This window comes from Desulfovibrio sp. Huiquan2017 (genome assembly GCF_017351175.1).
Classification (GTDB): Bacteria; Desulfobacterota; Desulfovibrionia; order Desulfovibrionales; family Desulfovibrionaceae; genus Pseudodesulfovibrio.
Genome location: NZ_JAFMPN010000002.1, coordinates 114,539 through 172,209 on the forward strand (window position 1 = coordinate 114,539; position 57,671 = coordinate 172,209).

At 64.0% G+C, this 57,671-nt stretch carries 45 protein-coding genes (2 of these 45 running past the window's edge); 22 read left to right on the forward strand and 23 right to left on the reverse strand.

All coding sequences use genetic code 11. The features are described 5' to 3' along the window. The 17 genes from J0909_RS02210 to J0909_RS02290 form a co-directional block, all read right to left on the reverse strand. A protein-coding gene (locus tag J0909_RS02210; RefSeq protein WP_207260110.1) for an acyltransferase family protein crosses the window boundary here: on the reverse strand, positions 1-466 show its beginning. The gene continues 611 nt to the left of window position 1, outside the view; only the first 466 of its 1,077 coding nucleotides appear in the window; it begins with the start codon at positions 464-466; the stop codon falls past the left edge of the window. Positions 467-555: 89 nt separating this feature from the next. Then, positions 556-1,200, reverse strand: coding sequence for an SET domain-containing protein (locus tag J0909_RS02215; protein WP_207260112.1), 645 nt, complete (start codon positions 1,198-1,200; stop codon positions 556-558). Between the two features lie 56 nt (positions 1,201-1,256). Then, positions 1,257-1,529 carry a hypothetical protein gene (locus tag J0909_RS02220; protein ID WP_207260115.1) on the reverse strand — a complete coding sequence of 91 codons (273 nt, stop codon included), beginning with the start codon at positions 1,527-1,529 and terminating at the stop codon, positions 1,257-1,259. Positions 1,530-1,541: 12 nt separating this feature from the next. Beyond that, positions 1,542-2,105, reverse strand: a complete 564-nt coding sequence (locus tag J0909_RS02225; protein ID WP_207260116.1) for a GNAT family N-acetyltransferase — start codon at positions 2,103-2,105, stop codon at positions 1,542-1,544. 25 nt (positions 2,106-2,130) lie between these two features. Then, positions 2,131-2,481 carry a DUF5818 domain-containing protein gene (locus J0909_RS02230; protein ID WP_207260118.1) on the reverse strand — a complete coding sequence of 117 codons (351 nt, stop codon included), beginning with the start codon at positions 2,479-2,481 and terminating at the stop codon, positions 2,131-2,133. Beyond that, positions 2,466-2,756: a hypothetical protein gene (locus J0909_RS02235; protein ID WP_207260119.1), complete on the reverse strand. Its 291-nt coding sequence runs from the start codon at positions 2,754-2,756 to the stop codon at positions 2,466-2,468. The genes J0909_RS02230 and J0909_RS02235 overlap by 16 nt, the downstream gene beginning before the upstream one ends. Before the next feature lie 270 nt (positions 2,757-3,026). Further along, a complete protein-coding gene (locus tag J0909_RS02240; protein ID WP_207260123.1) occupies positions 3,027-4,427 on the reverse strand; it encodes a sigma-54 dependent transcriptional regulator in 1,401 nt (466 codons plus the stop codon). A 286-nt stretch (positions 4,428-4,713) separates the two neighbouring features. Continuing rightward, positions 4,714-8,952, reverse strand: a complete 4,239-nt coding sequence (gene glgP / locus J0909_RS02245; protein WP_207260130.1) for an alpha-glucan family phosphorylase — start codon at positions 8,950-8,952, stop codon at positions 4,714-4,716. A gap of 11 nt (positions 8,953-8,963) precedes the next feature. Beyond that, the gene (locus J0909_RS02250) at positions 8,964-10,166 is read right to left on the reverse strand and encodes a glycoside hydrolase family 57 protein (RefSeq protein ID WP_207260132.1); all 1,203 of its coding nucleotides are present in this window, start codon (positions 10,164-10,166) and stop codon (positions 8,964-8,966) included. Then, on the reverse strand, positions 10,166-11,449 hold the full coding sequence (locus J0909_RS02255) for a glycosyltransferase family 4 protein (RefSeq protein ID WP_207260134.1): 1,284 nt from the start codon (positions 11,447-11,449) through the stop codon (positions 10,166-10,168). The genes J0909_RS02250 and J0909_RS02255 overlap by 1 nt, the downstream gene beginning before the upstream one ends. A gap of 1 nt (position 11,450) precedes the next feature. After that, entirely contained in the window at positions 11,451-13,409 is a 1,959-nt protein-coding gene (locus J0909_RS02260; protein WP_207260136.1) for an amylo-alpha-1,6-glucosidase, read from the reverse strand. A gap of 201 nt (positions 13,410-13,610) precedes the next feature. Then, positions 13,611-16,706, reverse strand: coding sequence for a transporter substrate-binding domain-containing protein (locus J0909_RS02265; RefSeq protein WP_207260138.1), 3,096 nt, complete (start codon positions 16,704-16,706; stop codon positions 13,611-13,613). 229 nt (positions 16,707-16,935) lie between these two features. Then, the gene (locus tag J0909_RS02270; protein ID WP_207260140.1) at positions 16,936-18,594 is read right to left on the reverse strand and encodes a nickel-dependent hydrogenase large subunit; all 1,659 of its coding nucleotides are present in this window, start codon (positions 18,592-18,594) and stop codon (positions 16,936-16,938) included. 30 nt (positions 18,595-18,624) lie between these two features. Next, positions 18,625-19,590, reverse strand: coding sequence for a hydrogenase small subunit (locus J0909_RS02275; protein WP_207260142.1), 966 nt, complete (start codon positions 19,588-19,590; stop codon positions 18,625-18,627). 16 nt (positions 19,591-19,606) lie between these two features. Continuing rightward, positions 19,607-20,008, reverse strand: a complete 402-nt coding sequence (locus tag J0909_RS02280; RefSeq protein ID WP_207260144.1) for a cytochrome c3 family protein — start codon at positions 20,006-20,008, stop codon at positions 19,607-19,609. A gap of 359 nt (positions 20,009-20,367) precedes the next feature. Beyond that, on the reverse strand, positions 20,368-23,466 hold the full coding sequence (locus tag J0909_RS02285; RefSeq protein ID WP_207260146.1) for an efflux RND transporter permease subunit: 3,099 nt from the start codon (positions 23,464-23,466) through the stop codon (positions 20,368-20,370). Further along, a complete protein-coding gene (locus J0909_RS02290) occupies positions 23,463-24,683 on the reverse strand; it encodes an efflux RND transporter periplasmic adaptor subunit (protein ID WP_207260148.1) in 1,221 nt (406 codons plus the stop codon). The genes J0909_RS02285 and J0909_RS02290 overlap by 4 nt, the downstream gene beginning before the upstream one ends. Positions 24,684-25,085: 402 nt before the next feature. Here J0909_RS02290 and J0909_RS02295 point away from each other — a divergent pair, with 402 nt between their 5' ends. The 5 genes from J0909_RS02295 (at position 25,086) to J0909_RS02315 (ending at position 31,822) form a co-directional block, all read left to right on the forward strand. Further along, positions 25,086-25,997: a 4Fe-4S dicluster domain-containing protein gene (locus tag J0909_RS02295; RefSeq protein ID WP_207260149.1), complete on the forward strand. Its 912-nt coding sequence runs from the start codon at positions 25,086-25,088 to the stop codon at positions 25,995-25,997. Continuing rightward, positions 25,987-27,150: an NrfD/PsrC family molybdoenzyme membrane anchor subunit gene (gene nrfD, locus J0909_RS02300; RefSeq protein WP_207260151.1), complete on the forward strand. Its 1,164-nt coding sequence runs from the start codon at positions 25,987-25,989 to the stop codon at positions 27,148-27,150. Before J0909_RS02295 ends, nrfD (J0909_RS02300) begins: the two co-directional genes overlap by 11 nt. Before the next feature lie 41 nt (positions 27,151-27,191). Next, a complete protein-coding gene (locus J0909_RS02305) occupies positions 27,192-29,306 on the forward strand; it encodes a tetrathionate reductase family octaheme c-type cytochrome (protein WP_286181717.1) in 2,115 nt (704 codons plus the stop codon). A gap of 320 nt (positions 29,307-29,626) precedes the next feature. Then, the gene (locus J0909_RS18520) at positions 29,627-31,291 is read left to right on the forward strand and encodes a methyl-accepting chemotaxis protein (RefSeq protein ID WP_353616724.1); all 1,665 of its coding nucleotides are present in this window, start codon (positions 29,627-29,629) and stop codon (positions 31,289-31,291) included. Positions 31,292-31,303: 12 nt separating this feature from the next. Continuing rightward, a complete protein-coding gene (locus tag J0909_RS02315; RefSeq protein ID WP_207260154.1) occupies positions 31,304-31,822 on the forward strand; it encodes a chemotaxis protein CheW in 519 nt (172 codons plus the stop codon). Positions 31,823-31,921: 99 nt separating this feature from the next. Here J0909_RS02315 and J0909_RS02320 read toward each other — a convergent pair whose 3' ends face one another. Continuing rightward, complete coding sequence (locus J0909_RS02320) at positions 31,922-32,338, reverse strand: hypothetical protein (protein ID WP_207260156.1); 417 nt, start codon at positions 32,336-32,338, stop codon at positions 31,922-31,924. 72 nt (positions 32,339-32,410) lie between these two features. Here J0909_RS02320 and J0909_RS02325 point away from each other — a divergent pair, with 72 nt between their 5' ends. The 5 genes from J0909_RS02325 to J0909_RS02345 all read left to right on the forward strand — a co-directional run bounded on the left by J0909_RS02325 (position 32,411) and on the right by J0909_RS02345 (position 38,086). Continuing rightward, positions 32,411-33,745: a LuxR C-terminal-related transcriptional regulator gene (locus tag J0909_RS02325; RefSeq protein ID WP_207260157.1), complete on the forward strand. Its 1,335-nt coding sequence runs from the start codon at positions 32,411-32,413 to the stop codon at positions 33,743-33,745. A 123-nt stretch (positions 33,746-33,868) separates the two neighbouring features. Then, entirely contained in the window at positions 33,869-34,435 is a 567-nt protein-coding gene (locus J0909_RS02330) for a molecular chaperone TorD family protein (protein WP_207260158.1), read from the forward strand. Positions 34,436-34,468: 33 nt separating this feature from the next. Further along, the gene (locus J0909_RS02335) at positions 34,469-36,715 is read left to right on the forward strand and encodes a molybdopterin-dependent oxidoreductase (RefSeq protein WP_207260159.1); all 2,247 of its coding nucleotides are present in this window, start codon (positions 34,469-34,471) and stop codon (positions 36,713-36,715) included. A 10-nt stretch (positions 36,716-36,725) separates the two neighbouring features. Beyond that, the gene (locus tag J0909_RS02340) at positions 36,726-37,283 is read left to right on the forward strand and encodes a 4Fe-4S dicluster domain-containing protein (protein WP_207260160.1); all 558 of its coding nucleotides are present in this window, start codon (positions 36,726-36,728) and stop codon (positions 37,281-37,283) included. 2 nt (positions 37,284-37,285) lie between these two features. Beyond that, positions 37,286-38,086, forward strand: coding sequence for a dimethyl sulfoxide reductase anchor subunit family protein (locus J0909_RS02345; RefSeq protein ID WP_207260162.1), 801 nt, complete (start codon positions 37,286-37,288; stop codon positions 38,084-38,086). A gap of 573 nt (positions 38,087-38,659) precedes the next feature. Here J0909_RS02345 and J0909_RS02350 read toward each other — a convergent pair. Then, on the reverse strand, positions 38,660-40,726 hold the full coding sequence (locus J0909_RS02350) for a sigma-54-dependent Fis family transcriptional regulator (RefSeq protein WP_207260164.1): 2,067 nt from the start codon (positions 40,724-40,726) through the stop codon (positions 38,660-38,662). A 318-nt stretch (positions 40,727-41,044) separates the two neighbouring features. Between J0909_RS02350 and J0909_RS02355 the strand changes: the two genes are divergently transcribed. The 6 genes from J0909_RS02355 (at position 41,045) to J0909_RS02380 (ending at position 46,190) form a co-directional block, all read left to right on the forward strand. Beyond that, positions 41,045-42,379: a dihydrolipoamide acetyltransferase family protein gene (locus tag J0909_RS02355; RefSeq protein WP_207260165.1), complete on the forward strand. Its 1,335-nt coding sequence runs from the start codon at positions 41,045-41,047 to the stop codon at positions 42,377-42,379. 9 nt (positions 42,380-42,388) lie between these two features. Next, the gene (locus tag J0909_RS02360; protein WP_207260166.1) at positions 42,389-42,814 is read left to right on the forward strand and encodes a Lin0512 family protein; all 426 of its coding nucleotides are present in this window, start codon (positions 42,389-42,391) and stop codon (positions 42,812-42,814) included. Between the two features lie 18 nt (positions 42,815-42,832). Further along, entirely contained in the window at positions 42,833-43,792 is a 960-nt protein-coding gene (locus J0909_RS02365; protein WP_207260167.1) for a thiamine pyrophosphate-dependent dehydrogenase E1 component subunit alpha, read from the forward strand. 48 nt (positions 43,793-43,840) lie between these two features. Next, positions 43,841-44,812, forward strand: coding sequence for an alpha-ketoacid dehydrogenase subunit beta (locus J0909_RS02370; protein WP_207260168.1), 972 nt, complete (start codon positions 43,841-43,843; stop codon positions 44,810-44,812). A 64-nt stretch (positions 44,813-44,876) separates the two neighbouring features. After that, on the forward strand, positions 44,877-45,866 hold the full coding sequence (locus tag J0909_RS02375) for an NAD(+)/NADH kinase (RefSeq protein ID WP_207260169.1): 990 nt from the start codon (positions 44,877-44,879) through the stop codon (positions 45,864-45,866). 15 nt (positions 45,867-45,881) lie between these two features. Next, positions 45,882-46,190 (forward strand): DUF6506 family protein, encoded by a 309-nt coding sequence (locus J0909_RS02380; protein WP_207260170.1) that lies wholly within the window; start codon positions 45,882-45,884, stop codon positions 46,188-46,190. Positions 46,191-46,309: 119 nt separating this feature from the next. Here the strand turns inward: J0909_RS02380 and J0909_RS02385 are convergent, their stop codons facing one another. From J0909_RS02385 to lplA, 3 genes are all read right to left on the reverse strand, one after another. Next, positions 46,310-46,699 (reverse strand): PaaI family thioesterase, encoded by a 390-nt coding sequence (locus J0909_RS02385; protein WP_207260171.1) that lies wholly within the window; start codon positions 46,697-46,699, stop codon positions 46,310-46,312. Between the two features lie 103 nt (positions 46,700-46,802). After that, positions 46,803-47,129 (reverse strand): carboxymuconolactone decarboxylase family protein, encoded by a 327-nt coding sequence (locus J0909_RS02390; RefSeq protein ID WP_207260172.1) that lies wholly within the window; start codon positions 47,127-47,129, stop codon positions 46,803-46,805. Positions 47,130-47,331: 202 nt separating this feature from the next. After that, on the reverse strand, positions 47,332-48,309 hold the full coding sequence (gene lplA / locus J0909_RS02395; protein WP_207260177.1) for a lipoate--protein ligase: 978 nt from the start codon (positions 48,307-48,309) through the stop codon (positions 47,332-47,334). 190 nt (positions 48,310-48,499) lie between these two features. Here lplA and J0909_RS02400 point away from each other — a divergent pair, with 190 nt between their 5' ends. The 6 genes from J0909_RS02400 to J0909_RS02425 all read left to right on the forward strand — a co-directional run bounded on the left by J0909_RS02400 (position 48,500) and on the right by J0909_RS02425 (position 56,845). Continuing rightward, positions 48,500-49,294, forward strand: a complete 795-nt coding sequence (locus tag J0909_RS02400; RefSeq protein ID WP_207260178.1) for an MBL fold metallo-hydrolase — start codon at positions 48,500-48,502, stop codon at positions 49,292-49,294. An 85-nt stretch (positions 49,295-49,379) separates the two neighbouring features. After that, positions 49,380-51,221 (forward strand): sensor histidine kinase, encoded by a 1,842-nt coding sequence (locus J0909_RS02405; protein ID WP_207260180.1) that lies wholly within the window; start codon positions 49,380-49,382, stop codon positions 51,219-51,221. Then, positions 51,214-51,861 carry a response regulator gene (locus tag J0909_RS02410; RefSeq protein ID WP_207260181.1) on the forward strand — a complete coding sequence of 216 codons (648 nt, stop codon included), beginning with the start codon at positions 51,214-51,216 and terminating at the stop codon, positions 51,859-51,861. The genes J0909_RS02405 and J0909_RS02410 overlap by 8 nt, the downstream gene beginning before the upstream one ends. Before the next feature lie 230 nt (positions 51,862-52,091). Beyond that, positions 52,092-52,808 (forward strand): 4Fe-4S dicluster domain-containing protein, encoded by a 717-nt coding sequence (locus J0909_RS02415; RefSeq protein ID WP_207260182.1) that lies wholly within the window; start codon positions 52,092-52,094, stop codon positions 52,806-52,808. Further along, positions 52,801-53,772: an NrfD/PsrC family molybdoenzyme membrane anchor subunit gene (gene nrfD / locus J0909_RS02420; RefSeq protein WP_207260184.1), complete on the forward strand. Its 972-nt coding sequence runs from the start codon at positions 52,801-52,803 to the stop codon at positions 53,770-53,772. Before J0909_RS02415 ends, nrfD (J0909_RS02420) begins: the two co-directional genes overlap by 8 nt. Continuing rightward, positions 53,765-56,845, forward strand: a complete 3,081-nt coding sequence (locus tag J0909_RS02425) for a molybdopterin dinucleotide binding domain-containing protein (protein WP_207260186.1) — start codon at positions 53,765-53,767, stop codon at positions 56,843-56,845. Before nrfD (J0909_RS02420) ends, J0909_RS02425 begins: the two co-directional genes overlap by 8 nt. Before the next feature lie 356 nt (positions 56,846-57,201). Here the strand turns inward: J0909_RS02425 and hpsH are convergent, their stop codons facing one another. Next, positions 57,202-57,671, reverse strand: the 3' portion of a protein-coding gene (hpsH, locus tag J0909_RS02430; protein ID WP_207260187.1) for a (2S)-3-sulfopropanediol dehydratase activating enzyme. The gene runs 466 nt beyond the window's last position; 470 of the gene's 936 nt are visible here — the last part of the coding sequence; the start codon falls outside the window, past its right edge — the gene reads right to left on this strand; the stop codon is at positions 57,202-57,204.

The window sequence follows — 57,671 nt, forward strand, 5'->3', positions numbered from 1 at the left end:
CTAGGGACAGGGACCATCCCTGGATGAGCGGGGCGTCCGACCACAGGGCGTCGCGGCTGTTGGTCACGAAATACAGGCCGCCCTCGGGGTGACGGGCCAGGGAGAAGAGCAGCTCCTGGCCGAAGGTTGTGGCCGAGGTCCAGGCCATGAGCGCGAAGGCGGCGGGATCGGCCACGATGGCCCGCAGGGTTTCCCTGTTGGTCAGGGAGTGGACGTCCAGGTTGGTCAGCAACCCCAGGCTGATCACCAGGGCCAGGACGTACATGGGATACAGGGTCAGAAAGCGGCTCAAGTAGAAGGCGCGGACGTTGCCGTAGGTCCGGTCCAGGACCAGGGCCATGTAGAAGCCGGAGATGGCGAAAAAGGTCAGCACGGCCTCATGGCCGTCCACCAGCGGGACGTCCCCGAAGGCCGGAAAATGCGAATTGAAGACCGCGAAGGCGAGCAGCAGGCGGATGAAGCCCATGGCGCTACCTCCCTCTCCGGGAAACCGGACCGCGAGGGTCCGGAGGGATGTTCCGCGCGGTCGAGGCCGCGGCCATGTGTTTCAATCGTTCAGCCATTGAACCCGAACGGGGCGGGCTTGAGGTTGTCGGGGGGGACGGCGTTGGGCACGGCCACTCCCCGGCGGCGCAGGGCGGTTACGGAACGGTACGGCTCTTCGCCGCAGAGATAGGCGCGCAGCCGATGTTTGGCTTCGGCGTCAAGGAAAGTCATGAGCGGCTGGTGCACATCGGGCACCCGGTCGAGGGCGTCCCGGACGAGGCCGTCCCAGGCCGAGTGGTGGCGCTCCATGTCGTCGGGGTGCAGGGCTTTGCGGCAGCGGGTGCAGCCGCAATTGAGGGGGATGTCCCGGCCCAGGTCGAACAGGCCGTATTCCTCGCAGACCTCCTGGCCTTTCCAGATGTCGCGCACGGCGATTTCGAAGCCGTAGGCCGTGGCCATGACGTTGGCGTCGCAGCGGTGATTGACGTAGCGCGCGTTGTCACGGCTGACGATATGTACGCCGGACTCGTCGGCGTAGACGGTCTTGCCGGAGGCGTTGGCCGCGACGAGGCGGTTGGCGGCATGGGCCGCGAAAGCCGCTTCGAGACAGTCGCGGACATAGACAATGGTACCCCGCGGGATGTCCTGGGTGGCGAACACGCCGTACCCGATGGTCGGATCGACGAAACGTACTTCGGTTTTGGGATGCATCATGGGAATTTACCGCTTCCGTCGGGGTGGAAGTCTGCTTGAGGTCGGGCGGGGACGGGTTACCAGTCCTCGTCGGTGTCGTAGTCGATCCCGTCTTCCAGGGTGTAGTTGCGCACCTTGATGCGCAACTCGTCCTCGTTCTCCACGACGACGCCCTCGGCGGTGACCCACCTGTCTACATATTCGATCAGGCTTTCTCCGTTCTCGTCGGGTTCGACGATGAACTCCTCTTCGCCGTCCACCAGCAGAACGACGCCGGATACATTTTCATCGTCCCAGTCCAGAGGGAGTATTTGCCCGAACAGGGAATCCTCATACACATCGGTAGCCATTGTCTCCCGCTCCTATTGGTAGTTGTTGTCCGCGTCGTCTTCGTCGATGTTCAGCCGGTAGACCAGGCCGCCTTCCATGGGGATGAACTGCTTGCAGAACCGTCGCTGGACCGAGAAGCCGTTGGCTTCGTAAAATAGGCGGGCGTTTTCGAAGGCACGCCCCTCGCCGGTTTCCAGGAACACGGATTTGCCCATCTCCCCGGCCACCCGGCGGAGCATTTCGGCCACAAGGCCCGAGCCGATGCCGAGCCTGCGGAATTCGGGATCCACGGTGATGCCGTAGAGCTCGTATTCGCTGGGCCAGTACATGATCGGCCCGTAGCAGACGAAGCCGATGATCCGTTCGCCATCGCCATCGTCGGCCTTGGCCAGAAGGAAGGTCTGGGCCTCCTCGCCGTTGCCGTAGGCGCAGTCCCAGGCCATGTCTTCGGCGGACAGCATGGCGTCGGCCGAAAACAGCCCGCTGGAAGCGGCCATGTTCAGGATGGTCTCCACGTCGTCGGGCGTGATGCCCGAAGAGATGCGGACCTCGCGCATGTCCTCGCGGACGTCGTCTTCTCTGGTTGTCGTGTCCATGGTGGTCTCAGGGCCGTGCGGCCCGTCAGGCGAGGCGGTGTGTCCGCTCGTCTCGTTGCAGGTTCATGGAGGTATAGTTCATCGACGAGGTGTCGCCGATGACCTCGATGGTCTCCACGTGAATGGTGTCGAAGCCCAAAGTACTCATTGCCGTGCCGGTGACCTCGCAGGTCCTGCCGGCCAGGGTGGAGGGATCCTGCTCCACGCCGAGGAGCAAATATTCCGTGTCGCCGTCCTTGAGGACCAGGCCGAAATCGGTGTTGACCACCAGTCCCCAAATGGTCACGGCTTGCTCCGCGCCCGCAGTCGAAGCGGACAGGATGGGAACGAGGCAGAGAACGGCGGTCATCAGAAAGGGAATCAGTTGTTTACGCATGGGTTATCCTGGGATGTTGTGTTCACGGGGGTGAAGCTCTCCACGATCATGGACTCCACGCCGCGCTCCGTACGGACCACGCCGGTGAAGACCGCCTCTTCCCTGGACAGGGACAGAAGGTTCGGGAGGCTCTTGAAATTCTCCACGAGGATTTCCCGCTCGTCCTTGCAGGCGATCAACACCTCGGTCACGCGGAACTGCTCGTCCCACTGGCGCGGGACAACCATGCCCCTGACGGTGACCGTGTCGTTGCGGTGTTGTTTCTCTTGCAGCATAGATTTTCTCAACCTGGCGGTTTTGAAGGTGCGGGAAAAGCATGGAGCATGCCAAAGCCGTAATTATTTGAAATACTTTGTGAATGTTGTCTGACGCCGATGCGACAGCAGGAACTTTAAGTTCCTGTTTTCTTGGCGGCCGGTCAAAATCGGCGGAAATTCCGGCGTTTTGGGGGCGTGATGGTGGCGTGACATTGTAAATAAACATTGTATATTCAGGATGTTAAAATAGTATGAGAACTTTTTATTCCGCTATTTTAGAAACCGGAATTACTGGTTCTTCTTGCGAAAGTCCATCTTGTCCAGGCCGTGGCGGCCCAGCAGTTTGGAAAGTTGCCGCGTGGTCACGCCCGCGCGTTGGGCCGCGTCCTTGATCACGCCGTCGCATTGTTCGAGCAGGCTCGACAGGTATTGGCGTTCGAATTTGTCCACGGTGATGCGCCGCGCCTCCTTGAGCGGAAGACTGGTTTTGACCGGCGAGGTGACCACCTCGCCCTGGTTGTCGAGCAGGTCCGGCGGGAAGCTCTCGGGCAGAAGCACTTCGCCGGTCTCCAGGATGCAGGCCCGCTCGATGACGTTTTCGAGTTCGCGCACGTTGCCCGGCCACTCGTACTCCAGGAGCCGGTCCAGGACCTGGGGGTGGATGCCCTTGACCTCGGTGTTGAGCAGCCCGTTGAACTGCTGGATGAACACCTCGGATAGCCTCGGGATGTCCTCGGACCGTTCTCTGAGCGACGGTATGCGGATGGGAAAGACGTTCAGCCGGTAGAAGAGGTCGCGTCGGAACTTGCCGCGCTCGCACAGTTCGAGCATGTCCTCGTTGGTGGCCGCGATGATGCGCACGTCCACCGGGATGTCGGACTCGCCGCCCACGCGCTGGATGAAGCGTTCCTGGATGACGTTCAGGAGCTTGACCTGGACCGACTGCGAGACCGTGCCGATCTCGTCGAGAAAAATCGTGCCCCCGTGGGCCAGTTCGAACTTGCCGAGCTTGCGCCGGACCGCGCCGGTGAAGGCTCCCTTTTCGTGGCCGAACAACTCGCTTTCCACCAAGGTGTCCGGGATGGCTCCGCAATGCACGCTGATGAACGGTTGGCTCTTGCGGTTGGAGTGGGCGTGGATGAGCTTGGCGATGAGCGACTTGCCCGTGCCGGTCTCGCCCGTGAGCAGGACCGTGGTCCGGGTCCCGGCCACCTGGCGGATCTTGACGAACACGTCCCGCATGGCCTTGCTCCGGGTATCCACGTATTCGAGCGAATCCTCGTTCCAGAACTGGCCGCGCAGGTAGTCGAGCTCGGACTTGAGCACGTCGGTTTCGCGGACCTTGTCCACGATCAGGTCCAGCTCTTCCTTTTCGATGGGGTGGGTCAGATAGTCGAAGGCGCCGGCCTTGACCGCGTCCACGGCATGGTGGGTGTTGGCCTCGTCCGCCAGAACCACGATGGCCGCCGAAGGGTACTGGGCCCAGAGGCCTTCCAGCCCTTTGGCCACGGAAGTATGCTTGCCGAGCAGGGATTCCACGTCCACGAACAGGGTGTCCACTTCGCGGTCCGGCGCCCCATTGGCGGCAACCGATCCCGTCCCCGTTCCCAGTCGTTTGTCCTTCCCGAGCAAACCGCCGATCTCCTCCGACCGGCTCCCGTCGCGGGTAATCACAAGCATCTTGCGCATGCCAATAATGTCTCCAGCCACCTTGTACTTCGATGCCGCCGCCGAGACAATTCAAATCTGTTCCTCCGCAGCCGGAAAAGGAGGAGGGGGCGATCCACTGTTAACGGGACGTTCCCTCGCCGTTTTCCCGGGTTCCCATCCCTTTCCGCTTCCTGGCTGTCCCGCAGGCGTCCACGTCGGGGCGCGGGAAACGGCCTTCGTCGCGATGTTGCGACGAAGGCCGTTTCTCAATGGAGGGATCCGGGCGTGCGGCTCCGGGCCCGGGAGAGGTCTTGGGAGGCCGCCCCTAGCTCCAGCGAATCAACCTGGGGTCGCATTTGTTGGCGAGCCCGGGGTGGGTGGGGAGCACGCGGACGCCGTAGCGGATGGGGCCGGACTCGCGCGGGCTGTAGGCGGCCTGGTAGAGCAGGGTGGTCCCCTCGGTATGCTTGAGTTGCATGGGGATGCAGTCCAGGACGGTCTCCTCGTCCGGGGTGGCGGCCACGAATTCGACCACGATTTCCTCGGTCAGCAACTGGCCGCGATCCACCTTGGCGGAAACCGTCAGCTTGTTGCCCAGCCGGAAGACGTCGCCGCTGATGCCTTCCACCTGGACCTCCTTGATGTTCACCGTGGCGAACCTTCCGGGGATGCGCGTGCGCCATTCCCCCAGGCCCAGGGCCAGTTCGTTGTTGTTCCGGGCGCGCAGCTTGGCCAGTTCGATGGCGGGCAGGTACATGTCGTTGATATAGTCCCGGACCATGCGGTGGGTGCCGTACTGCCTGAATGCGGTCCGCATGGCCGCCTTCATGCGGGTCAGCCAGGCGTGGGGCACGCCGTCGCCGCCCCGGTCGTAGAATTCGGGGACCACCTCGGATTCCAGCGTGGCGTAGAGGTTGTCCGCGTCCACGATGTCCTGGTTGACCTGGCTTTGGTAGACCAGGCCGCTGCCCACGGCCCAGCCGTTGGCCCCGTCGAAGGCCTCATCCCACCAGCCGTCCAGGATGGAGCAGTTGGGCACCCCGTTGACCGCGGCCTTCATGCCGCTGGTGCCGCTGGCTTCCATGAGCCGGGTCGGATTGTTCAGCCAGACGTCCGCGCCGGACACGAGCAGGCGCGCCAGTCGGATGTCGTAGCTTTCCAGGAAGATGACCCGCCCCAGGAAGTCGTCCTGCTTGGCCAGGCGGCAGATGAGGTTGATGTAACTCGCGCCCATGGTGTCGGCCGGATGCGCCTTGCCCGCGAAGAGGATGTTCACCGGGCGTTCGGCGCTGCACAGGATCTCCTTGACCCGTTGCAGGTTGTGGAAGAGCAGGGTGGGCCGTTTGTAGGCCGTGCACCGTCTGGCGAAGCACAGGGTCAGGTGGTCGGGGTTGAGTTCGTTCAGGAAGGCGTGCAGCCGGTTGGGCGGTTCGCCCTCGCGGGTCCACTGGGCGGAGATGGACCGGCGCACCTCGTCGTACAGCCGGTGTTTGAGGGCCACGTGGGTATCCCACAGCCGCCGGTCGTCCATGGTGTTCAGGCAGTCCCAGTCATTCTTTTCCAGGAGCGCGCGGTGGACGGACAGGCTGCACGTCTCCTCGATGTCGTGGCGGACGCGCTCGTCCAGCCAGGAGGAGATGTGCACGCCGTTGGTCACGTGGCCCACCGGGATTTCACTCAGGATGAAGCCGCGCCACAGGTCCTGCCACATTCGTCGGGAGACGTCTCCGTGCAGGCGGCTGACGCCGTTGCGCCTGCAGGAGAGTTGCAGGGCCAGCACGGTCATGTTCAGGTGGTCGGCCTCCTCGGCGTAGATGTGCCCGAGGTTCCACAGCCCTTCCCACGGCACATCCATCTCGTCGGCGTAGCCGCGGAAATAGTTCTCCACCAGGGATTTTTCGAAGCGTTCGTTGCCCGCGGGCACCGGGGTGTGCATGGTGAACACGGTGTTGCCCCGGACGATTTCCTTGGCCGTGGCGAAGTCCACTCCGTCCTGGAGCATGATCTGGCGGATGCGCTCGAAGAGCAGGAAGGCGGAGTGCCCCTCGTTGAGGTGATAGACCGACGGGGTGATGCCCAGGGCCGTGAACAGACGGACGCCGCCCACGCCGAGGATGATCTCCTGCTCGATGCGTCCCTTGGAGGTCGGATCGTAGAGCTTGGAGGTAATGTCCCGGTCCGAACGGGAGTTTTCGACCACATCGGTGTCGAGCAGGTAGAGCCTGGCCCGGCCTACGTGAACCGTCCATATCTGGGCGTACACGGTGCGGCCCGGCAGATTCACGGCGATCATGACCTTTTCGTCGTTCTTTTGCAGCGGGGTGATGGGCATGGTGGCGAAATCGTTCTCGTGGTACTCGACCACCTGGTCGCCGTTGCCGTTGATCCGCTGGTGGAAGAAGCCGTTCTTGTACAGCAGGGAGATGCCGATGAACGGCAGGTTCAGGTCGCTGGCCGATTTGATGTGGTCGCCCGAGAGCAGGCCCAGGCCGCCGGAGTAGACCGGGATGGACTCGTGCAGGCCGAATTCCATGGAGAAATAGGCCACCGGGTGTTCCCAGGTGATGCCCTTGACGTCGGCCTTGGCGCTCTGGGCCATATAGTCGTCGAACCGTTCCAGGACCGAGCCCAGGCGGCCGATGAATTCCGGGTCGTCGGCCAGTTCGGCCAGGCGGTCGCGGCGCATGGTGTCCAGGAACAGGACCGGATTGTGCCCGCTCTCATGCCATTTGTCCGCGTCCATCCACTCGAACAGCTCCTGGGAATCGCGGTGCCAGACCCACCACAGGTTTTCGGCCACCTCGCGCAGCCTGGCCAGCGGCGCAGGCAGCTCGGTGACCACGGTGAAGGACCTGAGCCGGGGCTGGGTGGTGTTTACGCCCGTGAAACTGATCTCGGCGCCGGGCGCGGCGGCCATGCGCTGCACGCCCGCGATGCGTTCGGTGCGGATGTCGGCCGCGTACTCGTAAGCCTCCAGGTAGCGGGGGTAGAATTGGGCCCAGGTGGCCTCCTCGGCGATCTTGCGGGCCTCGGCGCTCCGCGAGGCGCGTTCCTCGGGCGTCCAGCGGGTGAAGTCGGCCAGGTACCGGGTCAGGTTCTCGCGCGCGGTTTCGTAGTCGTCGTCCAGCCGGTTGAGAACGTGCACGCCGGGGTGCCCCTGGGGATGCCTTTCCATGATCCACTGGCCGAATCCGGCCCGGTCCGAGGTGACCGTGGGCACGGCGAAGGCCGCGCTTTCCATGGGGGTATAGCCCCACGGTTCGTAGAAGGAAGGGAATACGGTCAGGTCCATGCCCGCCAGGGCGTCGTAATATTCCAGGTTGAGGACGCCGTCGTTGCCGTCCAGATAGACCGGAATGAAGATGACGCAGCAGCGGTTTTCGGCCTCGTTGTCCAGCTTGCGTTCGCGGCACTTCATGACCACGGGATCGTGGTCCGCGTTGCCCAGGTGGTGGGTGGAGATGCCCGCGTACTTTTCGATGTCGTAGCGCTCCGACTTCAGGCGGCGCCGGGCCTCGTCGCTGAATCCCGCGTAACCGCAGGAGACGAGCAGGAAGGCGACCACGGTGACATCATTGCCGGATTTGGCCAGTTCGTCGTTCAGGTCGCCCAGTCCGTCCAGGAGCAAGTCGATGCCCTTGTTGTGGAATTCGTAACGCCCCGAGGTCGCCACCAGCAGGGTCTTGTCCGGGGCCAGGTCGCGTTCCAGGAAGTTGCCGGCCAGATCCAGGAGCCGTTTGCGCGCGGTCTTGCGGGTCCCGGCCACGGCCTTGGGTTCTGCGAATCCTTCGAGGTTGAAGCCGTTGACCGTGATCACGGCCGGGTTGGTGCCGAGCAGGTTGGAGGCCTCGCGCCGGGTGATGTTGGAGACCGTGGTGAAACAGTCCGCTTCACGAGCCGAGACCGACTCCATGGAATGCTTGGCCGTGACTCCGAAGGCCTTGGCCTCCTGTGACGGCTCGATTTCCTCCAACCGCTTGTAGATGTCCACCCCGGCCCCGGACATGGCCCGGCCGAGCATGGTGGCGTGGGTGGTCAGGACCGTGGACACGGAGGGCGCATGCTTCTTCAGGTAGAGCACGCCCGCGCCGGACATCCATTCGTGGAAATGGGCGTAGACGTCGGCCCCGTCGCCCACGTCCTCGCTGATTTCCTTGATGGCCATGGCCGCGGCCGTGGAGAACAGGACCGGCTCGATATAGTCCCAGCCTCCGGCCATGGAATCCACGCCGTAGTCGTTCCACAGCTGGAACAGGAGCTTGTCGTGGTTCGGAAAGGCGTTGCGGAAGCCTATGAGCAGGACCAGCGGTTTGCCCGGGATGTCCCAGTGGCCGGTGGCGGTCTCGATGCCCCAGGCCTTGAGCCGTTCCAGGGCCGGGCGGACCGTTTCGGGCGGATCGACCCGGACAAAGCCGGGGTTGCGGTCGAGCAACGGGCCCACGGTCACATAACGGTTGTCGAAGGCCGCTTTGGCCTGCGGGGCCTTGCTGCTGATGACGGTGTGGATGCCGCCCACCTTGTTGCAGACTTCCCAGGAAGCTTCGAACAGCCAACTTGTTTCCATGACTTTTTCTCCTACCCCTGCCGCCGGTCCGCGCCGTCCAGCCGGAGGGCGAGGTCGTTGAGCACGTTCATGTAGGTGATGAACGCCTGGTGCGGGGTGTCATACGGGTTGAAATATTTGTGCACGTCGCCGTCGGAAAACCACTTGGTGCACATATAGTAGAAATGGTCGCTGGTCAGCAATTCGCGCCAGGTGGCGATGATGTCCTCGTCCCCGGAAGCCAGGACCTTGTCCTCCAGGGCGTAGGCCAGTTCGGCGGCCTGATCCTGCATGGGGTTGCCCAGCCATGCGGTGACGTCGCGCTCCAGGTCGGCCCAGGAGGTGAAATAGGGCACGTCGAGCTGGGCCATGGGGTCCAGGCGGGCGGCGGCTTCGCCGGGCGTCTCGAAGACGAAGTCGTCCCGGGACAGGATCGCTTCGGGCAGCTTCCTGAAGAATTCGAAGATGCCGGTGTCGGCCCACTGATGTTCGCCGATGGTCTCGTAGTCCATGAACAGGTTGATGATCTCGCCGCTTCCGGCCACCTTGTGCACCCAGTCCGCGTATTTTTCCACGGTCACGGGCCACTCGCTCCAGCCTCGGTCCGAGAAGCGGAAGGCCACATCGTCGGACAGCCGGTAGTTCTTGAGCAGGGCCTTGAGCTTGGAGCAGCTTGCGGGCTGGTACACGAAGTTGGGCGAGCGCCAGCCCAGGACCTGGTCCGCGCCTTCGGCCAGGATGGCCCTGTAGCCCATCTTTTCGATCTCCAGGGCCAGGTCGTTGTTGTAGATCAGCTCGGTGTTGCGGAAGGTCACGGGTTTGCTGCCGAAGAATTCTTCGAGGATGCGGCTGTGCATCTTCACCTGGCGGCGGAATTCCTCCCGGGAGAAGAGGAAGGCCAGGGAGTGATAATGCGTCTCGCCGATGAACTCCACGCATCCGGTGTCGGCCAGGGCCCGGAAGGAGTCCAGGACCTCGGGGCAGAACTCCTGGAACTGCTCCATGGCCACGCCGGTGATGGCGTAGGAGATGCGGAACTTTCCCTGATGTTGTTCGATGAGATCGAGCATCATTCTGTTGGCGGGCAGGTAGCACTTGTCGGCCACCTTGCGCATGATGTCGCGGTTGGCGGCCTCGTCGCGGTAGTGGTGGCTGCGGCCCATCTGGAAGAAGGAATAGTCCTTGTCCAGGCGCATGGGCTGGTGGACCTGGAAGTAGAAGCAGACGGATATCATCAGCGGCCTCCGGTAAGTTGCCGGTATACATCGAGAACTTTTTCTGCGGCCCGGTCCCATTGGATTTTCTTGAGGGTTTCCCGGCCCTGTTCGATCAGGGTCTCGGCCCGCTTTTCGTTGGTCAGGATGTCCTCGATCTCGTCGGCCAGGCGGTCCACGTCCCAGAAGTCCACCTTGACCGCGTGTTCCAGAATCTCGGCCACGCCGGATTGCTTGGAGACGATGCACGGGACGTCGAAGACCATGGCCTCCAGCGGGGTGATGCCGAAGGGCTCGGATACGCTGGGCATGACGTACAGGTCGCTCATGGCGTAGATGCGCTCCACATCGGTCCCCTGCACGAAGCCGGTGAAGTGGAAGCGGTCGGCCAGCCGAAGCTCGGCCATGCGCTCGACCATGCGCGGGAACATGTCGCCGGCTCCGGCCATGGCGAAGCGCACGTCGTTGTGATTGGCCAGGACCTTGGCCGCGGCCTCCACGAAGTAGTCCGGTCCCTTCTGGAAGGTGATCCGCCCGAGGAACAGGACCAGCTTTTCCTTGAACGGCTTTTTTACGCGCAGTTGGCCCAGTCGCCGCTCCTTGGCCACGGCGTTGTGGACCACGGTGATCTTGGCCGGGTCGATGGAGTAGCGGTGGACGATGGTTTCCTTGGTGAAATGGCTGACCGCGATGATTCGGTCGGCGGCCTCGAACCCGGCGCGCTCGATGTCATAGACCTTTTGGTTGATGTGCTCGCCCGAGCGGTCGAATTCCAGGGCGTGGGCGTGGACCACGAGAGGCTTGCCCGAGACCCGCTTGGCCTCGATGCCCGCCGGGGCGGTCAGCCAGTCGTGGGCGTGGATGACGTCGAATTTCTCGGTCAGTCCCAGGTGCGCGCCGATCAGGCTGTAGCGCACGATCTCGGCCATGAGGTTCTCGCCGTACCCGCCCTTGAAATCGTTTTTGAGCTCCCCGAAGATGTCCTCGGCGGTGACCGATTCGCTCTGTTCGAGCAGGGAGCGGTATTCCCGCTCGGTCAGGTACGGGCGCAGGGGGGAGATGACTTCGAGGACGGAAAGGCGCTCCTGGAGCTTCCGGATTTCGGTCACTCCGACCTTGGTGCGCAGGCGGTTGGCTCCGACCAGGGTCAGGTGATGGCCCTCCTCGTCGGAATCCAGCCTGGGCAGGACGAACAGGATGTCGGTGCCAAGCTGGGCCAGCCCCTTGGTCAGGCCGAGGCAGGCCGTGCCCAGGCCGCCGGAGATATATGGTGGGAATTCCCACCCGAACATGAGTACGCGCATGTTACTTTTCCTTGAGGAGCTTGTTCAGGCGGATGGCTTCGGCCATGGACCACGCCTGGGCCACGGCGCCCCTGGCCACGTGCGGCGGGTTGCCCGTATACAGCTCCGGCACCGCGCCGATGCAGACGTCGTCGGGGAATTCGCGCAGGATCGGCTTGAAGTATTTGCGCAGGAAGGCCTTGGCCCCGGCGCGGTCCTCGGCCTGGCGCAGCAGGGCCTGGCCGAAATGTCCGGCCAGCCAGGGCCAGACCATGCCTTGGTGATAGGCCGAGTCGCGGGTGTCGGCATCACCTTCGTAGTAGGGCGAGTAGGCCGGGTCGCGGGGCGAGAGGGTGCGCAGTCCGTAGGGCGTCAGCAGATGGGCCTGGACCACGGAGATGACCGCGCGCATATGGTGGAAGTCGAGCATGGTGTGCGGCAGGGACAGGGCGAAGATCTGATTGGGCCGGATGCGCCGGTCCTGGCCGTGTTCGTTGACCACGTCGCACAGGCAGTTGTCGCGGTCGTTCCAGAATCGGGCCGTGAAGTGGGCCCGGAGCCGGTTGGCGGCCTCGCGGGCGCGTGCGGCAAGGACGTCATCCTCGTTCTCGGCCAGTTCCAGGAAGCAGCCCAGGGCGTTGTACCACAGGGCGTTGATCTCCACGGCCGCCCCGTGGCGCGGGGTGACCGGGCGTCCATAGGCCTGGGCGTCCATCCAGGTCAGTTGGGTATGCTCGTTGCCCGCCCAGAGGAGTCCGTCGGGGGCCAGTCCGCACAGGGGCACGCGTCCGTCCAGGTGGGCGGCCACGATGTCGCGCAAGGCCGGGTAAATCTTGTCCTTGATGAACTTTTTCGAGCCGCGTGCGCCGAGATATTCTTGCACGGCCCAGAAAAACCACAGGGAGGCGTCCACCGAGTTGTAAGCCAGGTGGTCCGAGTTCTGATCCAGGTAGTTGGGCAGCAGTCCGTCGCGGGTCAGGCCCGCGTAGGCGGCCAGGACCTCTTCGCCGAACGCCTGGCGCCCGGCGTGGAAGGTCAGGCCGGGCAGGCTGATCATGGTGTCGCGTCCCCACTCGCCGAACCAGTGGTAGCCCGCGATGACCGAGGCGAATCCCGAAGGGTTGCGGATCAGAAATTCGCCGGAGAAATATTTGAGCCGCTGCACGGACTTGCTGCGGTCCTTGCATGCCTTGAATTCGGCCTCGCGCCGGGCGACTTCCTTCTTGCGCATGTGTTCCAGGTTGCCAAGCGGTTCCACCGAGGCGGCGAAGATCACGGGCTTGCCCTTTTCCAGGCTGGTCTCGAACATGCCGGGGCAGAACAGGTCCTCCTGATAGTCGAAGCCCCGCGAACGCTCCTTGAGGTATTCGATGTTGTAGATCCACTTGGGCCCGGGGAAGAATTCCGAGGTCCGGTTGGTGCCCATGTACAGGGGCGGCATGCCCTCGTAGGGCTGGATTTTGCGGCCGTTCTTCTCGGGGTAGGATTTGGGCCGCAGGAACATGTTCTCGCGGGTCAGGGTGTGGATGTCCCGGTAGGCCAGGAGCGGGCGCATGCGGAGTGCCGGTTTGACCTTGCCTTCGAGCAGCTCGTAGCAGATCAGCACAGTGTTTTTGCCGTGGATCATGAGAAAGGACTTGCGAATGAGCGCGTCGCCGATGCGGTAGGTCGTGGCCGGGTAGAGGCCCTGGTCGAAGGATTCCACAAACTGGTGCCCGGTGGGGTGGTAGACGCCGGGGTATTTGTTGGACGACAGCAGGAATTCCCGGTCGTTGGCCAGAACCGAGGTTTCCAGCTTGGAGAGCAGGACGAACCGTCCCCTGGGCTCCTTGAGGGCCGCGACGAGCAGGCCGTGATATTTGCGGGTATGGCAGTTGATGATGGTGCTGGAGGCATACCCGCCCAGGCCGTTCGCGTCGATCCATTCCTTTCGGGTCGCCGTCTCGGTGTTGACGCACTCATCTCTGGAAATGTGCAGCATGATGACCACCTGTGAAAAGAGGTTGCGAAGATGGGAGCTGCCCCGGGAAGGGGTATTTCCGATTTTTCAATTTGATAGCAAAAACTCGCCACTTGCAAGGGAAAAATAGCTCACGAACGGAATATTCGCCAAAGCGTACGGAAAGGGAGGAGTGGGGTGCGGCGCGGCCTGCCGGGGCATCCGTTCCGCCGGGCGGAGCGCCTAGGGAATGGTTCGCCGGATGGCTTTTTCAAGGTCGGTCTTGTCCAGAGGCTTGGCGATGTAGTCGGTCATGCCCTTGTTCAGGAAGTCCTCGCGGTCGCCCTTCATTGCGTAGGCGGTCATGGCGATGATCGGGATGCCGGTCTTGTCCGGGCCCACCTCGCCCTTGCGGATGGCTTGGGCGGCCTGGACCCCGTCCATGACCGGCATCTGGACATCCATGAGGACCAGGTCGAAGGCTGCGTCGCGCAGGGCGGACAGGGCTCGCTGGCCGTTGTCCACGGCCAGGACCCGGTGTCCCATGCGTTTGAGCAGGCCGGATACGGCCAGGCTGTTGACCCGGTCGTCCTCGGCCAGGAGGATGTTCAGGGACGAAGGCGGGGCGTCTGAGAGTCGCACCACGGTGTCCGGCGGCCGGTCTCCGGCCGGTCGCAGCGGCACGCACAAGCCAAAGGTCGAGCCCAGGCCCGGTTCGCTGTCCACGGCCAGGGTCCCGCCGAGCAGGCCGACCATGCGCTTGGAGATGGCCAGTCCCAACCCGGCGCCCTGGTGGTGGCGGGTGAAACCGCCGCTGACCTGGGTGAAGTGCTCAAAGATGTTTTCCAGCTGGTCGTTGGGGATGCCTATGCCGGTGTCCGTGACCGTGAAGAGGAGGTGGACCCTGTCCGGCCGCAGCCGGGGCAGGGGCGAGACCTCCACGGTCAGCCCGCCGGTCTCGGTGTACTTGATGGCATTGCCGATGAGGTTGATGAGGACCTGCTGGATACGCGTGTCGTCCCCGAAGAGGCGGTCCGGCAGGTCTTCGGGCACGACGAATGAGAGGGTCAGATCCTTGGACCGGGCGGCCAGGGTGAACATCTGCTCCAGACCGGCCATGATGTCCCGCAGGTTCAGGAGCTCCTCGCGGATGTCCAGTTTGCCCGCCTCGATGCGGGAGAGGTCGAGGATGTCCGTGAGCAGCCGGGTCAGCCGTTGGCTGGCCTCGATGCCGTAGGTGGCGTACTCGGTCTGTTCCTCGGTCAGGTCGCTGGTGCGCAGGAGCTGAAGCATGCCCATGATGCCGTTGAGCGGGGTGCGGATCTCATGGCTCATGTTGGCCAGGAATTCGGACTTCACGCGGTTGGCGGACTCGGCCATATCCTTGGCTTCCACCAGGGCCTGTGCGGTGCGCATCCGCTCGGAGATGTCCGAGAAGATGCAGGCGAACCGGCCGGGCGCGGGCCGGAAGGCGCTGACGTTGAAATACTTATCCTGCTCGCCGGAATAGTGCTCGAAGTGAATGGCTTCCCCGGTCAGGGCCACGTTGCCGTAGGTTTCGATCCAGTAGGGTTCGGTACCGGGGAAGACCTCCAGCACGGTCCGGCCGACGATGTCGTTCGCCTTCGTGCCGGTGAGCCGCTCGAAGGCCGGGTTGACCCGCAGGAAGCGGTAATCCACGGGCGTGCCCGCCTCGTCGAGGATGATCTCATGGGAGGCGAATCCGTCGAGCATTCGGCGGAACAGGAGCTGATACTCCTTTTCCATCGAGTGCTGGCGAGTGATGTCGCGGCTCAGGGAGAAGACCGCCTGGATCGTGCCGTTTTCGTCCCGTTCCGGGAAGAGCCGCCAGTCGAAATGATAGGACCGGCCCTCCCCATTCAGGTGGAACTGGGTGCTGAAGGGTTCGCCGGTCTCGTAGACCCGGCGGATGTGCTCATCCCAAAACGTGCACAAGTCCTCAGGGACGCCGACTTCCCGGTGGGTCTTGCCGAGGAAGTCCGACGCGGGGCTGCCGGAGATTTCAAGGATGTTTTCCGAGACGAAGAGATGGCGCGCCTCGCTGTCGAAGCGCATGACGATATCCGGCATGTTGTTGACCAGGGTGCGGTACAGATTCTCGCTCTCGTGCAGGGCCTCCTCGATGCGCTTCATCTTGGTGATGTCCATGGCCGCCGTCAGGATCACCGGCGCGCCGTCGATGTCCCGGAAGGGAACGTTGTGGACCAGCAGGGCGCTGCCGTTCGGGGTGCGGCTTTCCCAGATTTGGGCCTTGTCCGATTCCAGGACCTGGCGCATCCGTTCCCGTCCATCCGGATCGGACTCGTCGAACGAGGCCTCGTTGCGGCGAAAGTGTGCGTTGGCGAAGGTGATCTCATGGTCCCCGGTCTGTAGATAGACGGACAGGGGCAGGTGGTTCATGAGTGAGTGCATCCATTCACGGCTGCGGGCTACCTGGGCCTCGGCCCGTTTGCGTTGCTCGATCTCCTCGCGCAGGTGGGCGGTCCGTCGGTTGACCTGGACCTTGAGAAAGATCAGCCCGCCCACGGCCATGATCAGGGCCAGGGGGAGGACGAAGACCATGGACTGCTGGGCGGTTTCCGCGAAGGAAGGATCGCTTCGGGGCAGGATGGGGCTGAACCATTTGAGGTACAGCCGGTTGTAGGTCCCGTTGGAAAAGACGATGGCCAGCCCTTCGTTCAACCGGGCCAGAAGGGCGTGGTCGTCCCTGTGCACGGCCATGCAGAACTTCTGGACGAACCCGGTCATGGCGCTGTTTCCCGGACGCAGGGTCGGATCCAGGGGGGAACGCACGTCTTCCACGTTGGTCAGCCCGAGTTTCTTGACGATCTGCCAGCCGACCACCTGCTGTACCAGGACAGCGTCGCCGCGCCCCTCCGAGAGCATGCGCATGGCCTGGCCGTAGCTCTCGGTGAGGACGAGCTTCGAGGTCAAGTGGTTGCGCACGGCGTATTCCTGGGCGGTGTCCCCGCGCATGACCAGGACTTCCTTGTCTCGAAGGTCCGCCTCGTCGCGGATGCCCTTGGTCCCCGTGCGCACGAAGATGGAGCCGTGCATCTGCAGGTAGGGGATGGAGAAGTCGAAGTAGGCGTTGCGCTCCTGGGAATAGGAGACCAGGGGCAGGACGTCGATTTCACCGTCGGCCAACTCTCGCTTGAGGGTTGCCCATGGGCCGAGCTTGAAGCGGACGTCCAGCCCGACCTCGCGGGCCACGGCCTTGAGCAGGTCGACGGAAAAACCGCCGGGCGTGCCGTCGGGCAGGACCAGGGCGAGGGGAGGATAGTCCAACTCGCTGGCGGATTGGAGAACTGTGGGCACGGGCTCTTGCGCCGGGGATGCGGGGGCTGCGATTAAACAGACCAGCACTGCCGGAAGAAGACATTTTAGGATTGGGCCGAAAAAGGTCATACGGTTACCGCCGATGCCGTTCGCCCACGACACGTGGCGCGATTATCAGACTGTACAGCAACCGGCGTCCGATGCAAATAAGAAATGAACCAGGTGGGGAATGGAAGGGGGCCGGACCCGGGTCCGGCCCCCTGAGAGGTCAGCGGACCTTGAACCGCCGGATGCCGCCGCTGCGGTTGTCCACCAGGTGGACCGAGCAGGCGATACACGGGTCAAAGGAGTGGATGGTCCTCAGGATTTCCACCGGACGGTCTGGGTCGGGGCAGGGACAGTTGATCAGGGACTGCTCGGCGGCGCTGAGTTTGCCCTGCTCGCAGCGAGGGCCGAGGTTCCAGGTGGACGGGACGACCATCTGGAAATTCTCGATCCGGCCGCCCTTGATGCGAATCCAGTGGGACAGGGCCCCGCGAGTGACGCAGCAGGTGCCCACGCCCTGGGCGGTATCGACCATTTTCCACGGCTTGTAGATGGTGTCGTCGCCCGATTGGACCCGTTTCTCGGTTTCGTCGATCCAGTTCTGCATGCGGTGGATGAGCATGCGGGTCTCGATTACGCGGCAGACGGTCCGGCCCATGGTCGAGAAGAGTTGCTCCGGTTTCATGGACGCGGCCTTGAAGAAGGCGTCCAGGGCGGTCCGGGTTTCCTTCTCCTTGCGCGCGTAAGCCAGGGCGCGGCGGGCCAGGGGCCCGGTCTCCATGGCCTCGCCCTTGTAGCGGGGTGCCTTGGACCAGGAGTACTTCTCCTTGTCGTCGTAGCTCGTGTACATGGGCTGGGTCACGCCGTCGTAAGGCTTGCGCACCTCGTCGCCTTCGTACCAGCTGCGGGCCACGTGTTCGTCGATCAAGCCCATGTCCAGCTTTTCGTGCTTGCTGAGGTCGTTGCCCCAGAGCACGCCGGATTCGAAGTAGGGATCGCGTCCGCTCTCCGGATCGTGAAACTCGGAGAAGGCAAAGAAGTTCGATGTCTTGCCGTAGGTCAGCGCCTCGGGGAAGCGTTTGGCCATGAGCAGGATGTCCGGCATCATGGCGTTGTCCACGAACTCCTTGGCCTTGGCCCAGATCTGACGGAACTGATCCACCACTTCGAGGCGCAGGCTGTCGTAGCAGGTCACGCCGCCCACGACCATGGATTGGGCGTGGGGGTTTTTGCCCGCGAACAGGGCCATGGCCCGGCCGAGTTCCAGTTGGATGCGCAAGCCCTCAATGTAATGGGCCGCCAGGATGAGGTTCTCTTCGGGCGTGCAGCGGTATACCGGATTGCCGCCCAGGAAGTAGGCGTTTTCGAGAAAGCCCAGTTGGCCGCTGGCCACGAAATGCTTGAGGCGTTTCTGGACTATGTACAGGTCGCTCGGATCGGCGGAGCGCTCGCTGGTGGCGGCCACGAGCTTGCCTGCGGCCGTGGGGTCCGCCGACAGGGCCGAGGCCATGTCGATCCAGTCCAGTCCGTGCAGGTGATAGTAGTGCACCAGGTGATCGTGGATGATCAGGGTGGACAGGATCAGATGTCGTATGAGTTGCGCCAGGGGCGGGACCTTGAGCTTCAGGGCGTCCTCGATGGCCCGGATGCTCGTCAGGGCGTGGGTGTTGGTGCAGACCCCGCAGGCCCGCTGGGTGAACAGGGGAGCGTCCTCGGGCGGCCGTCCCTTGAGGATGACCTCGATGCCCCGGAAGAGCTGGGTGGAGACCCAGGCGTTCTTGACGCGGTCGTTTTCCAGCTTCACCTCGACCTTGAGGTGCCCTTCGATTCTCGACACCGGATCGACGATCAGCCGTTTTCTAGTGCTTGTGGTCTGGCTCATGCGGAATTTCCTCCTTCCGGCTGGATTGGGTTAACCCTTGGGGCCGTCTTCGATGGGGTGGAAGAACGGCGAGTAGTCGTCCCAGAAGTCGGGTTCGCTGCAGCCGATGCATGGGGCGCCCGCCTTGACCGGCCAGTTGACCTGATTGAACAGGGCGGTGGGACAGTTGTTGTAGGTGTATGGCCCTTTGCAGCCGAGCTGGTAGAGGCACCAGCCCTTCTTGGCCTCGGCGCTGTCGAAGCTCGGGGCGAATTCGCCCCTGTTGAAGTGTTCCTGTCGCGGGCAGTGGGCGTGCACGGTGTCTCCGTAAAACAGGGTGGGCCGGTTCCAATGGTCGAGCTTGGGCATGCCCTTGGTCAGCAGGTGGACCACTGTCCCGACGAAGTTCATGGGGTTGGGCGGGCAGCCCGCGATGTTGATGGCGGAGACGCCCACGGCGGCCAGGGCCTGGTTAACGCCTTTGGCTCCCGAGGGATTGGGCGCGGCGGCCTGAATCCCGCCAAAGCAGGCGCAGGAGCCCATGGCGATGGTCGCCTTGGCCTTGGAGGCCACCCGGGCGCATATCTGGAACATGGTTTCCCCGCCGACCTTGCCGTATTCGCCTCCGTGGTAGGTGGGGATGCCGCCTTCGATGACGCAGATGTACCCCTCGGGGTTGGTCAGGGCCTTTTCCAGGGCGGCGTGGGCCGCCTGGCCCGAGGCGGCCATGATTGTCTCGCAATAGTCCAGGGAAATGGTGTTCATGATGATTTCGTCGAAGAAAGGCTCGTAGGCGCGCAACAGCCCTTCGGTGCAGCCCGTACATTCGGCACAATGCAGATAGACCACCGAGGGCCGTTTCTTGGCCGTGAGGGCCTCGGCGATGGCCGGGGCGAAGCCTGGCCCCATGCCCATAAACACGGCCATGGTCCCGCAGAATTTCATGAACTCGCGGCGGCTGGGCTTTGGCCCGCCCGTCAGCATCTTGAGTGAATCGAGTCGGTTCCCGTTCGGCATACAATCCTCCTTGGGACTACTTGGACCTGTGGCAGGCCGTGGTGCAGCCCACCGGGTTCTTGCCGCCTTCGGTGCGCATCCGGGTATGACAACCCAGACAGCTCGGCGGGCCGGGAGAATGCCACGCGCGGTAGAAGCCGGACCGTTCGGTCGGGTCGTCGTCGGTGTGGCATTGCCTACAGCCGACGAATTGGCCCATGGTCTTGTCGGATTCCTTGTGGTGACATTGGCGGCAGGCCAGCCGGATGGCATGGAAACCGTGCGGGAATTTGACCGGTGCGACCCAGGTGTTCAGTTTCCGGTTTTCCTTGGGCCGGTCCAGGACGATCTGATCCGGCACCTCGTAGGCCTGCGTCGCGGTGACGGTGACGGCCGCCAGAACGGCCGCCGCGGCGAAGAGAAGCAGTTTTCGAAGCATAACCCCTCCGGTTCAAAGGTGGAATCGGTACTTTGCCCGACAGTATCACGTTCGCCTTGGACGTATATTATAGTTTGTCCGATTAGGGAAAAAATAACGGTCCGCGTCCAGCGTTGTGGTGGGGGCGAAAAAAAGGGAACTATCCCCTTAAATCCTTGGGAAAAACCAGGCGTTGAAAGCCGCTTCGCGGCGAAAATCAAAATGATTTCGCCTCCGGCGGGCAAGGACTCGCGCCCTTGCATCCCGTTTTTGCGCCTCTGGCGCGATATTTTTCCCTTCACGCGGCTTTTCGCCTACGAAAAGGGAGTTAACTATATAAATAAAAAAGGCCCCTGCAGTCGTTTGCGGGGGCCTTGCCGTCAGGGAGCCGGAACCGGCTTCGTTCGGCCGAAGAGCCGGTTCAGCCGTTGCTGGGCCGCGTCCAGATACGTGTAATAGACCGGGGTGAAATACAGGGTCAGGAGTTGGGAGACCATCAGGCCGCCGACCACGGCCAGGCCCAGCGGTCGCCGCGCCTCGGCCCCCGCGCCCAGGCCCAGGGCGATGGGCAGGGTGCCCATGAGCGCCGCCATGGTGGTCATCATGATCGGCCGGAAGCGGATGAGCGCGCCCTCGCGGATGGCCGCAGCCGCGCCGTGGCCGTGGTCGCGCTGTGCCTCCACCGCGAAGTCGATCATCATGATCGCGTTCTTCTTGACGATGCCGATGAGCATGATGATGCCCACGAACCCGTAGATGTTCAGGTCCTGGCCGAAGAGCATCAGCGTGAGCAGCGCGCCCACGCCCGCCGACGGCAGGCCGGACAAAATGGTCAGCGGGTGGACGAAGGATTCGTACAGCACGCCCAGCACCAGGTAGATGACCAGGATGGCCATGACCAGCAGGACCCACAGCCCGCGCATGGAGTCCTGGAAGGCCTGGGCCTCGCCCTGGAAGCTGGTGGACACGGAAGCGGGGACCACTTCGGCGGCCAATTGGGAAACCTCGTCCACGGCCGCGCCCAGGGATTCGCCCGGCGGCAGGTTGAAGGATATGGTCGCGGACGGCAGTTGGCCCGAGTGGTTGACGGACAACGGGCCCACGCCGAGTCCCCATTTGGCCAGGGTTTCCAGGCGGACGAGCTTGCCGTTCTGGGAGCGTACCGAGAGCATGGCCAGGGCGTCCGGGTTGGACTGGTATTGCGGCGCCAGTTCCATGATCACGTCGTAGGTGTCCGTGGGCGCGTAGATGGAGGAGACCTTGCGGTTGCCGAAGGAGGTCGAGAGGGCGTCCTCGATCTGGTAGGCGGAGATGCCCAGCGCCGAGGCCTTGTCGCGGTCGATGTCGATGTTCAACTCGGGGTTGTTAAACTCCATGTCCGAGGACACGTCCTGGATGCCGGGCAACTCCTGCATGCGTTTTTCCATGTCGGCGGCGGCCTGGAACAGCACTTCCGTGTCGGGACTCTGGAGGGTGTACTGGTACTGCCCCTTGGAACTGCGCCCGCCGATGCGGATGGCCGGAGGGTTGGACACGTAGGCCCGGATGCCCGGCACCTGCGAAAGTTTGGCCCGCAGACGCTGCTGGACCACCTCGATGGGGCCGCGTTCGCCGCGCGGCTTGAGATCGACCATGAGGCGGCCTGCGTTGCCGCCCCGGTTGGGCCCACCCCCGCCGACCACGGACATATAGTTTTCCACGGCCGGGTCCTTGACCAGGATGCGCATGAGCGCCTGCTGGCGCTGCTTCATGGTGTCGAAGGCCACGCCCTGTTCAGCCTCGGTGGAGACCATCAGGCGGCCTGCGTCCTCGGTGGGCAGGAAGCCTTTGGGAATGGCCCGAAACAGGACCACGGTCAGGCCCAGGACCAGGAAGGAGGCGAGCATGGTCAGCCGGTGGTGGCGCAAGGTCCAGTCCAGGGTGCGCGCGTAGAATTGTCGCAGCCCCTCGAAGCCCCGCTCGAACAGGTTGAACAGTTTGCCGTGGTGCCTTTCCCCGGCGTGCGGCTTGATGATCAGGCTGCACAGCATGGGGGTGAGCGTTAGGGAGACCACCCCGGAGATGAGGATGGAGGCGCAGATGGTCACCGCGAATTCGTGGAACAGGCGGCCCACGATGCCGCCCATGAAAAGCACGGGCAGGAACACGGCGGCCAGGGAGATGGTCATGGACACGATGGTGAAGGCGATCTCCCTGGAGCCGTCCATGACCGCTTCCATGGTGGATTTGCCCATCTCGCCGTGGCGGACGATATTTTCGAGCATGACGATGGCGTCGTCCACCACGAAGCCCACGGACAGGGTCAGGGCCATGAGCGAGATGTTGTTCAGGCTGAATCCGTAGAGATACATGACCGAGAAGGTGCCGATGACCGACATGGGCAGAGCCAGGCTGGGGATGAGCGTGGCCGACAGCCTGCGCAGGAAGAGAAAGATGACCAGGATGACCAGCCCCACGGTGAGCAGAAGGGTAAACTGCACGTCCTCAATGGACTCCTTGATGGATTCGGAGCGGTCGTAGAGCACGTTCAACTTGATCGCCGCGGGCAACTGGGCCTGGAAGGAGGGCAGCAGGTCGCGCACGGCCTGGACCACGTCCACGGTGTTGGTCCCGGGCTGGCGCTGGATGGCCAGGACCATGCCGGGCTGGCCGTTGTACCAGTTGCGCCGCCGGGTCTGCTCCACGGAGTCGAAAACGTCGGCCACGTCGGACAGGCGCACGGGCGCGCCCTTGCGCCAGGCCACCACCAGCGGCTTGTAGTCCTCGGCGTTCATGAGCTTGCCGCTGGAGCGGACGATGTACTCGCGTACCGGTCCGGCCACGGTGCCCACGGGCAGGTTGACGTTGCCCTTGCGCACGGCCTCGGCCACTTCGTCCACGCCCAGTTCCATGGCCGAGAGCTTCTCGGGCGAAAGCTGGATGCGTACCGCGTATTTCTGGGAGCCGTAGACCATGACCTGGGCCACGCCGTTGACCATGGAGATGCGCTGGGCCATGAAGTTCTCGGCGTACTCGTTGACGTCGGACAGGCGCATGGTCGGTGAAGAGAGCGAAAGATAGAGGATCGGCGAGTCCGCCGGATTGACCTTGCGGAAGCTCGGCGTGGAGGTCATGTCGTCGGGCAGCCGCCGCAGCGCCGTGGTGATGGCCGACTGCACGTCGAGGGCCGCATCGTCGATGTTCCGTTCCAGGGCGAACTGAAGGGTGATGCGGGTACTGCCCAGGCTGGAGATGGAGGTCATGGAGTCCAGGCCCGCGATGGTCGAAAATTGTTTTTCCAGCGGCGTGGCCACGGACGAGGCCATGGTCTCGGGATTGGCCCCGGAGAGCTGGGCCGAGACCTCGATGGTCGGAAAGTCCACGCTGGGCAGGTCGCTGACCGGCAGACGCAGATAGGCCATGACGCCGAAGACCAGGATGGCGGTCATGACCAGGGTGGTCATGACCGGGCGGCGGACGAAGAGGGCGGACGGGTTCATTGTTGTTTGTCCCCGGCGGGAACCGGGCCCTGGGCGGCGTCCCCGGTCCGCTCGTTCTTGATGGACACCTTGGCCCCGGGGCTCAGGCTGACCTGGCCGTCCAGGACCACCAGTTCGCCGGACTCGATGCCGGAGTTCACGACCGTGCGTTTGCCCACGATGTGGGAGGTGACCACCTGCCGCGCCTCGACCGTGCCGGAGGTCGGGTCGCCCTCGGCCGTCTTGACCACGTAGACGTATGGCCCCTCCATGCCCTGGAGCACCGCGCCGGTGGGCAGGAGCAGGGCGTTTTTCAACGTGCGCAGGGTCAGTTCCACCCGGGCGAACTGGCCGGGCCAGAATCGGGTGTCGTCATTGGGATAGGAGGCCAGCAGCCGGATGGTGCCCGTGGTCGTGTCCACCGCGTTGTCCACGGCGGCCAACACTCCGTCCACCGGCGTGGTGCTCGTGCCGGACGGGGTGATGCTGACCCGCATGGGGCCCTGTTTGCGGCGTTCCATGATCTCGCCCAGGTACCGCTCGGGCAGGGTGAAGGAGACATTGATGGGCTTGATCTGGTTGATGACGCAGAGCGTGCGGTCGTCGTTGGCCTTGATGACGTTGCCCACGTTGACCTGGACGATGCCCACCCGTCCCGAGATGGGGGCGCGGATGGCGGCGTAGTCGCGGTCGAGCCGGGCCTGTTCCAGGGCGGCTTCGCCCAGCCGGATGGTGTTCTCCAGCGACGTGGCCTCCGCAAAGGTGTTGTCGTAGGACTCCTGGGCGACCACGTTCAGGTCGCGCAGCCGGGAATAGCGGCGAAGGTCTTCCTTGGCCTTGTTCAGGTGGGCGCGGTCGCGGTCGAGCCGGGCCTGGGCCTCTTTGATGGCCAGGTCGAAGGAACGCGGGTCCACCTGGAAAAGCAGGTCGCCCGCCTCCACGTCCTGGCCGTTTTGGACCAGTTGCCTCTCGATGATCCCGCCCACCCGGGATTTGATCTCCACCGACGCCAGCGGGGTGACGTTGCCCACGGCGGACAGGGTCACGGGCACGTCCTCGCGCACCGCGGCTACGGCCGTGACCGGGACCACGCGCTCCCGTTTGGCTTTCTTGTCGTTGCCCCCGCAAGCCGCGAGGAGTCCCGTTGCGAGGAGGCAGAGCAGCCCGGCCGCAACCGGGCCGAGGACCCATTTTCGGAGCCCGCATCCATGACGATCGAAAACAGATGAGCGAGGCACATGCCCTCCAGGTATGCAGCCCCGCCTCGGGCGGGCGCCGGATGTCCGCCGGCCACCGGGCCTGATGGACGGTTGTTCAATTCATACTGTCCGCGTTTATAATTGCAAAGAAACGCAAACACAATGGGGTCGTCGCCGGGAACTGCTCCCCGTCCGGCTTCGCCGTGTCACCGCCCGGAGAATAGTCAGGCGATCCGGTCTGTTGACGCCATGAAAAAAGTGACGGTGGAACTGGTTCGCCCTCCTCTCTTCCACTACCCCCTATATTCCCTTGCCGCCCCATGCGTGCGGGCGGTGAATGTCTCCGAAATGTTGATCGGGATCAATGTGATGAATTAAATATTCTCCTATGATATGTACGTGAATAGCCAATAGTGGCTTGGAATGTAAGGAGGTATGATAATGACAGTATCCCGTAGAGGATTTTTGGGCGCGTTGGGGATCGCGGGGGCGGCCTCGGCGACACTGCCCGGAAATGCGCAGGCGTGGCAATCCAAGGCGCCGCCCGATCCGTTCGGCTGCCTGGTGGATCTGACCCGCTGCGTGGGGTGCCGGAAGTGCGAGCAGGCGTGCAGCGAGGTCAACGACCTGCCCGAACCCGCCGTGAAGTTCGACGACCTGACCGTGCTCGACGCCAAGCGCCGGCCGGACCAGAACGCTTTCACGGTTATCAACCGGTACTACACCGGGCGCATCGACGAGCGCGATAAACTGGTGCCGACCTTCGTCAAGGTGCAGTGTATGCACTGCCAGGACCCGGCCTGCGTGTCGGCCTGCATCACCGGGGCCCTGACCAAGAAGGAGAACGGGGCGGTCCATTACGACGTGAACAAGTGTATCGGCTGCCGCTATTGCATGGCGGCATGCCCCTTCGAGATCCCGGCCTACGAATACGACAAGCCCATCCTGCCCAGGGTGCGCAAGTGCACGTTCTGCTTCGAGCGCATCAGCAAGGAAGGCGGCAAGCCTGGCTGCGCGTCCATCTGCCCGGTGGAGGCGATCACCTTCGGCAAGCGTTCGGAACTGCTGCGCCTGGCACGGAACCGCATTGAGAGCGACCCGGCCCGGTATATCGACCACATCTACGGCGAACACGAGGTGGGCGGCACGAGTTGGCTGTACATCTCCAACGTGGATTTCAAGAAGGTCGGCTTCCAGGAACTGCCCACGCGGCCCATGCCGCAGACCACGGAGACCATCCAGAGCGCGCTGTTCAGCTACCTGTGGTCCCCGCTGGCCCTGTTCGGGGTCCTGGGGGCGGTCATGGGCGTGACCTCGCGCAAGCATGACAAGGAGAACGGCCATGACGCATAAGCCCGCACCTATCGATCGGCCCTTCTGGACCCCCGGCGTGCTGGTCATGCTCGTCCTGATGATCGGGGCCGGTCTGACCCTCGTCGTCCGCTACACCTACGGCCTGGCCGCCGTGACCAACCTGAGCAACCACTATCCGTGGGGCATCTGGATCGGCCTGGACGTGGCCTCGGGCGTGGCCCTGGCCGCAGGCGGGTTCACCACCGCCTTTCTGGCCCACATCATGGGCCGCCATTACTACGAGGCCGTGACCCGGCCCGCACTGCTGACCGCCGCGCTCGGATACACCTTCGTGGCCCTGGCCGTGACTTTCGACGTGGGCCGCTCCTGGGCCATCTGGAAGCCGGTCTTCTATCAGAATCACACCTCGGCCCTGTTCGAGGTGGCCATGTGCGTCATGGCCTACGTCACCGTGCTGTGGATCGAGTTCATCCCGGTCCTGGCCGAGAGGCTGGGCCGCAAAATCAAGCTACTGGCCTTCCTGGATCGCATCCTGGACAAGACCATGTGGGTCTTCATCATCCTCGGGGTGGTGCTGTCCTGCATGCACCAGTCCAGTCTGGGCACCCTGATGGTTATCGCGCCGACCAAGACGTCGCCGCTGTGGGCCACGCCGCTGCAACCGCTGCTGTTCCTGACCTCCGCCTTTGCCGTGGGCTATCCCATGGTCATCGTGGAGACGACCATCGCCACCACCTCGCTCAAGCTGGAGTCCGAGATGAACGTGCTCGGCCCGCTGTCCAGGATCACCATCCTGCTGCTCGGCGTGTACATGGTCATCAAGCTCGGCGACCTGGTCTCGCGGGGGGCGTACGCCACCCTGCTGGACGGCTCGGCCCAGAGCAACTCCTTCCTGGTGGAGGTGGGACTCGGCGTGATCCTGCCGTGGGTCATGCTCCTTTTCCCGGCGGTGCGCCGTTCGCGCAGGCTGTTGTTCTGCGCGGCCCTGCTCATCGTTTCGGGCGTGATGCTCAATCGGTTCAACGTGTTCGTGGTCTCGTTCAAGGCCCCGTATGCGGAACATCCGTATTACCCGGCCATAGGCGAAATACTGGTCACCGCCGGAGCCGTGGCCACGATCTTCTTCCTTTACAGGCTGATCGTGACTTGGTTCCCGGTGCTTTCCGCCCAACGACAGGAGGTGTCCCGATGATGAGCAAGCTAAATTGGCGGCTGGCCGCCGCCGTTCTGGTCATGCTCCTGGGCGTCGGGGTCTGCGGCTATGCCGCGCCCGCGCCGGATGCCAAGTCCGAGGCCGTGGAAAAGTCCCGCAAGGATCGGGTTCCCATGCCCGCAGGGTGGTCGCCCGAGGATCAGGTCAAGGCCGAGGAGGAGGCGAAAAAGGCGTACCCCTTCGTCAAGGACGTGCTCATGGAGGATCTGCCCCTGCGCCAGCAGCGTCTGCGCGAGATGGGGCTGGGCCTCAAGGACGTCAAGCACAGCTACATGCTGCTCGACAGCCCCTATGTGGACACCTATGAGCGCAAGTACGGGCCGGTGCGCTTCATGCATGCCAAGCATGCGGCCGCCCTGGACGGGGACTGTGCCGCCTGTCACCACTTCCGCCCGGCGGACGAAAAGTCCCCGGAAGCGGTGGCCTGCCGCGCCTGCCACCAGGACAACCGCCAGGAGAACGGCAAGGAGCGCATCGGGCTCAAGGCCGCCTACCACATGCAGTGCATGAACTGCCACGAGAAGATGAAAAAGGGGCCGGTCAGTTGCGAAGGGTGTCACGACAAGCGCCCGGTGGACCACAAGGAACTGGTCAAGCTCCCGGAAAATCCCACCCCGCAGCAGGTCACCCGGGAGTGCCTGCGCTGTCACGAGCAGGCGGGCGAGGACATGCTGACCACGGCCCACTGGCTGTGGCGCGGACCGTCCCCGTACACGGTGGAGCACCGCAAGAGCGTCATGTCCGGCAAGGGCACCACGACTCTGAACAACTTCTGCCTGTCCGCCATCAGCAACGAGAAGCGGTGCACCTCCTGCCACGCCGGTTACGGTTGGAAGGACGACACCTTCGACTTCTCCAACCAGGAAAATATGGACTGCCTGGTCTGTCACGACACCACGGGCAGCTACAAGAAGGCCCCGCCCGCGGCGGGCATGCCCGACCCCAAGGTGGACATGGTCTACGTGGCCAAGAACGTCGGCCCCACCAGCCGCAAGACCTGCGGCGTCTGCCACTTCAGCGGCGGGGGCGGGGATGCTGTCAAGCACGCGGACATGTCGGCCCAGCTGTATTGGCCCGACCGCAACTGCGACGTGCATATGGGCGGTTACGACTTCCAGTGCGTGGAGTGCCACAAGACCCGGAACCACAAGATCTCGGGCCGGTCCACTTCCGTGCCCGTGGCCGAAGGGTCCCGCGCTTGCGAGGACTGCCACACGTCCAAGCCTCACTATGGCGACAGCCTGCTCGACCATCACCTGAACAAACACTGCGAGACCGTGGCCTGCAATACCTGCCATTCGCCCATCTACTCCAAGTGCGCGGCGACCAAGACCTGGTGGGATTGGTCCACGGCGGGCGACAAGCAGCGCGAGGTGCACAAGGACAAGTACGGGAAGCCGGACTACAACTGGATGAAGGGTGACTTCCGCTGGAAAGAGGCGTCACAGCCGGTCTATGAATGGTTCAACGGATTCATGGAGCGCCGCCTGCTGGGCGACCTCATCGAGCCCGAGGCCAAGGGCTTCCGGCCTGGCGAACATCCGACGCCTGCGCAAAAGGCCGCCATGACGGTGACGGACATCACCCGTCCGGTGGGCTCCTTCGGGGACCCGCGCTCCAAGATCACGCCGTTCAAGATCATGGCGGGCATCCAACCCGCGGATGCCGAGTACCGGTATTTGCTGGTGCCGCACCTCTTCCCCTACGGCAAGGACGACGTCTCCGCCTTCTGGAAGGGGACCGACTGGCAGTCCGCGTTCAAGGAAGGCATGGCCAAGGCCGGGCTGCCTTACAGCGGCAAGTATATGTGGGTCGCCACCAACATGTATTGGCGCATCGAGCACGAGGTCATGCCCAAGGAGCACGCCCTGTCCTGTGCGCAGTGCCATGACAGCCTCAAAGGCGAAAAGACCTGCGACCGCTGCCATCAGGATGCCCGCGACGGCCGGTTCCGGGAATTGACGGAAAAGGGCGCGGACTTCGAGCTGCTCCGGATGATGGGCCGCGATGTGGGCGATCTGATCGGCAAGACCGACTACATCGACTTCAAGAAGCTCGGCTACAAGGGTGATCCGATCCTCTACGGCGGACGGTTTACCCGGTTGCCGCTTGGGCAGAGGCCGGAAAAGCGATAGAACGCGTCCGTTTGCGCAAAAATCCGGGCCCGGGGTCGCATGACTCCGGGCCCTTTTGCGTCCGGCGGAACGGGCCGTTGCCAAATGGAGAGGGGGGGGCGCACCGCCGGCCTGTCTGTCTGGAAAAGGTCGTCGTGCAGGCCTTCTCAGAACCTTATGCAAGGCGGTATAAGTTAGTACGTATAGAGTGGACATCTACTTGTATAATCAGACAAATATAATGTCTTTAGATTTGCGGACATGTTCTAGCTCCTCAAGTATGGCTATGTCTGATCCCATTCGTCCATTCCCTATGACCGCTCTCACAATAAGGAGCACGCATGAAACTGTTTGAAAAAGTATCTGTGAAACTGTCTGCTTCGTTTGGGTGTCTTATTTTGCTTTCCATCCTGCTCGGCGTTTTTTCGATCCTGAAATTGAATGTGATAAACAACGATTCAACCACCATGGTCGAAAACTGGATCCCGTCCATAATCAACGTCAATAAGGTCAATACGGCCACGTCGGATTTCAGGATCGCGGAGTTGCAACACACCTTGTCCATCGACGACGAGAGCATGCGGACCTTTGAGGGAAATATGGCGGAGGAGGAGGCGAAGATCAAGCAGGCGTCGGACGCCTATGAACAGCTTCTCTCGAGCGACCGGGAGCGGTCGCTGTTCCATGCCTTTCAAGCGGCCTGGGCGGAATATATGGCGGTTCACAAGAAGTTTCTCGCCCTCTCCAGAGCCAACAAGAACGAGGAAGCCCAAGCTCTTTTGCGCAACCAGTCGCAGGACAAATTCATGGAGGCCAGCTCGGCCCTGGAAGAGCTCATCGCCGAGAATTTCAAGGGAGCGGAGGCGCAGAGCGCCGAGGGTGATGCCAACTACGAGAGCGCCAAGCTCTGGATCAGTTCGATCCTGCTGGGCGTGGTCGCGATCAGCGTCCTGTTGAGCCTTCTCATCATTCGCAGCTTGCTCGGCCAGTTGGGCGAGGAGCCGGTGCTTATCGCCTCCATCGCGCACCGCATCGCCGAAGGCGATCTGACGCTGAACCTGACCCGGAGCAAGCCCGCCGTAGGCGCGTTCGCCGCCATGCAGCAGATGGTGGAAAAACTCCAGGAAGTGGTTTCCAATGTCCGGGAGGCCGCCGACAACGTGGCTTCCGGCAGCACCGAGATCAGCTCCACGGCGGAGGAGATGAGCCAGGGGGCCACGGAACAGGCGGCGGCGGCCGAAGAGGTCTCGGCGAGCATGACCCAGATGGCCGCAAACATCGAGCAGAACACCCAGAACTCCCGGCAGACCGAGGAGATAGCCAGCAAGAGCGCGAACGACGCCACCGAGGGCGGGGAGGCCGTGACCAAGACCGTGGTGGCCATGAAGGAGATCGCCGAGAAGATCACCATCATTGAGGAGATCGCCCGGCAGACCAATCTCCTGGCCTTGAACGCGGCTATCGAAGCGGCCCGCGCGGGAGAGCACGGCAAGGGATTCGCGGTGGTCGCCGCCGAGGTCCGCAAGCTTGCCGAGCGCAGCGGGACGGCCGCGGCGGAAATCAGCGACCTGTCCTCGTCCAGCGTGGAGGTGGCCGAGCGCGCGGGTGCCATGCTGACCAGCCTGGTTCCGAACATCAACAAGACTTCGGACCTGGTGCGGGAAATCACCGCGGCCAGCGACGAGCAGAACAGCGGAGCCGCTCAGATCAGTTCGGCCATCACCCAGCTCGATACGGTCATCCAGCAAAGCGCGTCCTCCACCGAGGAACTGGCCGCCTCCAGCGAGGAACTGGCCGCTCAGGCTCAGGAGTTACAGGCGACCATGTCGTTCTTCAGGGTTTCCGAGGGCGGCCAGAGCCAACCGAGCCGAACTTTGACCCGCGTGACCGAGCGCCGCGCCGCGTTGCCGCACGGCTCCGCCCCGAAGGCGCCCCGGGCCACGAAGCCCAAGCCCCTCGCGTCGGGTGCGGATGACGGTTCGGATCATGGCTTTGAACGGTTTTAATCGGAGAAAGCCATGACGACCGACCATTTTTCCAGACAATATCTGACCTTCGGCATAAACCGCGAGGTCTTCGCCCTGGATATCGCCCGAGTGCGCGAAGTCCTGGAGGTGACCGAGGTTTGCGAACTGCCGAAGACGCCCGACCACATGAAGGGCGTGATCAACCTGCGCGGCCACGCGGTGCCGGTGGTGGACATGCGCGGCAAGCTCGGCCTGGGGCCGGGTGAACGCACCGTGGATACCTGCATTATCATTCTTGAAGCCGGCGACGGGGCCGGGACGTTGGGCGTGATCGTGGATTCGGTCCGCGCGGTGGTGCGCATCGAGTGTGACGACATCGAGCCCGCGCCCAGGGCGGGCGGTTTTCGCCAGGCGGAATATGTCCAGGGGCTCGGCCGCAGCGACGGGCGTTTTATCATCCTTGTGGATGTGGACGCGATCTTTGCCGGGGAGGAGCGGCCTGTTCCGGACCGCACGGGACAGGTCCCGGCAATCGAGGAACCGGCTTCGGCCGCCTGTCCGGTATCCTAGGGAGCGCAATCCCGCGGGAGATAGCCGCCCCCGGTCTTGCCGGACCGGGGGCGGCCTGTCTTTTCGTTGGACGCAGGAAGAGGCCGGGCCGTCCGCAGCCTATGGCGCGACGTCCAGGTCCAGGGTGGCCTCGATCAGCGACTTGGCCCTGACCCCGCCACAACTCGACTTGGAGACCTCGTTGAGCAGGATGAGGACGCGATACGATCCGGGCTCGGCGAAGGTTATGGTCGTTTCCGGATAGCCGGGCCGGACTTTGGGCTTGGCGCCTTTGGGCCGGACCGGGAACTCCACGTTCACGGCGGTGTAGGCCCCCATCGGGAATTGATACCCCTTGAGGTCGAAGACCGCCTTGACGGGCTGTCCCGCCTTGGCGGGCCCTTGCAGGCGGACCTCGCCGCCGGGCGTCGCCGAATGGATTTCGTCGGCCCGGGCCGGACCGGACAGAAGCGCAGCCCAGGCGAAAGCCAGGACGGCGCAGGCCGCGAGCAGGGGGGTGAGGGAGCGTTTCTTCATGGCTTGATCATACGCCCGGTCCGGTATATTGCAAGGCATGGGTATCCATTGGGTATGCGCATGGGAGGCGTCATGAAGAACCGATCCGGCGAGCAGCGGCACTATTGGGACATGCTGATGAACCTGGAGGGGGAGGAGAACTATTTCCTCGAACGCTGGTCCATCCGCATGGAGCAGGCGGGCTACCTGGAACACACCACGGCCAAGCGGGCCGACTGCCTCCTGGCCCTTTCCGATTTTCTGATGCCCATGCGGGAGCACCGCGACCGGGGCATGGCCAATCCGGACTTCCCCTGGCTCATCCGCCATGAAGGGGAGTGGGGACGGCCGCAGATAGAATCCGCCCGGCGGCACCGCATGCGCGGTATCACCGCGGACATGTACATCGGCTGCTTCAAGACCTTCATCCACAGCCTGGTGGACGTCATCGAGAAGATGGACGGCTCCTACGAGAGCAAGGTCCAGGCGCGCCGCCACGTCAAGCTCTACGGGGACGCCCTGGAGGTCCTGTTCGTGCGCGACTGGACGCGCATTTTGCCGGACCTGGCCGCGCAGAAGCTGGATGAGGCCAACAGGCTGCTGACGCTGGAGAAGTGCCGCTACGAGAACATCCTGGACGCCTCGTCCGAGCTTATCCTGGTGGTCGGCGGCGACGGCCGGGTGACCAAGGCCAACCGGGCGGCCCTGGCCGTGCTGGACGCGAAGGAAGCCATCGGTGCGCCCGTCTGGGACGTTTTGTCCGTGGAGGGGCAGTCCCTGGCCGATCTGCTCAAGTATTATCCCGAGGGTACGTCCTGCGAGGTGAATCCGTTCAACGAGACCGTCGTCTACCGCATGCAGATCAACTCCATAGGCAACGTGTCCATGGCCAGCGACGAGTATATGCTCATGCTGACCAACATCACGGCCCACGCGGCCCAGCGCGCGACCCTGGAGCGGGTGGTCTCCGAACGCACCGAGGCCCTGCGCCGGGAAAAGGAGCAGCTTGAGGAGATGAACATCACCCTGCGCAACGTGCTGCAATCCATCGACCGCGAGCGCGCGCAGCTCCTGGGCGAGGTCTCGGCCAAGGTCAACAACCTGGTCCTGCCCGCTCTGGAACGGATCGAGAGCGAAGAGGACGCGGTCATCCGCAAGGGCTACCTGACCGTGGCCAAGGATCAGCTGGGCCGGCTGGCTCCGGGCAGCGGCGGTTCGGATCCACTGCTGCTAAAACTGACCCACATGGAGACCCGTGTGGCCCAGTTTATCCAGGCCGGGCATCCGTCCAAGGAGATCGCGGAGTCCCTGAACATCTCGGTGGAGACGGTCCAGACCCACCGCAAGAATATCCGGCGCAAGCTCGGCCTGCACGGCAAGAGCGTCAGCCTGTACGCCCACCTCAAGACTCTGGGGCTGACTGCCTGATTCTTTCGGAATGGGTAGTTGCTGCTACCCATTCTATCCCCACTTTCCCGTCTGTTGTCCTCTCGCATGATTATCATACTGGGTTAAGCATGATCCCGGTATGTTGTTTAATGGAGGAAAAACATGACGGACGAATCGCATACCTGTGACGAGGCCCGGGCCCTTCGGGAGTTCTTCGCGGCAAGGAATGCGGCGGACCTGAAGCGCGCGGCGGCCGGCATCTCCGATCTTTTTCATTTGACCCTCGCGCCGGACACCGACTGGATCGGCGCGGAATACGATTTCAACCGGCTCTTCGTCGGCCCCATGGCCGTTCCGGCCCCGCCCTACGCCTCGGCCTACCAGTTCGAGCCCACGCTCATGGGCAAGCCGACCATGGATGTGCGCGAGGCCTACCGCGTCCTGGGGCTCCGGGTCCCGGATCAAGGGCGCACCCCGGACGATCATCTGGCTTTCGAACTCGACCTGGCGGCGGCATTGCCGGGTCCGGGCGCGTGTCCGGAGGACGATCCCGCGCTGGCCGAGGTCCGGGAGTGGCTTTTGGGTGAGCACCTGCCGGGGTGGGTCCCCGCTTTCATCGAGGCCGTGCGGACGCAGCCGGAGGTCTGCGAACCCGTAAGCATGGCCATGGACGCTCTTGAAGGTTGGCTCGAAGCCGTTCGCCCCCCGGCAAGGGCAGGCGAGGCATAAAAAAACTTTCAACATGATCTGGAGGAGGATCATATGACAGCGAGAAAATGTATGTTCAGCAGACGGCGCTTCCTGCAAGGGGCGGCCGTGGCGGGCGCGGCGGCCATGCTGCCGTGCTCCCTGCTGGTGCCCGACGAGGCCCGGGCGGCCGCGTTCAGCGAAGGCGACTACCAGACCTTCCGCAACGCCTGTCCGCGCAACTGTTACGACACCTGCAGCATCAAGACCTACGTCAAGGACGGGGTCATCCAATTTATCGAGGGCGCATCCGAGTCCACCTACACGGACGGCGGCCTGTGCGTGAAGGGATACAGCTACACGCGGCGGCCCTACAGCCCGGACCGGGTCAAGTACCCCATGGTTCAGGACGGGCGGCGGTCCGGCAAGTGGCGGCGGGTGTCCTGGGACGAGGCCCTGGACATGATCGCCAGGAAGGTGCTCAAGCTCAAGGAAGAGGACGGCAACCTGCTCGGCCTGGGCATGACAAAATATTCCGGTAACTTCGGCATCACAAACTACGGCGTGGAAGGACTCATGTCCTCGCTGGGCTACACCACCCGTTTCGTCGGCACCCCGTGCTGGCCCGCAGGCATCGACGCCCAGAACTACGACATGGGCAACATGTGGTGCAACGATCCCGAGGACATGGTCAAGGCGCGTTACGTCATCATTTGGGGCGCGAACCCGGCCTGGTGTTCGGTCCATTCCATGAAGTACATCATGGAGGCCAAGCGGCGCGGCGCCAAGGTTGTGGTCGTGGACCCGGTCTTCACCCAGACCGCGGCCAAAGGCGACGTTTACTGGCAGCCCAAGACCGCCTCGGACGGAGCCCTTGCCCTAGGCATGGCCCGGCACATCCTGGACAAGGGACTGGTGGACGAGGACTTCGTCCATACCTACGGCCTCGGCTTCGACGAGTTCGCCGACTACCTGCGCAACAACGTGACCGTGGAATGGGCCGCCGAACAGTCCGGCATCCCGGCCCGTGAAATCATGGAAGTGGCCGAGGAATTCGCCTCGGCCGACCCGGCGACCATCTGGATCGGCTATGGCATGCAGCGCCACACCAACGGCGGGGCATCCGTGCGCTCCATCGACGCGCTCGTAGCCATGACCGGCAACGTCGGCAAGGAAGGCGGCGGCGCGCGCTACGGCCACCTCCAGACCTGGGGCTTCAACTACCACGCCCTGATCCAGAAGCAGCCCGAGGGCTCCAAGGGGTTCCTGGGCGGCGCGGCCAAGGGCGAATTCGACTTCACCAGCGGCTCGGGCGCGAACTATACCGATCGCACCGTGAACATCAACAAGACCGCCCAGGCCATCCTGGACTCCGCCGACCCGGCCATTCGCATGCTCTGGGTCTCCTGCAAGAACCCCTTTGCCCAGGATTTCGACCGGCCCAAGCTGGAAAAGGCCTTCGACAAGCTCGAAATGGTCGTCACCGTGGACCAGTTCTTCAACGAGACCGTGGCCAACTCCGACATCGTCCTGCCGGTGACCACGCTGTTCGAGGAATGGACGGTCAACGTCTCCTATTGGCACTACTGGCTGTCCGTCAACGAGCAGGCCATCAAGCCCATGTTCGAGACCAAGTCCAATATCGAGATCGCGGCGGCCCTGTCCAAGAAGATGAACGAACTGGCCCCGGGCTCCTGCACCTTCCCCCAGGACATCGACACCAGGGAATGGATGGAGAAGGAATTCAACCAGGGCATCTACGACATGTTCGGCATCAGCGACTGGACCGAGCTCAAAAAGGGCCCGGTCAAGGCCAAGCTGGCCTCCTCGGCGGCCTGGAACGACAAGAAGTTCGGCACGCCTTCGGGCAAGTACGAGTTCAAGTCCGAACTGTGCGAACAGCACGGCCACAAGGCGTTGCCCGAGTTCAAGGCCGGACGCGAGCATTATGACAAGTTCCGCCTGCTTACCCCGCATACCAAGTTTGGCCTCCACTCCCAGTTCGTCAATCTGGACTGGATGCACGAATACAACAAGGAACCCTACGTCTACATGCACCCCAAGGCGGCTGCCGGGAAGGGAATCGAGGATCTGGACATGGTCCGCGTGTTCAACAAGGTCGGCGAGCAAAAGGCCCGGGTCAAGCTGACCGACAACGTGACCGAGGACTGCCTGCTCATGTACGAAGCGTGGTTCGGCCGGGGCAACAGCTACAACGTCCAGAACCTGGTGGACGACGAGTCCGCCGACATGGGCGCGTTCAAGGCCGGTGCGCCGGGCGTGGCCATCCACGACCAGTTCGCCGACATCGAGCGGGCGTAAGGAGGATGATATGAAAAAGCAATACGCATTCCATGTGGATACCGAGCGGTGCATCGGCTGCTTCACCTGCGCCATGGCCTGCCGCAACTACTATCATCAGGTGGAGGGCGTGGTCTGGCGGCAGGTCCACCCTCTGAGCGAGGAGATCTATCCCCATCGGGAACGGGCCTTCCTGTCGTTGTCGTGCAACCACTGCGAGCATCCGGCCTGCCTGAACGTCTGCCCGGTGGAGGCGTACACCAAGCGGGAGGACGGCGTGGTCGTCCATCACCAGGAGAAATGCATCGGCTGCGGCAACTGCATCCGCTCCTGTCCCTACGGCGCGCCCAAGTACAATCCGGTGGAAAAGCGCGCCGAGAAGTGCAGCCTCTGCCACGAGCGGCTGGATGCCGGGCTCAAGCCCGCCTGCGTGCAGGCCTGCCCCACGGACGCCTTGCAACTCATCGACCTGGCCGAGTTCACGGAGACCAACGAGGTCCAGTACCCGGCGGGCTACCCCCGGATGGAGGAACTCAATCCGTCCACCCGGTTCGTCCTGCCTCAAACCCCCAAGATGGTCAGGAGGTAGCCATGCAGTCCATGGAAATTCCGCTCGTTCTGTTTACCGTATTCTCCCAGGCGGCCATCGGCCTGACCCTGATGCGCGCGGTGCGCACCACGGCCGACGGGCCCGTGGACGGGAGCGGCGGCGCCCGCCACGAATGGAGGCTCATCGCCGGACTCATGCTGCTCGGCATGATCGGTTCCCTGTTCCATCTGGGCCATCCCCTGTCCGCGCCCACGGCGCTCAACCACCTGGGCACGGCCTGGCTCAGCCGGGAGATTCTGTTCGCCGGGCTGTTCACCGGCGTGACCGTGCTGGCCGCGCTCCTGGCCGGTCGGGCGGGCAAGCCCGTCCTGGCCTGGGTCGGCACGCTGCTGGGGCTGGGCGTCATCGTTTCCGCCGGAATGACCTATGCGCCCCCGGCCCTGCCCGCCCTGCACAACGCCCTGCCGTTCACCTTCTTCCTGACCTCGGCCGTGATTCTCGGCTCGGGCTTCGGCAGTTGGTTCGCGGGCGGCGAGCGCGCGTCGCTGATGGCCCGTATCTTCACCACGGCCCTGGTGGTCGGCCTGGTCCTGAACCTGGTCGCTCCGTGCGTCTGGCTGTCGGGCGGCACGGTCATGCGTATGACCGGCGAGGCGTGGCTCGGTTCGAGCTTCTACTGGGCACATGTGGCCGTCCTGGCCGGATGCCTGGGCGTGGTCTGGAAGACGCGGACCATTCCGTCCTGGCTGCCGGTCGCGGCTCTGCTGGGCGAGTTGGTCGGCCGCGCCGGGTTCTTTGCCGACACGATTCATGCCGCCGCCAACATGGGCGGATTGTATTGATCCCTACCTCCACTCCGGGCGGGACTTGCCGGTCCCGCCCGGGACCTCCTTTGGCCGGAACGGGCCTCCCTCCGTTCCGGTTGCAAACGCCCCGCGAAGAGTATCTCGTCGCGGGGCGTCTTTATTGAAGTTCGGGAAGGGGCGGCGCCGAATGCGGCCGCGTTGGCGCTCGGCACGCCAGGGCGCATCCGCACCCGGGATGTCTGCACGCGCCACCGGAGGCCCCGGCGGCGCGTACTTGTTGTGGGTGTCGGTTCCGGGCGGGGTATGCGTCTTCAAAGTCGGGCAGCCACCGGGCCTGGGCCGCGAAGAGTTCGTCGGTCATGGCCGCGATCTGGTTCCGGGCGTTGGTGTTACGCCATTGCGGGCAAGGCAGGTTCCGGTCTCCGCACGGCAGGGGCACTATTTGCGTGCGGAATAGTACAGGCTCCGTCTATTTGATCAATAGATTGCGATAATGCGTTGATCTTGCACACGGTTCGAAAACGTCGCAGCAGGCGTGAGACGGACAAAAAAACCGGCGTTCCGCAATGGAACGCCGGGGGCGTTTTCGGTCGAAAGGGAAAGGGGCAATCAGCCCTGGATGTGATACCGCTCCATCTTGGCGTACAGGGTATTGCGCCCGATGCCCAGGGCCTTGGCCGTTTTGCTGATGTTTCCCTGGTGGAAGTCCAGTGCTTCGCGGATGGCGTTGGCTTCGCGTTGCTTGAGCAGGAACCCCTTGCCCTTGGAATGGCCGTTGCCGGACACGGCCTCGGCGCTGGTCCGTTCCAGGAGATAGTGGGGCAGGTGCTCGGGCAGGAGCAGATCGCCGGACAGGTTGTTGGCCGCGTATTCCAGGCAGTTGATCAGCTCCCGGACGTTGCCGGGCCAGTTGTGGCGCGCCATCAGATCCCTGGTCTCGGCGGCGATGGCCGGGCAGGGGATGCCGAAGGACGCGCACAGCCTTTTCAGATGGTACTCGGCCAGCAGGGCGACGTCGTTGCCGCGTTCCCGCAAGGGCGGGATGGCGATGGTCACCACGTTGAGACGGTAGTAGAGGTCCTCGCGGAAGCGCCCCTGGTCCACCAGTTCGCGCAGGTTCTTGTTGGTGGCCGCCAGGATTTTTACGTCCACGGGCAGGGGGGTGGTTCCGCCCACCGGGACCACGGCCCGTTCCTCCAGCGCCCGGAGCAGGTTGACCTGCTGGGACATGGGCATCTCGGAGATTTCATCCAGGAAGAGAACGCCTTTGTCCGCCTTTTGGAATTTGCCCACCCGGCCGCGCTTGACCGCGCCGGTAAAGGCGCCTTCGCGATAGCCGAACAGCTCGCTTTGGACCAGCTCCTCGGAGAACGCGCCGCAGTTGACCGCGACAAAGGGCTGATTGGCCCTGGGGCCGGCTTGGTGGATGCCTCGGGCGAAGAGCTCTTTGCCGGTGCCGGACTCGCCGGTCAGCAGGATCGTGGACGGGGTCCGCGCGGCGTTGGCCGCCTGGCGGATGACCGTGCGCATGGCATGGCTGGCGTGGAGGACGTGATCGAATCCCTTGATCGCTTCCGGTTCCGGCTGCTTGCGGGACACCGACTGGCTCGACGAAAACTGCCGGGAACGTTGGGTCTCGCTGACCGTAACGATGGAATCCAGCCACGCGCCGTTGGCGCTGAAAGTCGGCATGACCCGGATGTACAGGTTCGGGTTGACCAGGCACTTGACGATGACCGGTTCGCACAGGGACGCGTTCTTGGCCTGGGCCAAGTACGGGCCGAGGTCGAACAGCTCTTCGGCCTTGCGGCCGCGCAGGGCGTCGCCGGGGCGGCCCAGGAGCATCTCGGCAGTGTTGTTGGCGCTGGTGATCCGGCCTGACTTGTTCAGGAACAGTACGCCGGTCATGACCGAGTTGAACATGGAGGAGAACAGGGAGGCCATCTGGCCTTCGAGTTCGGAGCAATAGAGGCGGCTCAAGTTCTGTTCCAGGGCGCGAGCCGCGTGCAGGACCAGTTCCATGGCGCCCGAGTGGTCGGATGCGACCGGGCCGGAAACGTCGAAGCAGCCCCAGATGTTGCCGCGCGGATCGAGGATCGGGGCGGCGGTGCAGTTCCAACGGTGGTGGGACTCACAGAAGTGTTCCGAGGCGAATACCTGCATGGGGCGGCCCGTGGCCAGGGCGGTGCCGATGGCGTTGGTGCCCACGCAGGACTCGGCCCAGTTGGCCCCGGGGCCGAAGTTCAGCTTGTCGGCCTCGTGCAGGACGTCCAGGTCGCCGCAGGTGCGGGCCACGCGGGCGTCCGCATTGGCGATGGTCATCAACAGCCCTTTGCCTTTGATGGCTTCATAGGCCGTGGATTCGACCTCGCCGCAGATCTTTTCCAGGGTGGTGGTGAACTGTTCCAATTGGTCCATGGGCAGGAAGTCCCAGCAGCTCCGCGGGGCCGGGTCCACGGCCATATCCTTGCAACGCCGCCAGGAATCCAGCAGGGCCGGGTTCACGTTCTTGGCCTTCAGGCGTTTGCCTTCGACGAACAGTTTCCAGTTTGAGTAATTTACTTGGGCATTCCGCTGCTTGTGCGTACAGGACACGGGCAGCGCTACCGCCGCGTCCGACGCGTGCGGATCCTGACGTATTTCAAATCCGTTCCCATCTCTGAGGAGCAAGTGCATGCCTTACCTCCAGACTGACACATACTATCGCATGACCGCATGGTTTTTGTCCTCCAAGGGTAGAGAACTGTCAAGTGTTCCATTTTTGAACAACGTCAGGCGGCTGAATTGTCGAATAAGTATTTGATATCAGCAAGATGTGGCGGATTGGGCAAATTGGGGAAGAATGGCCTCCAGTTGTTCGTCCACCGAACACTTGGCCGATACATAGAGTATAATATGTGGTCATTATGTTGAAATAATTGAACTATACCGCTTGGCACCGCCGTTGCAGTCCCCTGTTCAAACGTACGCAAAAAAAACCAGGAGGACTTGGTTATGGCTCATGATGTGATTATGCCCAAGTGGGGCCTGACCATGAAGGAAGGTAAGGTCGCACGCTGGCTCAAGGGCGAAGGAGACCCGGTCGAAGCCGGAGAACCCTTGTTCGAAGTCGAGACCGACAAGATCACCAACTCGGTCGAGGCGCCCGCCAGCGGCGTCCTGGCCAAAATCATCGTCCCCGAGGGGGACATGGCTCCGATTAAAGCCGTTTTGGCCATCATCGCCGCACCGGGCGAGGCCGTCGACGCGTCGGCGCCCGCAGGCGCGGCTCAACCCTCGGCCGAAGCGGCTCCTGCCGCTGCCGCCGAAACGCCCGCCGCCGCTCCCGCCGGGGACGGCAAGTTCGTCCCGGCCATGCCCGCCGCGCGCAAGCTGGCCAAGGAACTGGGCGTGGATCTGTCCACGGTGACCGGCACCGGCAAGGACGGCAAGATCACCGCCAAGGACGTCCAGGCTACCGCCGACTCCGCTTTTGCCGGGATCAACGCCAGCCCCAAGGCCATCGAGTTCGCCCGCAAGCAGGGCGTGGACCTCAGCCAGGTCACGGGATCGGGCGAGGATGGCCGGATCACCAAGGCGGACATCCTGCGGGCCATGAACCCGTCGGCCGCCCAGCCCGCGTCCGCGCCGCAGGCCCCCAAGGATACCGTCGTGCCCATGGACGGCGTGCGTAAGCTCATCGCGGAGAACATGCAGGCCAGCCTGCAGAATGCGGCCCAACTGACCGTGTTCGTGGAAGTCGACGCCACCGAGATGGTCAACCTGCGTGCCCGGCTGCTTGAGCGCAATAAGCGCGATGCCGAGTATCGCCTGTCGTACAACGACATCATCTCCTACGCCGTATGCCGCGCCCTGAAGCGCCATCCGGTCATCAACTCCACCCTGCAGGCGGACGGCATCCATCTGCATCCCCACGTCAACCTCGGTATTGCCGTGTCCATCGACAACGGGCTCATCGTGCCCAACGTCAAGGAAGCCGACACCTACGGCCTCGAAGATCTCAAGGCCAAGGTCCGCGACGTGGCCGGTCGGGCGCGCAAGGGCGGCCTGAACATGGACGAGATCTCCGGCGGCACCTTTACCATCAGCAATGTGAGCATGCTCGGCGTGGACGGTTTCACGCCCATCCTCAATCCGCCCGAGACCGGCATCCTGGGCGTCGGACGCATCATCGAAAAGCCCGCCGTGCACAATGGCGAGATCGCCGTGCGGCAGATGATGACCCTGTCCCTGACCTTCAACCACATGACTACGGATGGGGCTCCGGCCATGGCCTTCCTGCGCGAGCTGGGAGACATGCTGGAAACCCCGGGCCTGATGATCGTCTAGGGGGCACCCATGGCATTGAAACGGTTTGCTATCGAACTCGGCTACGCCGCCGACCTGCACGGCGAGGACATGACCAAGGCTGCCGTCCGGGCGGTGCGCGACGCCGTGTCCCGCATATGCCTGTGCGGCATCATGGAGATCTGCGGCCGTGATCAATTCCAGGGTGTGCACGTCCATGCGGACGTGGCCGTTCCGAATCCCGACGGCGTGGACCGCGACGCGGTGCTCGCCTGCATCCCCATCGGCGAAAAGACCCTGACCGTGACGTCCGGCGGCATGAGCGTGCCGGGCATCGAGGTCCCCTGTTTCGCCCCGGGGGTGAGCAACATCGTCGCGGCCTGCGCGGCCCTGACCGTTTCCATTGAGATGGACCCGGCCGCGGGAGCGGATGGATCGAACAACCAGGCCTGCGGGTGCGCCGCCAAGGCCAAATAACTTACAGGAGAGAAAGCAATGGCTCTCAGCAAGAAGACATTGATTCACATGTATGAAACCATGAACAAAATCCGTTTGTTCGAGCAGAAGCTTCAGGAGTTTTTCGCTGCGGGCGAGATTCCTGGCTTCGTGCACCTCTACCTCGGTGAGGAAGCCGTGGCCACCGGTGCCTGCTCGGCCTTGACCGATGCGGATATGATCACTTCCACCCACCGCGGTCACGGCCACCTGCTGGCCAAGGGCGGCGACCTGAAGCTGATGATGGCCGAGATCTTCGGCCGCTCCACCGGCTACTGCAAGGGCAAGGGCGGTTCCATGCATATCGCCGATTTCGATCTCGGCATCCTCGGCGCCAACGGCATCGTGGGCGGCGGCGGTCCTCTGGCCGTGGGCGCGTCCCTGGCTTCGAAGTACAAGCAGACCAAAGACGTGACCGTCTGCTTCTTCGGCGACGGCGCCTCCAACCAGGGCACGACCCAGGAAGCCCTGAACGCGGCCTCCGCTTGGAAGCTGCCCCTGGTCTTCGTCAACGAGAACAACGGCTACGGCATCTCCTGCCCGCAGTGCAAGTCCATGGCCGTGGTCGATATCGCCGACCGTGCCGCCGCTTATGACATGCCCGGCGTGGTGGTGGACGGCAACGACGTGCTGGCCGTGTACGAGGCCGTCTCCGAGGCCGTCAAGCGCGCCCGCAACGGCGAGGGCCCCTCGCTCATCGAGTGCAAGACCTACCGCTGGCGCGGCCATTTCGAAGGCGACGCCTGCACCTATCGCTGCACCGAGGAACTGGAAGAGTGGATGGCCAAGGATCCCATCCCCCGGTTCGAGGCCAAGCTTGTCGAGGGCAAGACCCTGACCCAGAAGGAAGCGGACAAGATCAAGGAAAGCATCGCCAAGGAAGTCGCCGAGGCCGTGGCCTTCGCCAAGGAAAGCCCGATGCCCGCGACCAGCGCGCTCATGGACGACGTCTACGCCTAGGCGGCGGTTCATCTTTCTCGAATCCTTAAAAATTCAATGGAGAATACAATGTCCGAAAAAACATATCTTCAGGCACTCAATGAAGCATTGAAGCTGGAAATGGAGCGTGACGAGAACGTCTTCATTCTCGGCGAGGACGTGGGACAGTTCGGCGGTTGCTTCGGCGTCACCCAGGGGCTGTTCGATCAGTTCGGCGAGCGGAGGGTCATGGACACCCCGATCACCGAGAGCACCATCGTGGGCGCCGCCGCCGGCGCCGCCGCCGCCGGGCTCCGGCCCGTGGCGGAGTTGATGTTCGTGGACTTCATCGGCGTGGCCATGGACCAATTGTTCAACCAGGCCGCCAAGATGCGTTTCATGTTCGGCGGCAAGACCACCGTGCCCATGACCCTGCGCATGCCCCAGGGCGCGGGCATCGGCGCGGCCGCCCAGCACTCCCAGTCCCTTGAGTCCTGGTTCATGAACATCCCCGGCCTCAAGGTGGTCATTCCGTCCACCCCGTATGACGCCAAGGGACTGCTCATCAGCGCCATCCGCGACGACAACCCGGTCGTCTTCCTGGAGCACAAGCTGCTCTACGGCGTGTCCGGCGAAGTCCCGGACGAGAGCTACACCATCGAGATCGGCAAGGGTGAGGTCAAGCGCGAGGGCACGGACGTGACCATCGTGGCCACCTCCCTGATGGTCCACTCCGCCCTGGAGGCGGCCGAGCGGCTCAAGGCCGACGGTATTGACGCCGAGGTCGTGGACCCGCGTTGCCTCCAGCCGCTGGACAAGGACATCATCCTCGACTCCGTGAAGAAGACCCACGCCCTGGTCGTGGCCCACGAGGCCGTGACTTTCGCCGGTCCCGGCGCCGAGATAGCGGCCATGGTCGCCGAGGAGGCCCTGGATTATCTGGATGCTCCCGTGAAGCGCGTCGGCGCCCCGTTCTGCCCGGTGCCGTTCTCGCCGCCGCTTGAGCAGTTCTACATCCCCAACGCGGACAACATCGTCGAAGCCGTCAAGAGTCTTCGCTAATCCCACACCCTGGCGGGAGGGCGGTTTCGGCCGTTCTCCCGCCGCATTTCATGAGGGCGCCCCTTTGAGCATCGCAGCCATTCTGGCCAATCCCGCTTCCGGTAAGGACATCCGCCGCCTGGTGGCCCACGGGTCCGTATTCGACAACCAGGAGAAAGTGCGCATGGTGCGGCGGCTCATTCTCGGCCTGGAAAAGGCCGGGGTGACGAAGATTCTGTATATGCCCGACGGCTACGCCATCGTGCCCAGGGCCCTCAACGCCATTTCCCCTTCGATCCCCGTGGAGCCGGTGGAAATGCCCATCCGCAACAACCAGACCGACACCACCACAGCGGCGGGCATCATGGAAACTCTCGGTGCCAAGTGCCTCGTCGTCCTCGGCGGCGACGGCACCAGCCGTGCCGCCTGCAAGGGCTCGGTAGCCATCCCGGTTCTGCCGCTCTCCACGGGGACCAACAACGTCTTTCCCATCATGGGGGAGGCCACCGTGGCCGGTCTGGCCGCCGGTCTGGTGGCCTGCGGCCGCCTGCCCGTGGAGGCGTGCTGCTATCGGTCCTGCATGTTCGATATTCTGATCAACGACGAGGTCGTGGACATGGCCCTGGTGGACGCGGCCGTGTACGACGACGTCTTTCTCGCCTCCAAGGCCGTCTGGCATATGGAAAAGGTCCCTCAATTGTTCATGACCCGGTGCAGCGCCGGTTCCATCGGCCTGTCGGCCATTGGTGGCCAGTTGCGGTCCATCCGCCCGGAGGAGCCGCTCGGCCTGGCCCTGCGCCTGGGCGAGGGGTCTCCCGTGGTGGTCACGGCGGCCATCGCCCCGGGCATGTTCGCCGACGTGCCCATCTGCGGTGTTTCCGAGATGGCCCCCGGCCAGCTCTTCCACATCGACACGAGCCCCGGGCTCATCGCCCTGGACGGCGAACGTGAAGTGGAGATCCGTAGCGGAGCCCGCGCGTCCATCCGTCTGAACACCGAGGGCCCCCTGGTCATCGACGTAGGCAAGACCATGGATCTGGCCCGGATAGAAGGGCTGTTTCGTCAACCGTCATAACGACAAGGAGCAATCATGGGCAACGCATTGAAGGCTGCGTTCATCTTCGTCGCACCCGGCGCCGATCCGGCGCGCAACCGCAACTGGGTCAAGACCGAGGCCGTGGAACTCGTGGCCGTGGCCGTGAAGGATTATGCCCAGGCCGAGGCCGTGGCCCGGGAATTGGTGGAGAAGGAAGGCATTGCCGCCATCGAGCTGTGCGGAGGTTTCGGCTCGGCCGGTACGGCGCGCATCGCTGCGGCCGTAAATGTTCCGGTGGGCGTGGTCCGGTTCGACATCCATCCCGGCCTGGGCAACGTCAGCGGCGACACCCTGTTCGGTTAGCCGACGAAGAAAGAGAGGGTGCCTCCCCGGCCTCCGTTTGCGCGCAGGCGCAAAAGGGGTGCAAGGGGGTGTGCCCTTTTGCCGGTTCGGCGTAAGGCCGGGGCGGCCCGCACGGGGATCTAGGAACCGGCGAGTACGTGTTGCTTGGTCACGAAACAGGTGAACGTGCCGCTGAAGACCACATCCTCGCCGCAGGCCACTTCCACCTGCACGAGATGCTTGCGCTCCTGCGGGGTCTGGTCCTGCGCTTTGGCCACGAGCACGTCGCCGACACGTGACGGCTTGAGAAAGCGGGTCTCGGCCGCGCCCAGGACCACGTTGGGATGGTTGACGGAGAGCATGGCCGCGTAGTCCGCCAGTCCGAAGATGAACCCGCCGTGGACCAGGCCGCTGGCGTCGGCGGCCATGTTTTGAGCGCAGGTCAACCGCACTGTGCTGCTTCCTTCCCCGACCTCGACCGGTTCCCCGCACAGGGATCTGTCGATGGCTTCATGCGTCTTGATTTCCATGTTTTCCTCGAGGTGGGCCGTGTGCCCGCCGTTTGCGACGGCGGACCATCGGGAACCGGGGAGGCGCTTGCCCCCCCGGTCCCGATGCAATTCCGCCGATCGGTTAGTCGAAAAGATCTTCCAGTTCGTCGAAGACGTAGTGCATCTGCATGATCTTCGGCGAGCCGCCCATTGCGGTGGCCAGCAAAGCGGCCTGCATGATCTCTTCCTTGGAAGCGCCAAGGCTGGCCGCGGACTGGATATGCAGGGAGATGCACATGTCGCACTGGGACATCAGGGAACAGGCGATGTGAATCAGTTCCTGCGTTTTGTGATCAAGGGGACCAAATTGGCTGATTTCCTTGGTGAAGGCAAGGTAATTGGGGAAGACGTTACCCGCACGCTGGGTCATTTTCGCCAAGGTCATTGCTGCTTTTTCGGCTGCATCCATGAGAGTTTCTCCTGAGTTTTAAAGTTGAGATGCAGTGATACAGCAAGGAACATGCCCTAGTGATGTTTGTTATGAAAATCAAACTGTTAGATTATATACTCGATGGGAATGAGGGGAAAATGGGGTCGGAGCCTGTCCCGGACGTGAACATTGGTCGGATTTCGAACAAGTCCGCCGGGCCGGGACAGGCTTCGAACAGGCCTCAGAACAGGCTGTCCAGGAGCGCGGGCAGGGTAACGTCGTGCAGGTATTCGTCCAGCGGCACATCGGCCAGGCGGGCTTCGATCTCGGTTCGTTCATGTCGGCAGTCCAAAAGGCGTTCCTCCAGGGGAGCCACGTCGCGCACGCCGAAGTAGTCGCCGAAGAGCCGTGCCTTGAGGATGCGCCCCTTCTTTACATATAGATTTACATCCAGCAGGCCGCCTTGGGTGCGGGTGCGCTTGGAGAAGTTGTAGGCGGGCGAGGAACCGAAGTTCCAATCCCAGGTACGGTAACGCCGTTCGGCCAGAGCGTCGATGACCGAGGTTTCGCGGCCGGTCAGGGCCATGTCGTCCGGGGCCGCGCCCTCGGAGACGAAGTCCATGAGCGCCCGGATGAAATCCGTGACCTCCATGGGGGTTTGCAGGTGGCTGGAGATGTTCGTCACCCGCGAGCGCACGCTCTTGACCGCCTTGTCCCGGTATTTTTCCGGATCCACGCGCAGGGCTCCGCTCAGGTCGGTCATGTCCGAGGCAAAGAGCAGGGTGCCGTGGTGCAGGATGCGTCCGCCGTGAAAATGTTGAGCGTTGCCCGAAAATTTCTTGCCGTCGATGAGCAGGTCGTTGCGCCCGCTGAAGACGCACTCCACGCCCATGGCGCGCAAGGCCTGCTGGATGGGCACGGTGAAGCGCTCGAAGTCCAGCCCTTCCGATGGGTTGCCGTTGTTGATGAAGGTGAAGTTGATGTTGCCGAGGTCGTGGAACACGGCTCCGCCGCCGCTCAGCCTGCGAACCACCGGGATGCCGCGTTCGCGGGTGAAGGCTTCGTCGATTTCGGCCAGGGTGTTCTGATTCCTGCCGACGATGACCGCGGGCCGGTTGCGCCAGAGCATGAAAATATCGTCCACGGATTCGGTCAGCAGCCATTCCTCGGCGGCCAGGTTGAAGGCGGGATCGGTGGATTCGTTGTAGATGTATCGCATGCTGTCTCCTTTGCCCGGGGAATGCAAAAGGTGGGCCCCGGGCAGTGCCCGGTGTTTTTTGGGGGGGGCGGCCCGGCGCTCGCCCTATAACCCGGCTTCGGTTCGCCGGGCAAGGGGTGTGCATGCGGCTGGCCTCGGACGGGCGGAGGGGGTATGGGCTTTGCATTGCAAACGCCCAAGGAGAAAACACGTGACCGATTGCATTGATATCGACCTGGTGGCCAACGCCGGCGTCCTGGTCCGGGGGGGCGGTCTGGGGCTGCTCGTGGACGGCATGCACAACCAGGACGGGCATCCGTTCGACCGGACAAGCCGGGAGGACATGGACCGCATGGGCCGGGGAGAGGGGCTTTTCGCGCAGCTCGACTACCTGCTCTTTACCCATGAGCACCCGGACCACTTTACTCCGGAACTGGTCCTGGCCCATCTGGAGCGCCGCCCGGTCAAGGGCGTCTTCCTGCCGGACGCGGTTCACGGGTCGTCCGATCTGGACCGGCTCGTCGGCGAGCTTGAGCGCCGTTCCGTTCCGTATTGGACCATGGGGCTTGCGCCGGGGCGGACCCGGACGGTCACGCCCGAACCCGGCCTGACGGTCACGGCCGTGGGCGCGCGGCACATGGGCAAGCAGTTCCAGGAAGTGCGCAACGATTGCCTGCTCGTCGAGCTGGAAGGGATGCGCCTGCTCTTCACCGGCGACGCGGATCACGTTTCGGCCTATTACGAGGAGGCCTTGCGGGACGTGCCCATCGACGCGGCCTTCGTCAATCCGATCTTCTACCACAACCCGAACGGGCAAGCGATCATCGACGGCATCTTTCGGCCGCTGGAGGTGATCGTCTACCACATGCCTTCCGAGGGCCGCGACCCCTTCCATCTGGTTTTCACGGTCAAGCGGGCCATGCAGAAGTATGCCCGTCCGGACATGCCGGTCCACGTGCTCGACGCGGCTTCGCCCCACGTGCGCCTCTGCCCGCCCATGGAGTAGGGCGGATTGTTCCGGGCCGGATTGCGGTCGCGCAAGAATGCGGCTACTGATGGAGGGCGCGCCGCCGTGCGGCGAGTCCACGACCATGAGTGAATCAGCACCGTCCCCCCGCCCGGACTCCCGGTTGTCCGAACGCCTCAAGAAGAGGCTCTTTCTCTACGCCTCCGGGGCGCTGCTCGTCCTGGCACTGGGTGTGGGGCTGTCCGTGGTGGCCACTTTGTTCGATCAACTCAAGCAGGCCGAGGAGGCCGGGCTCTCACATATCGCCGAGACGCGCGGCCTGGCCGTGGGCGAGTGGTGCCGCAGGGCGCTGGACCTCTCCCGCCAGGTGACCAGCCGGACCCGCATCCGCGAGGAGCTGGCCGCCTACAACGCGGGGCGGCGTTCCCTGGAAGATCTGGCCGCCTTCACCCGGCCCAAGCTTGAGGACGCCATGAACCTGTCCGACGAGGTGATCGGCCTGACCCGGCTGGATGCGGCGGGCCGCCCGGTGGCTTCCGTGGGCGTGGCGGTCCCGGCCGACACGGCCCGGAGCATGGCCGAGCCGTCCGACGACGCGCGGTTTTCGCAGCCCGTGCTCCTGGGCAATCGGCCGTGCCTGATCATCGCCGCGCCCATCCTGTCCCGGACCGGGCGCAGAGTCGGAGCCGATTTGGTGGTCATAGATATTTCCCGGCTTTTGGAGATCATCAAGCGCGGCCGGAACCTCCGGGGCGCGGGCACCGTCTGTCTGGGCTACCACGCCGGACGGGCCGTCCGGCTGTTCCCGGACGACGCGGGCGGGGTCCCCGAACCCACGCCGAGCCAGGCCGAGGCCCTGCGCCGGGCCTTGGGCGGGAATGGCGGCATCCTCGCGGCCGGGGACGAGGTCACGGCCTACACCCCGTTGACCGGAGCCGACTGGGGGCTGACCGTGTCCGTCAACGAGCGCGAACTGTACAATCCGTTACGCCTGCGGCTCATTCAGCTGGGCCTGTATTCCCTGCTCATCTACGCGGTTTGCGTCATCGGCCTGTGGCGGCTGCTGCGTCCCCTGACCGGGCGGCTGCTGCTCCACACTTCGGAGCTGGAGTCCGAGGTGGACGCCAAGACCGCCATCCTCAAGTCCGAGCTGGACGCCAGGCTCAAGGCAGAGTGCGCCCTTCATGAGGCCCACCAGCAGTTGGAAGACCGTGTGCGCGAGCGTACCCGCGAGCTGGCCGAGGCCAACGAGGAATTGCAAAGGATTCATCACCGGCTGGAAGGGGAACACGAGCAGCGCAAACTTCTGTCCCGCGATCTGATCAACCTTCTGGAGGAGGACCGCCGGGAGGTGGCCCGCGAGCTGCACGACCACACCGGGCAGTTGCTGACTACCCTGCGCCTGGACCTCCAGGCCGCCCTGGAGTCCCTGGCTTCGGCCGACGGCTGCTGCAAGGGACAGCTCGAAAGCGCGGCGGACAAGATCACCCTGGTCCAGCGGGACATCAAGTCCATCTCCAAGGGGCTTAGGCCGGACACCCTGGAATACCTCGGCTTGGCCCAGGCCATTGAGGCGCTGCTCGACGAGTATCGCGCCTCCACGGACCTGGACATTCATTTTTTCCACAAGGGCGTGCCCAGACGCTTCGACGGCCAGAAGGAACTGGCCTTGTACCGGATTACCCAGGAGGCCCTGACCAACACGGTCAAGTACGCCGGGGCGCGTCAGGTGCACCTCAGCCTGATCAATCGCGACGGGCGGCTGGGGCTGACCCTCGAGGACGACGGCCGGGGATTCGACCGGGCCGCCGTGGCCGCAACGGCCAACGCCTCGGGCAGCCTGGGCCTGACCCTGATGAAGGAACGCATGGTCCAGCTGGAAGGGACCTTCCATATCGAGTCCGCGCCGGGCCGGGGGACCCAGATCCTGGCCGAGCTGGATATCGGGAGCAAGAACGATGCATAAGACCACCCTGCTCATCGCCGACGATCACCGGGTCGTCATCGCGGGCATCCGCAGCCTGCTCGCCTCGAAGCCGGACATCGAGATCGTGGGCGAGGCCACCAACGGGGCCGAGGCCGTGGAATTGTCCCGCGAACTCGCGCCGGACATCGTCATCATGGATATCTCCATGCCGGAGATGGACGGGGTGGAGGCCACCGGGCTGATCCGCAAGGCCTCGCCGGACACGCGGATCATTATCTACACCATGCATTCGGACCAGCGGTTCATTCTGGAACTGTTCAAGGCGGGCATCTCGGGACATGTGCTCAAGGAGGGCCCGCCCGCCGACCTGTGCGCCGCGGTGGAGGCGGTCATGGCCGGGAAGACCTACTTCACGACCATCGACCCGGCCGCGCTGCTGCTCAAGCTCGCTCCGGAACGGCCGGGCCGGGAAGCCCTGTTCGAACACCTCAGTCCGCGCGAGCTGGAAGTCTTCAAGCTCCTGGCCGACGGTCTGTCGGTCAAGGAGGCGGCGGTCCGGCTGCACATCAGCCCCAAGACCGTGGAGACCCACAAGTACAACCTCATGGAAAAGCTCGACGTGGGGACCATCCCGGACCTGACCAAACTGGCCATCCGCCACGGGCTCATCTCCGTCTGACGCGGTCCCGTTCCGCCCCTTAGGGAAATTCCCCATCCCGGAATGCGCCCTGCGCGCGGACTCACGGAGCGTATTCTCGTCAACATCCCGTGATAACAGCGTAAAATATGTAGTCACCGACGCGTTGCCGGATGAAAAAGGAGCCGTCGAATCAGAAGGTTCCCGATTGTTCCGGCCGCCGATCCGTCGCATTCTCCGGGTAAACGCGCAAAGCGCGACCGGAGGAGTTCATGGACAGAAGAAAATTTTTGAAGCTCGCCTGCGCCGGGGTGCCCGCCCTGGGCGTGCTCACGGCGACGGATGTGCGCGCGGGGGGCGGCAACCCCCGGTACGCCATGGTCATCGACCTCAGACGGTGCGTGGGCTGCCATTCCTGCTCGGTTTCCTGTTCCGTGGAAAACCGGGTCCCGGTGGGCAAGTTCCGGGCCACGGTGGGCGAGTTCGTCATCGAGGATGACGGCGTGGCCCCGACCGTCGCGCCGCTGCCCCGCCTGTGCAACCATTGCGAGGAGCCCGCCTGCGTGCCGGTCTGCCCGGTTCACGCCACCTACAAGGATGAGAGCGGCCTGGTCCTGGTGGACAGCGACAAATGCCTGGCCTGCGGCTTCTGCGTCCAGGCCTGCCCTTACGACGCCCGGTACATCAACCCGGTCACGCGCACCACGGACAAGTGCACCTTCTGCGTCCACCGCCTCCAGGCCGGGCTGCTGCCCGCGTGTGTGGAGAATTGCGTGGGCGGGGCGCGCATATTCGGCGACCTGGGCGACCCGGGGAGCCTCGTCAGCCGGACCCTTGAAGAGCACCGGGGCGACGTCAGCGTCCTGGCCCCGGAAATGGGCACCAAGCCCAACGTCTACTACATCAACTTGAACGCCTTCCTGGCGAGCCCGGTCAATGTCGGGCTGCCCATGGCCGAAGGCGCGTTGGCGGGAGGTGAACATGCCTAAGGTCATCGAACTGGTCAACGTGCCCCCGGCCATCACCTGGGAAATCCTGGAGCCGCTCGCCCTGGCCCTGATTACGGCGGCGGCCTGCGTGGTCCTGCTGGGCGGCGTCCTGGTTCTGGCCGGTCGCGGCGCGCAGGCGCGGCGCGGGCTGTTCACGGCGGGCATCGCCTCGGTCATCACCGGGTTGGGCGCCCTGGCCCTGTCCCTGGGCAATCCGTTCCATCTTTACCTGTTCATGGTTTCGCCGTCCTTCAGTTCCTGGACGACCATCGGCACCTTCCTGTTGCCGATATTCCTCGGTGTGGCCCTGCTGACCCTGTACCTGGACAGCGACGGCGACGGCCGCGCCCGTCCCGTGGCCGGGCTGGCGTTCCTCCTGGCCCTGGGTGTGTTGACCTACGCCTCGCGCGAGATCGGCTATCTGCCGGGCCGGGCCATGTGGCACGCCAAGGCCCTACCACTGGGCTTTGTCCTGGCCGGTCTGGCCGGCGGCACCGGCCTGGCCGCGCTCCTGGGCGCGATCCGGCGGCAGGCCGTGCCCGCCTGGCTGTTGCCGGTCATGAGCGGGGCGTCGTTTTTTTGCGCCGGGGCGGGGTTTTTGCTCGCGCCGCCCGAGGGATTCATTCTGGCCGAGCCCCGGGCCTGGACCGCGCTCTCTCTGATCGGCGTGGCCGGAGCCGTCCTCGGCCTGACCGCCGTCAAGGTGCGCGGGTTGACCGCCCTGGCCGGTCTGGCCGCCTACGGCGCGGGCCTGGGCTTCTACATCCGGCTCATTTTCCTGGGCCAGTCCATTCCCCGCAATTCCTTCACTGCCGTGGATGCAGGCGCGGTGGCCCATCTCGTTTCGGCCCAGTCCCTGCTGATTCTGGCTGGCAGCCTGATTTTCCTGCTCGGCCTGGGTATGGTCCTGGGCGGTCTTTTCAGTAACGTCGCCCTGGTAAGGAGGGAACATTCTCATGGATAGGAATAGACGTGAACTGGTCAAAAACGGCTTGGCCGCAGCCGGGCTGGGCATGCTCGGCGCGGGCGCGCTGCTCGGGACGGGCCGCGCCGAAGCCGCCCCGGCGGCCCTGGCCGAGGACCCGGCCAAGGTTTCCCCAGAATCCCTGGCCCCGGAGTACGAGCGCGCCCCGGACGGCTCCATCCGCCTGGGCAAGGGGCAACACGTCGCCTTCAACCAGTGTTGGGGTTGCACCACCTTCTGTGGCGTGCGGCTGCACATCGACGATGCCACCGGCGAGGTGGTTCGGGTGGCGGGCAATCCGTACAACCCCCTGTCCCACGAGAAACACTTTCCCATGAACATGCCGGTCAGGGAAGCCCTGGACCGGCTGTCCGCCGACAAGGACATGGGCCATGCCCAGCGGTCCACGGTCTGCGGGCGCGGGGCGGCCATGTTCGAAGCCGCCGACAGCCCGTTCCGCATCACCCATTGCCTCAAGCGCGCGGGCAAGCGCGGCGAGAACAAGTGGACGCGCATCCCGTTCGAGCAGCTTCTGGAAGAGGTGGTCGAGGGCGGCGACCTGTTCGGCGAGGGACCGGTGGACGGGTTGCGGGCCATCCGCAACCTCAAGGACCTGGCCAATCCCGAGCACCCGGAGTTCGGCCCCAAGAGCAACCAGTTGCTCCTGACCTATGCCGTGGACGACGGCCGCAGCGACTTCTTCTTCCGCCGCTTCGGCATGAAGTCCTTCGGAACCAAGAACTTCGGCAAGCACGGGGCATACTGCGGCCTGTCCTTCCGCATCGGTTCGGGCATGTTCATGGACGACCTGGCCAAGAACGCGCACATCAAGCCGGACTGGGCAAACTGTGAGTTCGCCTTGTTTTGGGGCACCGCACCATCCCAGGCGGGCAACCCGTTCAATCGTTCGGCTCGCATTTTGGCCTCGGCGCGCACCGACGGCGAGCTGCATTACGCGGTCATCGACCCCGTCCTGCGCATGCCCGCCTCGGATGCGGCCCGCGAGCGCTCTCGGTGGGTGCCCATCAATCCCGGCATGGACTCGGCCCTGGCCATGGGCATGATTCGCTGGATCATCGAAAATGAGCGTTATGACCGGAATTTCCTGGTTCGTCCCAATGTGGCGGCGGCAGGGAGGGCGGGTGAGATCAGCATCTCCAACGCCACCTACCTCGTGGCCCGGTCGGGCGCGGACAAGGGCCGGTTCCTGCGCGCCTCCCAGCTCGGACTGAGTGGCGACGAGGCATTCGTGGTCGTGGACGCGGCCACGGGAAGGCCCGCCTCCTCCGAGGCGAGCGACGAGGGCGTGCTGGAGTTCGCGGGCGCGATCCGGCTGGCTTCGGGCGAGACCGTGGAGGCGGTCACCGCATTCCGGCTCCTCAAGGAGCGGGCCATGGCTGTGGAGCTCGACGACATGGCCGCCCGCTGCGGCGTGCCCGTGGAGCGCATGATCGAACTGGCCCGGGAGTTCACCTCCCACGGCAAGAGGGCGGCCGTGGACGTGCACGGGGGGATGATGTCCACCTCGGGCACCAACGCCACCTTCACGATCCTGACGTTGAACACGCTTATCGGCAACATCAACGCCAAGGGGGGCATCTCGGCCACGGCGGGCGGCTATCACGGCCCGGCCATGGGCGGCCCCAAGTATGACCTGGGCAAGTTTCCCGGCCAGGTCGAGGCCAAGGGTTTCCCGGCCATCCGTTGCCGCGCGCCATACCAGAAGTCCACGGAATTCAAGAGAAAGAAGGCGGCTGGACAGAACCCGTACCCGGCGCGGTACCCCTGGTATCCGCTTACCCCGCCGAACATGCCCGCCGAGCATCTGCTTTCGCATGCGAACGGCCATCCGTTCCGCTACAAGTGCTGGATCAATTGGACCGGCAACGTCATCTACGGCCATGGCGGCCTGCAACGGGCGGTGGACGCATCCCTCAAGGACCCCGGGAGCCTGCCGCTGATCATCGGCATCGACACCTTCCACAACGAGACCAACGCCTATGCCGACTACCTGGTGCCCGACCCGTGCATGTTCGAGGGGTGGGGCGGATTCTCGGGTGCGTGGTCCGGCGTGCTGACCAAGTTGTCCACGGCCCGCTGGCCCGCTGTGGAGCCCAAGCAGGAGAAAACCGCCGACGGGCGTCCGGTGTGCATGGAACAGTTCCTCATCGAGGTGGCCAAGCGCATGGGGTTGCCCGGGTTCGGGGATGAGGCCATCCCGGTGGACGACGGCTCGGTGGCCCCGCTGAACGCGCCCGAGGATTACTACCTGCGCCTGGCGGCCAACATCGCCTTTTTCAAGGGCCAGGTCCTGCCCGCCCCGAGCGGTGAGGACATCGCCCTTTCCGGCATCGGCCGCATCCTGCCCGACATCGAGCGCACCCTGCGCGTGGACGAGCACGGCCCGGTGGCGGCGATTTACAGCCGGGGAGGGCGGTTCGCTCCATACTCCAAGAGCTATGACGGCCCATGGCTCGGCGGGCGGTGGAAGAAGACGCTGCAAATCTACAACGAGCAGGTGGGCACCGCCATCAACTCCCAGACCGGCGAACCGTACCTGGGCGTGGCCGCCTTTGTGCCGCCCCGGCTGACCGACGGGCGCGAGTTGCGCGAGGTCTGGACCGAGCGGGACTATCCCCTGCTGATGACTTCGTTCAAGTCGAACCTGATCAATTCCTATGCCGTGGTCCTGGATCGGCTGCGGGCCATCAAGCCCGTGAACATGGTCATGGTCAACGACGGCGACGCGGCCAGGCTCGGCCTGGTCCATGGCGACGAGGTGGAGATCGAAAGTCCCGCCGCCTCGGCCCGGGCCACGGTGGTGGTCGGCGACGTGGTCGCTCCCGGCGTGATTGCGGTGGAGCACGGCTTCGGCCATCGGGCCCTGGGCGCGGCGGACGTCACCGTGGACGGCCGGGTCATCAAGGCCAACCCCGGCGCGGCCAACGGCTTCAGCCTCAACGACCTGGTCCCGGGCGATCCCACCCGCCGGGGCGCTTCCACCCTCCAGGAACACGAAACCGGCGCGGCCGCCCGCCAGGGCATTCCCGTGCGCCTCAAGAAGATCGCCTGATACTTCCTCCACAGACTCACCCCCTTACCAGCAGGCCCCCGCGGAAACCCCGGTTTCCCGGGGGCCTCGCCGTCGTCGCCGGAGCCGTACCCTGCTTGCGCAGTGATTTTTCCGCAAAAAGGACAAGCTGCACCGGGGCGAGGCTGCGCCGTCGTGAAGGGCGGGGCGCCGACAGGGGGGAGCGCGCTCCGGAAATTTCGAGTCTGCAATCGAGATGGAAACCAACGACCGAATCCTTCTCCGCCGTTGCGACCGCCCGGCCTCCACGGCGCGGAACGAAAAGGGCCCTCCCCGAAATCCGGGGAGGGCCCTGTCCATGCGGCGGGGAGGCTGGTCCGCCATGGTGTCGCCAGGCATTACTGGCCGTTTTTGTATTGTTCTTCCAATTTTTTGATTTCGATCACCAACTCGTCGTCCAGTTTGACGATGTCCGCATAGTCGTAGGTCCTGCCCAGGTTGGCGTATTTGGGTTGTCCCATGCGATGGAAGGGCAGGGCTTCGTATTCGCATTTCTCGCCGGGCAGGGACTTCACGAACTCGATGATCGCCTCGATGTCCCCCACCGTATCGTTGAAGCCGGGGATGACCGGGGTCCGGACCCGGATCGGCACGCCGGGACGGGCTTCCTTGATCTTCACGAGGTTCTCCCGGATGCTTCGGCCGGTGTGGCCGGTCTTTTCCCTGTGTTTCTCGTCATCCATGGATTTGATGTCGTACAGGAAGTTGTCCACGAACGGCAGGCAGGACTCGACGACTGCCCAGGGGGCCTGTCCGCAGGTCTCCACGGCGGTGTTGATGTGACGTCGCCGGGCTTCGCGCAGCAGGG

Bases quoted from the DNA above. Each gene is read 5' to 3' on its own strand.
- J0909_RS02215 (WP_207260112.1), bottom strand. From the start codon at position 1,200: ATGATGCATCCCAAAACCGAAGTACGTTTCGTCGATCCGACCATCGGG.
- J0909_RS02220 (WP_207260115.1), bottom strand. From the start codon at position 1,529: ATGGCTACCGATGTGTATGAGGATTCCCTGTTCGGGCAAATACTCCCT.
- J0909_RS02225 (WP_207260116.1), bottom strand. From the start codon at position 2,105: ATGGACACGACAACCAGAGAAGACGACGTCCGCGAGGACATGCGCGAG.
- J0909_RS02230 (WP_207260118.1), bottom strand. From the start codon at position 2,481: ATGCGTAAACAACTGATTCCCTTTCTGATGACCGCCGTTCTCTGCCTC.
- J0909_RS02235 (WP_207260119.1), bottom strand. From the start codon at position 2,756: ATGCTGCAAGAGAAACAACACCGCAACGACACGGTCACCGTCAGGGGC.
- J0909_RS02240 (WP_207260123.1), bottom strand. From the start codon at position 4,427: ATGCGCAAGATGCTTGTGATTACCCGCGACGGGAGCCGGTCGGAGGAG.
- glgP (WP_207260130.1), bottom strand. From the start codon at position 8,952: ATGGAAACAAGTTGGCTGTTCGAAGCTTCCTGGGAAGTCTGCAACAAG.
- J0909_RS02250 (WP_207260132.1), bottom strand. From the start codon at position 10,166: ATGATATCCGTCTGCTTCTACTTCCAGGTCCACCAGCCCATGCGCCTG.
- J0909_RS02255 (WP_207260134.1), bottom strand. From the start codon at position 11,449: ATGCGCGTACTCATGTTCGGGTGGGAATTCCCACCATATATCTCCGGC.
- J0909_RS02260 (WP_207260136.1), bottom strand. From the start codon at position 13,409: ATGCTGCACATTTCCAGAGATGAGTGCGTCAACACCGAGACGGCGACC.
- J0909_RS02270 (WP_207260140.1), bottom strand. From the start codon at position 18,594: ATGAGCCAGACCACAAGCACTAGAAAACGGCTGATCGTCGATCCGGTG.
- J0909_RS02275 (WP_207260142.1), bottom strand. From the start codon at position 19,590: ATGCCGAACGGGAACCGACTCGATTCACTCAAGATGCTGACGGGCGGG.
- J0909_RS02280 (WP_207260144.1), bottom strand. From the start codon at position 20,008: ATGCTTCGAAAACTGCTTCTCTTCGCCGCGGCGGCCGTTCTGGCGGCC.
- J0909_RS02285 (WP_207260146.1), bottom strand. From the start codon at position 23,466: ATGAACCCGTCCGCCCTCTTCGTCCGCCGCCCGGTCATGACCACCCTG.
- J0909_RS02295 (WP_207260149.1), top strand. From the start codon at position 25,086: ATGACAGTATCCCGTAGAGGATTTTTGGGCGCGTTGGGGATCGCGGGG.
- nrfD (WP_207260151.1), top strand. From the start codon at position 25,987: ATGACGCATAAGCCCGCACCTATCGATCGGCCCTTCTGGACCCCCGGC.
- J0909_RS02305 (WP_286181717.1), top strand. From the start codon at position 27,192: ATGCTCCTGGGCGTCGGGGTCTGCGGCTATGCCGCGCCCGCGCCGGAT.
- J0909_RS18520 (WP_353616724.1), top strand. From the start codon at position 29,627: ATGAAACTGTTTGAAAAAGTATCTGTGAAACTGTCTGCTTCGTTTGGG.
- J0909_RS02315 (WP_207260154.1), top strand. From the start codon at position 31,304: ATGACGACCGACCATTTTTCCAGACAATATCTGACCTTCGGCATAAAC.
- J0909_RS02320 (WP_207260156.1), bottom strand. From the start codon at position 32,338: ATGAAGAAACGCTCCCTCACCCCCCTGCTCGCGGCCTGCGCCGTCCTG.
- J0909_RS02325 (WP_207260157.1), top strand. From the start codon at position 32,411: ATGAAGAACCGATCCGGCGAGCAGCGGCACTATTGGGACATGCTGATG.
- J0909_RS02330 (WP_207260158.1), top strand. From the start codon at position 33,869: ATGACGGACGAATCGCATACCTGTGACGAGGCCCGGGCCCTTCGGGAG.
- J0909_RS02335 (WP_207260159.1), top strand. From the start codon at position 34,469: ATGACAGCGAGAAAATGTATGTTCAGCAGACGGCGCTTCCTGCAAGGG.
- J0909_RS02340 (WP_207260160.1), top strand. From the start codon at position 36,726: ATGAAAAAGCAATACGCATTCCATGTGGATACCGAGCGGTGCATCGGC.
- J0909_RS02345 (WP_207260162.1), top strand. From the start codon at position 37,286: ATGCAGTCCATGGAAATTCCGCTCGTTCTGTTTACCGTATTCTCCCAG.
- J0909_RS02350 (WP_207260164.1), bottom strand. From the start codon at position 40,726: ATGCACTTGCTCCTCAGAGATGGGAACGGATTTGAAATACGTCAGGAT.
- J0909_RS02355 (WP_207260165.1), top strand. From the start codon at position 41,045: ATGGCTCATGATGTGATTATGCCCAAGTGGGGCCTGACCATGAAGGAA.
- J0909_RS02360 (WP_207260166.1), top strand. From the start codon at position 42,389: ATGGCATTGAAACGGTTTGCTATCGAACTCGGCTACGCCGCCGACCTG.
- J0909_RS02365 (WP_207260167.1), top strand. From the start codon at position 42,833: ATGGCTCTCAGCAAGAAGACATTGATTCACATGTATGAAACCATGAAC.
- J0909_RS02370 (WP_207260168.1), top strand. From the start codon at position 43,841: ATGTCCGAAAAAACATATCTTCAGGCACTCAATGAAGCATTGAAGCTG.
- J0909_RS02380 (WP_207260170.1), top strand. From the start codon at position 45,882: ATGGGCAACGCATTGAAGGCTGCGTTCATCTTCGTCGCACCCGGCGCC.
- J0909_RS02385 (WP_207260171.1), bottom strand. From the start codon at position 46,699: ATGGAAATCAAGACGCATGAAGCCATCGACAGATCCCTGTGCGGGGAA.
- J0909_RS02390 (WP_207260172.1), bottom strand. From the start codon at position 47,129: ATGGATGCAGCCGAAAAAGCAGCAATGACCTTGGCGAAAATGACCCAG.
- lplA (WP_207260177.1), bottom strand. From the start codon at position 48,309: ATGCGATACATCTACAACGAATCCACCGATCCCGCCTTCAACCTGGCC.
- J0909_RS02405 (WP_207260180.1), top strand. From the start codon at position 49,380: ATGAGTGAATCAGCACCGTCCCCCCGCCCGGACTCCCGGTTGTCCGAA.
- J0909_RS02410 (WP_207260181.1), top strand. From the start codon at position 51,214: ATGCATAAGACCACCCTGCTCATCGCCGACGATCACCGGGTCGTCATC.
- J0909_RS02415 (WP_207260182.1), top strand. From the start codon at position 52,092: ATGGACAGAAGAAAATTTTTGAAGCTCGCCTGCGCCGGGGTGCCCGCC.
- nrfD (WP_207260184.1), top strand. From the start codon at position 52,801: ATGCCTAAGGTCATCGAACTGGTCAACGTGCCCCCGGCCATCACCTGG.
- J0909_RS02425 (WP_207260186.1), top strand. From the start codon at position 53,765: ATGGATAGGAATAGACGTGAACTGGTCAAAAACGGCTTGGCCGCAGCC.